55 protein-coding genes, 1 pseudogene and 2 riboswitches (2 of these 58 only partly in view) are annotated in these 57180 nt (G+C 60.4%); of the genes and pseudogenes, 28 read left to right on the top strand and 28 right to left on the bottom strand.

Annotated features, from left to right (window positions below):
* Positions 1–1630, bottom strand: partial view of an NAD-dependent malic enzyme gene (locus GQR96_RS12730; RefSeq protein ID WP_004202648.1) — the 5' portion only. Its footprint begins 68 nt before the window's first position; only the first 1630 of its 1698 coding nucleotides appear in the window; it begins with the start codon at positions 1628–1630; its stop codon lies off the left edge, out of view.
* A gap of 78 nt (positions 1631–1708) precedes the next feature.
* Here GQR96_RS12730 and GQR96_RS12725 point away from each other — a divergent pair, with 78 nt between their 5' ends.
* Positions 1709–1816 (top strand): hypothetical protein, encoded by a 108-nt coding sequence (locus GQR96_RS12725; protein WP_032425875.1) that lies wholly within the window; start codon positions 1709–1711, stop codon positions 1814–1816.
* Here the strand turns inward: GQR96_RS12725 and sra are convergent.
* Together sra and GQR96_RS12715 are read right to left on the bottom strand one after the other, a co-directional pair.
* On the bottom strand, positions 1813–1953 hold the full coding sequence (gene sra, locus GQR96_RS12720; RefSeq protein ID WP_004202647.1) for a stationary-phase-induced ribosome-associated protein: 141 nt from the start codon (positions 1951–1953) through the stop codon (positions 1813–1815). The genes GQR96_RS12725 and sra overlap by 4 nt on opposite strands.
* A 177-nt stretch (positions 1954–2130) precedes the next feature.
* Complete coding sequence (locus tag GQR96_RS12715; RefSeq protein WP_043519632.1) at positions 2131–2982, bottom strand: Vmh family MBL fold metallo-hydrolase; 852 nt, start codon at positions 2980–2982, stop codon at positions 2131–2133.
* A gap of 114 nt (positions 2983–3096) precedes the next feature.
* On the opposite strand from GQR96_RS12715, the gene GQR96_RS12710 reads away from it, so the two are divergent.
* Positions 3097–3990: a LysR family transcriptional regulator gene (locus GQR96_RS12710; protein ID WP_048326356.1), complete on the top strand. Its 894-nt coding sequence runs from the start codon at positions 3097–3099 to the stop codon at positions 3988–3990.
* A gap of 67 nt (positions 3991–4057) precedes the next feature.
* Here the strand turns inward: GQR96_RS12710 and GQR96_RS12705 are convergent, their stop codons facing one another.
* Positions 4058–4303: a YmjA family protein gene (locus GQR96_RS12705; RefSeq protein ID WP_004202643.1), complete on the bottom strand. Its 246-nt coding sequence runs from the start codon at positions 4301–4303 to the stop codon at positions 4058–4060.
* 190 nt (positions 4304–4493) lie between these two features.
* On the bottom strand, positions 4494–5408 hold the full coding sequence (locus GQR96_RS12700; protein ID WP_004202642.1) for an SDR family oxidoreductase: 915 nt from the start codon (positions 5406–5408) through the stop codon (positions 4494–4496).
* A 658-nt stretch (positions 5409–6066) separates the two neighbouring features.
* Here GQR96_RS12700 and GQR96_RS12695 point away from each other — a divergent pair.
* From GQR96_RS12695 to GQR96_RS12675, 5 genes are all read left to right on the top strand, one after another.
* Complete coding sequence (locus tag GQR96_RS12695) at positions 6067–6252, top strand: con-10 family general stress protein (protein WP_004143718.1); 186 nt, start codon at positions 6067–6069, stop codon at positions 6250–6252.
* A 366-nt stretch (positions 6253–6618) separates the two neighbouring features.
* A complete protein-coding gene (locus GQR96_RS12690; RefSeq protein WP_004202641.1) occupies positions 6619–6834 on the top strand; it encodes a hypothetical protein in 216 nt (71 codons plus the stop codon).
* Positions 6835–6857: 23 nt separating this feature from the next.
* Complete coding sequence (locus GQR96_RS12685; RefSeq protein ID WP_032456113.1) at positions 6858–7364, top strand: ferritin-like domain-containing protein; 507 nt, start codon at positions 6858–6860, stop codon at positions 7362–7364.
* 16 nt (positions 7365–7380) lie between these two features.
* Positions 7381–7554 carry a hypothetical protein gene (locus GQR96_RS12680; RefSeq protein ID WP_017900532.1) on the top strand — a complete coding sequence of 58 codons (174 nt, stop codon included), beginning with the start codon at positions 7381–7383 and terminating at the stop codon, positions 7552–7554.
* Positions 7555–7593: 39 nt separating this feature from the next.
* Positions 7594–9219 carry an alpha-amylase family protein gene (locus GQR96_RS12675; protein WP_004202637.1) on the top strand — a complete coding sequence of 542 codons (1626 nt, stop codon included), beginning with the start codon at positions 7594–7596 and terminating at the stop codon, positions 9217–9219.
* Here GQR96_RS12675 and GQR96_RS12670 read toward each other — a convergent pair.
* From GQR96_RS12670 to GQR96_RS12660, 3 genes are all read right to left on the bottom strand, one after another.
* Positions 9216–10211: an SDR family oxidoreductase gene (locus tag GQR96_RS12670; protein WP_065904322.1), complete on the bottom strand. Its 996-nt coding sequence runs from the start codon at positions 10209–10211 to the stop codon at positions 9216–9218. The genes GQR96_RS12675 and GQR96_RS12670 overlap by 4 nt on opposite strands.
* A gap of 320 nt (positions 10212–10531) precedes the next feature.
* Positions 10532–10978, bottom strand: a complete 447-nt coding sequence (locus GQR96_RS12665; RefSeq protein ID WP_004202634.1) for a DUF421 domain-containing protein — start codon at positions 10976–10978, stop codon at positions 10532–10534.
* An 8-nt stretch (positions 10979–10986) separates the two neighbouring features.
* Positions 10987–11490, bottom strand: coding sequence for a hypothetical protein (locus GQR96_RS12660; RefSeq protein ID WP_069734153.1), 504 nt, complete (start codon positions 11488–11490; stop codon positions 10987–10989).
* A gap of 144 nt (positions 11491–11634) precedes the next feature.
* On the opposite strand from GQR96_RS12660, the gene GQR96_RS12655 reads away from it, so the two are divergent.
* The 4 genes from GQR96_RS12655 (at position 11635) to GQR96_RS12640 (ending at position 13730) form a co-directional block, all read left to right on the top strand.
* Complete coding sequence (locus GQR96_RS12655) at positions 11635–12039, top strand: YdeI family stress tolerance OB fold protein (protein ID WP_236948508.1); 405 nt, start codon at positions 11635–11637, stop codon at positions 12037–12039.
* Between the two features lie 15 nt (positions 12040–12054).
* A complete protein-coding gene (locus GQR96_RS12650; protein ID WP_017900537.1) occupies positions 12055–12201 on the top strand; it encodes a hypothetical protein in 147 nt (48 codons plus the stop codon).
* Positions 12202–12315: 114 nt separating this feature from the next.
* Positions 12316–12747: an OsmC family protein gene (locus tag GQR96_RS12645; RefSeq protein WP_004202630.1), complete on the top strand. Its 432-nt coding sequence runs from the start codon at positions 12316–12318 to the stop codon at positions 12745–12747.
* 113 nt (positions 12748–12860) lie between these two features.
* Positions 12861–13730: an oxygenase MpaB family protein gene (locus GQR96_RS12640; RefSeq protein ID WP_032456112.1), complete on the top strand. Its 870-nt coding sequence runs from the start codon at positions 12861–12863 to the stop codon at positions 13728–13730.
* A 1-nt stretch (position 13731) separates the two neighbouring features.
* Here GQR96_RS12640 and GQR96_RS12635 read toward each other — a convergent pair whose 3' ends face one another.
* Entirely contained in the window at positions 13732–14418 is a 687-nt protein-coding gene (locus GQR96_RS12635) for an ABC transporter substrate-binding protein (protein WP_004202628.1), read from the bottom strand.
* 222 nt (positions 14419–14640) lie between these two features.
* On the opposite strand from GQR96_RS12635, the gene GQR96_RS12630 reads away from it, so the two are divergent.
* The 4 genes from GQR96_RS12630 to GQR96_RS12615 all read left to right on the top strand — a co-directional run bounded on the left by GQR96_RS12630 (position 14641) and on the right by GQR96_RS12615 (position 20392).
* Entirely contained in the window at positions 14641–15582 is a 942-nt protein-coding gene (locus GQR96_RS12630) for a cation diffusion facilitator family transporter (RefSeq protein ID WP_017900540.1), read from the top strand.
* A 242-nt stretch (positions 15583–15824) separates the two neighbouring features.
* Complete coding sequence (locus GQR96_RS12625; protein ID WP_023318342.1) at positions 15825–16742, top strand: bestrophin family protein; 918 nt, start codon at positions 15825–15827, stop codon at positions 16740–16742.
* A gap of 321 nt (positions 16743–17063) precedes the next feature.
* A complete protein-coding gene (locus GQR96_RS12620; RefSeq protein ID WP_064177782.1) occupies positions 17064–19364 on the top strand; it encodes an FdhF/YdeP family oxidoreductase in 2301 nt (766 codons plus the stop codon).
* Between the two features lie 146 nt (positions 19365–19510).
* Positions 19511–20392, top strand: coding sequence for a LysR family transcriptional regulator (locus GQR96_RS12615; RefSeq protein WP_004202617.1), 882 nt, complete (start codon positions 19511–19513; stop codon positions 20390–20392).
* Positions 20393–20400: 8 nt separating this feature from the next.
* Here the strand turns inward: GQR96_RS12615 and GQR96_RS12610 are convergent, their stop codons facing one another.
* Positions 20401–21807, bottom strand: a complete 1407-nt coding sequence (locus GQR96_RS12610) for an MFS transporter (RefSeq protein WP_004202615.1) — start codon at positions 21805–21807, stop codon at positions 20401–20403.
* A gap of 599 nt (positions 21808–22406) precedes the next feature.
* Between GQR96_RS12610 and GQR96_RS12605 the strand changes: the two genes are divergently transcribed.
* Together GQR96_RS12605 and zapE are read left to right on the top strand one after the other, a co-directional pair.
* The gene (locus tag GQR96_RS12605; protein WP_004202612.1) at positions 22407–23087 is read left to right on the top strand and encodes an MgtC family protein; all 681 of its coding nucleotides are present in this window, start codon (positions 22407–22409) and stop codon (positions 23085–23087) included.
* Between the two features lie 96 nt (positions 23088–23183).
* On the top strand, positions 23184–24245 hold the full coding sequence (zapE, locus tag GQR96_RS12600) for a cell division protein ZapE (RefSeq protein WP_236948507.1): 1062 nt from the start codon (positions 23184–23186) through the stop codon (positions 24243–24245).
* A gap of 33 nt (positions 24246–24278) precedes the next feature.
* On the opposite strand, the gene katG is transcribed toward zapE, so the two are convergent.
* The gene (katG, locus tag GQR96_RS12595) at positions 24279–26456 is read right to left on the bottom strand and encodes a catalase/peroxidase HPI (protein WP_065904314.1); all 2178 of its coding nucleotides are present in this window, start codon (positions 26454–26456) and stop codon (positions 24279–24281) included.
* 343 nt (positions 26457–26799) lie between these two features.
* Positions 26800–26879: riboswitch (ZMP/ZTP riboswitch) on the top strand.
* A gap of 17 nt (positions 26880–26896) precedes the next feature.
* Between katG and GQR96_RS12590 the strand changes: the two genes are divergently transcribed.
* The 3 genes from GQR96_RS12590 to GQR96_RS12580 all read left to right on the top strand — a co-directional run bounded on the left by GQR96_RS12590 (position 26897) and on the right by GQR96_RS12580 (position 30509).
* Positions 26897–27529 (top strand): LysE family translocator, encoded by a 633-nt coding sequence (locus GQR96_RS12590; RefSeq protein WP_004202603.1) that lies wholly within the window; start codon positions 26897–26899, stop codon positions 27527–27529.
* Between the two features lie 221 nt (positions 27530–27750).
* Positions 27751–29661, top strand: coding sequence for a penicillin-binding protein 2 (gene mrdA / locus GQR96_RS12585; RefSeq protein ID WP_032425867.1), 1911 nt, complete (start codon positions 27751–27753; stop codon positions 29659–29661).
* 110 nt (positions 29662–29771) lie between these two features.
* A complete protein-coding gene (locus GQR96_RS12580) occupies positions 29772–30509 on the top strand; it encodes a glutamine amidotransferase (protein WP_065904310.1) in 738 nt (245 codons plus the stop codon).
* Here the strand turns inward: GQR96_RS12580 and pqqF are convergent.
* From pqqF to GQR96_RS12545, 7 genes are all read right to left on the bottom strand, one after another.
* Entirely contained in the window at positions 30506–32791 is a 2286-nt protein-coding gene (gene pqqF / locus GQR96_RS12575) for a pyrroloquinoline quinone biosynthesis protein PqqF (protein WP_065904308.1), read from the bottom strand. The two genes, GQR96_RS12580 and pqqF, sit on opposite strands and share 4 nt — an antisense overlap.
* Positions 32791–33933: a pyrroloquinoline quinone biosynthesis protein PqqE gene (gene pqqE, locus GQR96_RS12570; RefSeq protein ID WP_023318333.1), complete on the bottom strand. Its 1143-nt coding sequence runs from the start codon at positions 33931–33933 to the stop codon at positions 32791–32793. The genes pqqF and pqqE overlap by 1 nt, the downstream gene beginning before the upstream one ends.
* Positions 33920–34198, bottom strand: coding sequence for a pyrroloquinoline quinone biosynthesis peptide chaperone PqqD (gene pqqD, locus GQR96_RS12565; RefSeq protein ID WP_004202592.1), 279 nt, complete (start codon positions 34196–34198; stop codon positions 33920–33922). Before pqqD ends, pqqE begins: the two co-directional genes overlap by 14 nt.
* Before the next feature lie 2 nt (positions 34199–34200).
* A complete protein-coding gene (pqqC, locus tag GQR96_RS12560) occupies positions 34201–34956 on the bottom strand; it encodes a pyrroloquinoline-quinone synthase PqqC (RefSeq protein ID WP_004143685.1) in 756 nt (251 codons plus the stop codon).
* Entirely contained in the window at positions 34950–35876 is a 927-nt protein-coding gene (pqqB, locus tag GQR96_RS12555; RefSeq protein ID WP_048324310.1) for a pyrroloquinoline quinone biosynthesis protein PqqB, read from the bottom strand. Before pqqB ends, pqqC begins: the two co-directional genes overlap by 7 nt.
* A gap of 54 nt (positions 35877–35930) precedes the next feature.
* Positions 35931–36002, bottom strand: a complete 72-nt coding sequence (gene pqqA / locus GQR96_RS12550; RefSeq protein ID WP_002905689.1) for a pyrroloquinoline quinone precursor peptide PqqA — start codon at positions 36000–36002, stop codon at positions 35931–35933.
* Positions 36003–36138: 136 nt separating this feature from the next.
* Positions 36139–37158 (bottom strand): dipeptidase, encoded by a 1020-nt coding sequence (locus GQR96_RS12545; protein WP_062914078.1) that lies wholly within the window; start codon positions 37156–37158, stop codon positions 36139–36141.
* Positions 37159–37400: 242 nt separating this feature from the next.
* Between GQR96_RS12545 and GQR96_RS12540 the strand changes: the two genes are divergently transcribed.
* From GQR96_RS12540 to GQR96_RS12525, 4 genes are all read left to right on the top strand, one after another.
* Positions 37401–38393 carry an alpha/beta fold hydrolase gene (locus GQR96_RS12540; protein WP_062914077.1) on the top strand — a complete coding sequence of 331 codons (993 nt, stop codon included), beginning with the start codon at positions 37401–37403 and terminating at the stop codon, positions 38391–38393.
* An 86-nt stretch (positions 38394–38479) separates the two neighbouring features.
* The gene (locus GQR96_RS12535; RefSeq protein WP_062914076.1) at positions 38480–39220 is read left to right on the top strand and encodes a response regulator; all 741 of its coding nucleotides are present in this window, start codon (positions 38480–38482) and stop codon (positions 39218–39220) included.
* On the top strand, positions 39217–40560 hold the full coding sequence (locus GQR96_RS12530; RefSeq protein ID WP_023318328.1) for a HAMP domain-containing sensor histidine kinase: 1344 nt from the start codon (positions 39217–39219) through the stop codon (positions 40558–40560). The genes GQR96_RS12535 and GQR96_RS12530 overlap by 4 nt, the downstream gene beginning before the upstream one ends.
* Before the next feature lie 102 nt (positions 40561–40662).
* On the top strand, positions 40663–41853 hold the full coding sequence (locus tag GQR96_RS12525; protein WP_069734157.1) for a cytochrome c biogenesis protein/redoxin: 1191 nt from the start codon (positions 40663–40665) through the stop codon (positions 41851–41853).
* 234 nt (positions 41854–42087) lie between these two features.
* Here the strand turns inward: GQR96_RS12525 and GQR96_RS12520 are convergent, their stop codons facing one another.
* The 7 genes from GQR96_RS12520 to tenA form a co-directional block, all read right to left on the bottom strand.
* Positions 42088–42981 carry a LysR substrate-binding domain-containing protein gene (locus GQR96_RS12520; protein ID WP_099441455.1) on the bottom strand — a complete coding sequence of 298 codons (894 nt, stop codon included), beginning with the start codon at positions 42979–42981 and terminating at the stop codon, positions 42088–42090.
* A 210-nt stretch (positions 42982–43191) separates the two neighbouring features.
* Entirely contained in the window at positions 43192–44673 is a 1482-nt protein-coding gene (locus GQR96_RS12515) for a pyridoxal phosphate-dependent decarboxylase family protein (protein WP_074422250.1), read from the bottom strand.
* Positions 44674–44682: 9 nt separating this feature from the next.
* Positions 44683–46068, bottom strand: coding sequence for a diaminobutyrate--2-oxoglutarate transaminase (locus tag GQR96_RS12510; protein WP_004202575.1), 1386 nt, complete (start codon positions 46066–46068; stop codon positions 44683–44685).
* A 306-nt stretch (positions 46069–46374) separates the two neighbouring features.
* Positions 46375–47310 (bottom strand): ABC transporter substrate-binding protein, encoded by a 936-nt coding sequence (locus GQR96_RS12505; protein ID WP_004202574.1) that lies wholly within the window; start codon positions 47308–47310, stop codon positions 46375–46377.
* Between the two features lie 24 nt (positions 47311–47334).
* On the bottom strand, positions 47335–48075 hold the full coding sequence (locus GQR96_RS12500; RefSeq protein WP_049116425.1) for an ABC transporter permease: 741 nt from the start codon (positions 48073–48075) through the stop codon (positions 47335–47337).
* Positions 48072–48800, bottom strand: a complete 729-nt coding sequence (locus GQR96_RS12495; protein ID WP_043519611.1) for an ABC transporter ATP-binding protein — start codon at positions 48798–48800, stop codon at positions 48072–48074. Before GQR96_RS12495 ends, GQR96_RS12500 begins: the two co-directional genes overlap by 4 nt.
* Complete coding sequence (gene tenA, locus GQR96_RS12490; protein WP_049116426.1) at positions 48797–49492, bottom strand: thiaminase II; 696 nt, start codon at positions 49490–49492, stop codon at positions 48797–48799. The genes GQR96_RS12495 and tenA overlap by 4 nt, the downstream gene beginning before the upstream one ends.
* A gap of 68 nt (positions 49493–49560) precedes the next feature.
* Positions 49561–49662: riboswitch (TPP riboswitch) on the bottom strand.
* Positions 49663–49882: 220 nt separating this feature from the next.
* Here tenA and GQR96_RS12485 point away from each other — a divergent pair.
* From GQR96_RS12485 to GQR96_RS12475, 3 genes and pseudogenes are all read left to right on the top strand, one after another.
* A complete protein-coding gene (locus GQR96_RS12485; protein WP_069734159.1) occupies positions 49883–51004 on the top strand; it encodes a BamA/TamA family outer membrane protein in 1122 nt (373 codons plus the stop codon).
* Between the two features lie 18 nt (positions 51005–51022).
* A pseudogene (locus tag GQR96_RS12480) lies at positions 51023–51967 on the top strand (hypothetical protein).
* Positions 51968–52032: 65 nt separating this feature from the next.
* Positions 52033–53139 carry a DUF4056 domain-containing protein gene (locus tag GQR96_RS12475; protein WP_069734161.1) on the top strand — a complete coding sequence of 369 codons (1107 nt, stop codon included), beginning with the start codon at positions 52033–52035 and terminating at the stop codon, positions 53137–53139.
* A gap of 36 nt (positions 53140–53175) precedes the next feature.
* On the opposite strand, the gene GQR96_RS12470 is transcribed toward GQR96_RS12475, so the two are convergent.
* The 3 genes from GQR96_RS12470 to GQR96_RS12460 all read right to left on the bottom strand — a co-directional run bounded on the left by GQR96_RS12470 (position 53176) and on the right by GQR96_RS12460 (position 56516).
* The gene (locus tag GQR96_RS12470; protein ID WP_017900244.1) at positions 53176–54348 is read right to left on the bottom strand and encodes a Gfo/Idh/MocA family protein; all 1173 of its coding nucleotides are present in this window, start codon (positions 54346–54348) and stop codon (positions 53176–53178) included.
* A gap of 13 nt (positions 54349–54361) precedes the next feature.
* The gene (locus GQR96_RS12465) at positions 54362–55285 is read right to left on the bottom strand and encodes a TIM barrel protein (RefSeq protein ID WP_049003889.1); all 924 of its coding nucleotides are present in this window, start codon (positions 55283–55285) and stop codon (positions 54362–54364) included.
* Between the two features lie 190 nt (positions 55286–55475).
* Complete coding sequence (locus tag GQR96_RS12460; RefSeq protein WP_043519606.1) at positions 55476–56516, bottom strand: LacI family DNA-binding transcriptional regulator; 1041 nt, start codon at positions 56514–56516, stop codon at positions 55476–55478.
* A gap of 397 nt (positions 56517–56913) precedes the next feature.
* Between GQR96_RS12460 and GQR96_RS12455 the strand changes: the two genes are divergently transcribed.
* On the top strand, positions 56914–57180 hold the start of the coding sequence (locus tag GQR96_RS12455; protein ID WP_004202549.1) for a sensor domain-containing diguanylate cyclase. 984 nt of this gene lie beyond the right edge of the window; 267 of the gene's 1251 nt are visible here — the first part of the coding sequence; its start codon is at positions 56914–56916; the stop codon falls past the right edge of the window.

The raw sequence follows: 57180 nt of genomic DNA, 5'->3' as shown, positions 1-57180 counted from the left end.
GCGCTTCTGCGGAGGTTTTCACCGCCACGCCCTGCTCCTGAGCCACCTTACCGACCGCGAAGGCGATCGCCCGCGAGACGGTCTGGATATCCTTCAGCTCCGGCAGCACCGGACCTTCACCGTTGTTCACCAGCGGCGAGTGTTTCGCCAGGGTTTCGCTGGCGGCCATCAGCATCTCGTCGGTGACCCGCGACGCGCCGGAGGCGATCACCCCCAGACCAATGCCCGGGAAGATATAGGAGTTGTTGCACTGGGCGATGGGGTACTGTTTGCCTTTGACGGTAACCGGGGCAAACGGACTGCCGGTGGCGACCAGCGCCTCGCCGTCGGTCCAGCTCAGGATATTCTGCGGCGTGGCTTCCACCCGTGACGTTGGGTTGGAGAGCGGCATCACGATTGGCCGCGGGCAATGCTTGTGCATTTCGCGGATAATCTCTTCCGTGAACAGCCCCGGCTGACCGGAAACGCCGATCAGGATGTTCGGTTTCACGTTGCGCACCACGTCGAGCAGGGAAAGTACATCGTTAGTGGTATCCCAGCCCTGCAGATGTTCGCGTTTCTGCACCAGCTTGTTCTGGAACGGCAGCAGATTAGGCATGCCGTCGGTTAACAGGCCAAAGCGGTCAACCATGAACACGCGCTGGCGGGCCTCTTCTTCACTGAGTCCTTCGCGGACGATCTGGGCGATAATTTGCTCGGCGATGCCGCAGCCGGCGGAGCCCGCCCCGAGGAAGACAATTTTCTGTTCGCTAAGCTGACTGCCGGCGCCGCGGCTGGCGGCGATCAGCGTCCCGACGGTCACCGCCGCGGTACCCTGGATATCGTCGTTAAAGGAGCAGATCTCATTGCGGTAGCGGTTGAGCAGCGGCATAGCGTTCTTCTGCGCAAAGTCTTCAAACTGCAGCAGCACGTCCGGCCAGCGGGCCTTAATCGCCTGGATCACGTCGTCAACGAACTGGTAGTACTCGTCATCGGTAATACGCGGGTGGCGCCAGCCCATATACAGCGGATCGTCCAGCAACTGCTGGTTGTTTGTTCCGACGTCCAGCACGATGGGCAGGGTGTAAGCCGGGCTGATGCCGCCGCAAGTGGTGTACAGCGACAGTTTGCCGATCGGGATCCCCATCCCGCCGATGCCCTGGTCGCCGAGGCCGAGGATACGCTCGCCATCGGTCACCACAATCACTTTGACGTTATGGTTCGGTACGTTCTGCAGAATGTCGTCAAGATTATGGCGATTCTGGTAGGAGATAAAGACGCCGCGGGCGCGACGGTAAATCTCGGAGAAACGTTCGCAGGCGGCGCCTACCGTCGGGGTATAGATAACCGGCATCATCTCTTCGAGATGGTTGCCAATCAGGCGATAGAAAAGGGTCTCGTTGGTGTCCTGGATGTTACGCAGGTAAATGTGTTTGTCGATTTCTGTTTTGAATCCCTGATACTGGATCCACGCGCGTTCCGCTTGCTCTTCAATGGTTTCAACCACTTCCGGCAGCAGGCCAAGAAGGTTGAAACTGCTGCGCTCTTCCATACTGAAGGCGCTGCCCTTGTTGAGCAGGGGGAATTCAAGCAGAACGGGACCCGCGTAGGGGATGTACAGGGAACGGTTTTTCTTATGGGTAAATTGCATCGCACTAACTCCTTGATCGTGTCCACAGTCCCGGCGCGGCGATAAGCGAAGGGCGGGTGGAAAAGCAGCGGGCAGAGTATAGAGCAGAAGGTCTTCAAGCGGGTAAACAAGCCGTCAATTGCCATAAAAAAACACCATCCTGGCAACAGGACGGTGTTGTTTATCATCACTCAGGCTGAAAATTAACCACCGCGGCGTTTGCGGCCGGTAGCATGGATATGGTTGAGGGTGGTTGCTTCATCGCCTTCCAGCACCACTTTTTTCTGCTGGGAAAGCTTGTAGTTCAGACCGAGAAGATGACGTGCCTGATGGTTCGATTTCATTCTGACTCCTTTATCCTGTTCTGGTTTCAAGGGCAAACCCGGTGGTGACCGGATGAAATGTAACCCAAAGTTGGCCGCACGTTTTTTATGCGGCCACAGGTAGGGTGGTCCATTTTCAGGGCAATAGCAACCTCAGTGCGCCAGATTAAGAACAGTCTCCCTCGCGCAGCGCCGGCGTTACCACTTCATCTCGCCGGTATTAACTTTGGCGCTGAGCTCCAGCGAGCTGGTTTCCGCCAGCCCTGGCCACTGTGTCTCCATTGCCTTGATCACCCCGGCGGAGTCCTTATGTGTCTTCAGCGCTTGCTCAAACTGCTGGAGGTAGGTTTTGGTAAAGCGCACCGCGCTGTCACCCTCCGGCGGCGTGCCGAGGTAATGTCCCGGGATCACCTGCTGCGGGTGCAGAGCAATCATCTGGTCCAGCGTAGTGCGCCACTGCTGTCGACTGGCCGGCGTCTGGGTGTCGGCGGTCCAGAGATGCATGCCCCAGGCCACGCCGGTGCCGCCGAGGATCGTTTTGTTCGCCCGGATCCAAACGAACGCCGCGTAGTCATGGGGCTGCATAATCGTCACTTTTTCGCCATCGATGGTAAAGCTGTTGGCTTTCAGCGCCTGCGGGACGTATACCTGCGTCGGCGCACCGTCTTTCATCTGTGGTCCCCAGTACGCCAGCTTTGCCGCTTTGGTGGCTGCAATATGTTTAACCACTTCCGGCGTGGCGACCACTTCCGCCTGCGGGAAGGCTTTCACCAGCGGCTCAAGGCCAAAATAGAAGTCAGGATCGCCGGAGGTGATCACAATCCGCGACAGCGGTTTGCCGTTTTTCTTGATCATGTCTACCAGCTTTTCGCCGTCTTTGACGCTGAACTGGGCGTCAAACAGCACCGCTTCATGCGGGCCGGAAACGAGGGTGGAGTTGACGGCAAAAAGACCTTTCTCCTGAGGGTTGTAAGTCTGCAGCGTCAGCGGCGCCGCGAAGACCGCGCCGCTGAACAGGGCGGTGGCAATAGCAAGAGCAGATAATTTCATGATTCATTCTCAATGACAGGGGAATGCGTAGCATTGTACGGATTTCGCCATTTGATAGAATTCCTGAAATAAGAGATGCTGAGTTTCATAAATCGTGCAGATAAAGGGGGCGTGATGGACAGGGTAATTGCGGCGCAGGTGTATCTGCGAATTTGCGAGCTGGGAAGCCTCAGCGCCGCGGCGCGCGCGCTGGGGATGTCGCGCCCGATGGTCAGCCGCTATCTGGAACAGATGGAGAGCTGGGCCGGCGCCCGGCTGATCCATCGCTCAACCCGGCGGCTGACGCTGACCCCGGCCGGGGAGAAGGTATTGCTCAAGACCCGCGGCCTGACGCGGATCGCCGATGAAATCGCCGGCGAACGCCAGCGTGCCGACCCCAGCGGCACGCTGCGGGTGGCGTGCGCGCATTTTACCGCGATGCAGCTGATCTCCCCGCTACTGCCGGATTTTCTTGCCCGTTATCCGCTGTTGCGTCTGGAGCTGGATATCAATAACCATCCGGTCAGCCTGATCGGCGAGCGCATCGACGTGGCTATTCGCATTACCGATAATCCGGAGGCGGGGGCTATCGCTCGCCGCCTCGGCGTGTGCCGGTCGCTACTCTGCGCTGCGCCGCGCTGGATCCGCCAGCATGGTCCGCTGACGACCCTTGACGATCTGCAACAGCATAACTGCCTGTTATACAGTCATTTTGCCGGCCAGCGCTGGCAATTCAGCGATGCACAGGGTCAGGAGGCGTCGGTGGCAGTGAACGGTAATCTGAGCGCGGGGATCTCTTCCTTACTGCTGGAGGCGGCGGTCGCGGGGTGCGGCATCGCGATGCTCCCCGAACTGGAGGCGCGGAGCGCGATTGCCAGCGGCGCGCTGGAGGTGGTGCTTCCTGACTGGACGCCGAAGGCGCTGAGCGTTTACGGCATCTATCTTTCCCGCGACTATCAGCCCGATGGGCTGCCGCTGTTTCTGGATGAGCTGCAGCGACGGCTGGGGGAGACGCTCGCCGATGCCTGAGCAACGGCGCCGCCTTCAGCGGCAGCGCCGGCGGGTGGTTGCCCTGCCGGAAAGCCGAGGATCAACCTTACTCATTACCCCACTGATTAAGGAAGTTGGCGATATCGTCAATACGGCGTTCGTCAATGGCCGCCTCGCGGGCCATCTCCTGCTGCGCTTCTTCATCGATCTCTTCGTTGTTGGTTAATCGCGCAATCAGCAGCTGAAAATAGCGCGCCAGCGCATCGCGTTCCTCATCCTTAACCGGGGCAGCCGCTTCGGTCTCGTATTCGTCCACGATGTCATAAAATTTCAGGGGAATGTCGTTACTCATCTGTCGTCCTCAGGATTGGCGTCAGGGCCGGGGTTAGCGCACAGCGGCGGGCGAGTATCATAGCACGCAGCCGGTAGGCTGCAGGAGAGGAAAAATCGCTGCGGCGGCGAGGCGAGAGGGCAGATATCGCTCCCCGGGGGACGGAGGGTAAAACCGGCGCGCGATGCCGCACGCCGGTCTGCCAGGAGGCTTAGACTACCCCGTCTCCACCGTCAGAGCACCACACCTGGCCGGAGGTATATGAGCAGGCATCGGATGCCAGGGTGACGTACAGCGGGGCGATCTCGACCGGCTGCCCCGGGCGCCCCATCGGCGTGTCTTTCCCGAACTGTTTCACTTTCTCGTCCGGCTGACCGCCGCTGGACTGCAGCACCGTCCAGTAAGGGCCGGGGGCTACGGCGTTAACGCGAATGCCGCGTTTTGCCACCTGTTTGGCCAGCGATTTGGTGAAGATCGCCAGGCAGGCTTTGGTCTGGGCGTAATCGAGGAGGATCGGACTGGGTTTATAGGCCTGCACCGAGGTGGTGTTGATGATCGCGCTCCCGGCCTGGAGATGGGGCAGCGCGGCGCGGGTGATCCAGAACGGCGCGTAGACATTGGTCTTAAAGGTGGCGTCAAAGTCTTCAGTGGTCAGCTCCTCAAGGGTCTCACAATATTGCTGACGTCCGGCGTTATTGACCAGGATGCTCAGGCCACCCAGCTGTTGCACCGCGTCGGCCACCAGCGACTGACAGAAGGACTCGGAGCGAATATCCCCCGGCAGGGCCACCGCGGTGCGGCCTTCGGCTTTGATCAGAGCGATGACTTCATCGGCGTCCTCTTGCTCCTCCGGCAGATAGCTTATGGCGACATCGGCCCCTTCGCGGGCAAAGGCGATCGCCACCGCGCGGCCAATGCCGGAGTCGCCGCCGGTAATTAGCGCTTTCTTACCGGCCAGCCGCCCGGTGCCGGTGTAGCTGGTTTCCCCATGGTCCGGTGACGGCTCCATTTCCGCATCCAGACCCGGCGGGTTCTGTTCTTGCTCCGGGAACTCCGGACGTGGAGCCGTCTCTTCTGGCAACATGGAGGTGGGTAGTTTCTTCATGGGCGGTTTTTCATCTTGCATAGTCATCTCCTTCAGACAGAACGGGCCAGCTGTAAGGATAGGTCAGGTTCCCCCATCGCCAGACCCCGGATGACTCACCCAGGGCCAGTGAATGGCCGCTAAAAGACGCATTGTTATTCCTTAACCGACTGATCCCCGGCGTATTTAAGCAAATAGCGCTGCGTTATCATTGCCGGGGTTAAATTAGGATTATTCCATCATGACTTAATGCGGGCTGGCTATTTTATTTGCTGCGCGGCGGAGATTTTTTAAAGGCAGAGAGGGAGACAAAGTGAAAAGGGGAATAATAGGGTAATCCGCTACGCATGGATAATAATGGTATACCTCTTTGGTGTTAATTTTTGGAAGGGTGGCAGCCCGGGATTAGTAGAAACATTTATTCATCAGATTATTTTCATTAGTTTACAAACGTGAACCAATGTCCACAGTACAGTTCACAAGGTACATATAACCCAAAGCGAATAAGGGAGTTGCGTAAAAATTAATTTTTATTGCCGCTTCGCTGTGGTTAATTTATTTTGTCGATGCGCTGGGTGATGGCCAAAATTAATTTGACTCCTGCGGGTATTCCTCTAGTGTTAGATATCGAGGGCGATGATTTGTAACAGGGTCATTTTCCATTTACCAACCGATATTGATCAAACCAAAGGTGAAAATTATGGCAGAGCATAGAGGCGGTTCAGGTAATTTTGCAGAAGATCGTGAAAAAGCATCCGAAGCCGGGCGTAAAGGTGGGCAGCACAGCGGCGGGAACTTCAAAAATGATCCTGAGCGTGCATCCGAAGCCGGTAAAAAGGGTGGTAAGAACAGCCATGGCGGCGGCCGTAAATCCGGCGACAGCTGATGACTGATGACCCGTGACGCCGTTATGACGGTGTCGGGAAAGAAACCTGTGGGCCTGTGGGTCCGCAGGTTTCTGTTTATTTGCAAACGCTTCCCTCAGCTATTGTCTATTCTCCGCGACGGGAAAAGAGGTGCAGAATAATTTAATTACAGCCATCTTAACAATTAAATACTGATTACCGCAACGGCATTGTGCCGGCGAAGCGCTAAGAGTGAGTAAATAACGGTTCGGAGCAATACGTAACAGTACTGCTTTTTATCGCTGTGCATAAGTAAGCTATTTTAAGCCTGGTGTCAATCGTCGGACGCCAGGGGCGGGTAGCAACACATCCGCTTGCTAAATATTGTTCAGATCTAAGGTAATAAAATGAAACTGACGCCGGTATTTATTAAGCGCTGTCATCTTGTGGCCGCCGTTATGTGGGTGGGCCTGGCGATACCCTCGTTAATCTGGTGGAAAGACAGCGTCCTGTGGGTCATTCTCATCAGTATTTATGCCAATATTGTTGGACATTTATCCGGATATAGCGCAGCGCGAGCTGACCAGGCGGCGGAAGAGAATGAAGATTCCCCGTCAAAATAAATAATTAACGATCAGAGGTGTATATGACGGATAGTGAAAATTACCACAACTGGCTTCGCGATGCCCATGCCATGGAAAAACAGGCCGAGTCACTGCTTATGGCCACCATCAGACGCCTCGATAATGAACCGCAACTGCGAACCCGCCTTGAACAACATCTTTATGAAACTCGTCGGCAACTGTCTGCTCTGCAGGACCTTATCGCCCGCAACCATATTTCCCGCTCGGCGCTGAAGGATGCGATGAGCCGGGTCGCAGCCCTGGGCCAGACTATCGGCATCATGCTACCCGGCGATGAGCTCATTAAACTCATTATCACCGCCTACGTTTTTGCCCATTTTGAGGTCGCCTGCTATACCGCTTTATTAACGGCGGCGAAGCGCGTGGGGGACCATAGCGCGATGCCGACTCTGGAAGGGATCCTTGCCGAAGAGAGAGGGATGGCTGACTGGCTGCTGCATCATCTGCCGGCGCTGACCGGACAATATCTGATGCATAACTCTCTGCCCGGCGTTGAGGCCGGACAATAAGCCGCCGGAGTCAATCATGGTTAAGCGCCACACCATCGCGATCCTCGCCACAGAGAAAGCGGTTCCGCTGAAATTAACCGCCAGGCAGCAGGCGCTGGTGGACGCGGTGGCGAACAGGGTGCCACCTGCAGAGCACGGCCCCGTATCGCCAGTCGACAAAACGCGCACGAAAACCAGCAGGGCGCGCTGAGGACGCTGACAGTGGCGGGCAGAACGCAAGGTGATAGTGATGCAACAGGAAGAGTGGTTTCACAGAGCGGTCATCTATCAGGTTGACAGTGCTCTGTTTTACGACGCCAACGGCGATGGGTTTGGCGATCTTGCCGGTATACGCCAAAAGCTGCACTACATTCGTAGCCTGGGGGCGACGGTGCTCTGGCTGACCCCTTTCTATCTTACCCCACTGCAGGATGATGGCTATGATATCAGCGACCATTTGCAGCCCGATCCCCGTTTCGGGACCATCGCCGACGTGATTGAGCTGATTGCCCGCGCCCGGGAGCTGGGGCTGCGGGTGATTGTTGAGCTGGTTATCCAGCATACTTCTGCCCAGCACCCGTGGTTTCAGGCGGCGCGACGCGATCCCCGGTCGCCGTGGCGGCCATACTATCTTTGGGCCGATCGGCCCCCGGAGAACGACGATCCTCCCATGTTTCCCGGCGTCGAGGAGAGCGTCTGGAGCTGGGACGACCAGGCCGGACAATACTATCGCCATATGTTTTATCGCCATGAGCCCGACCTGAATCTCGCTCATCCGCCGGTGATCGCTGAAATTGAAAACATCATCACCTTCTGGCTGCAGGCCGGGGTGTCAGGATTTCGCCTCGATGCGGCGTCACATCTGGTGAAGCAGGCCGGGAAGGGCGACGAGGCGCGGGGCTACCCGCTGTTGACGCATCTCCGGCAGGTCGTGCAGCGCCTCAATCCCGACGCGATACTGTTGGGTGAAGTGGACGTGGAAGTGGAAGATTATCGCCATTATTTCGGCCGCGGCGATCGGCTGCAGATGGTGCTCAATTTTTGGCTTAATAAATATCTCTATGTCAGCCTGGCGCAGCAGCGCGCCACCCCGGTAGTGAAGGCGTTGCAGGCAATGGTGGCCCCGCCGGACGGATGCTGCTTCGTCAACTGGCTGCGTAACCATGATGAACTGGATCTTGAGGGGATTGGCGAACGCAACAAACGCCAGGTTATCCGCACCTTCGCCCCTGATAAATCGATGTCCGTTTACCAGCGCGGCGTGCGCCGGCGGCTGGCGCCGATGCTGGATGGCGATACCCGACGCATCGCGCTGGCCCATGCCATCCTGCTCGCGCTGCCTGGCGTGCCGGTGATGCGCTATGGCGACGAGATTGGTATGGGCGACGATCTGCGCTTACCGGAGCGCTACGCGGTCCGAACGCCGATGCAGTGGTCGGGCGCGCCCAACGGCGGCTTTTCCCGGGCGGCGCCGGATGATTTGCCGGTGAAACCGGTGGCCAGTGGACGGTTTCGCTACCAGCGGATCAATGTCGAAGCGGCGTTGCGCCACCCCCGGTCGCTACTGCATCGGGTACGCAATATGGTGCTGGCGCGCACGGAATATACTGAACCGGGATCCATCCCTTTTACCCTTATTACAGTGAAGCCAGCCGCGGTGCTGGGCTTGTGCTATCGCAGCGAATCGCGGGAGGTGCTGATGCTGGCGAACTGCAGCCAGCAGGCAGTGGAGGTCCAGCTCCCGCCGCTGGCCGAGGGTTACTGGAGCCCGATCCTGGAAGATAAGTTCTACCAGGACGGGCTATACGGCGGAGAAAAGGCGCGGCTGGCGCTCTCCGGCTATGGTTACCGCTGGTTCAGCCGCAGCCTGCTTTAGCGCCGTCTTCCTGGTCGGCGGAACAACGCCCGCAGGGCCATCGTCGCCACCGCCACACCGACGCCGGCAGCCACTTTACCCGGAAGATCGGCGCTGATGGTCACCGCTTTACGCCGCGCGCCATCGTTAAAGGGGCCGTGTCCGGGATGATTGCCGCGCACTGGCGTGAACAGGTCGTCCTGATGCTCTGCCGGCTTCGGCTGGCCGGTAAACTGTCCCTCCCACGCTTTTTTCACCATCAGCCGATCGAGCAGACGAGGGAAGAAGACCTGGCCGAGGATCGACTGGATGGTGCTTTTCCCCACCCACAGCTCGTTCACCGGCCGCTGGATCACGCTGTAGATGGCCTCAGCGGCGACCTCCGGCTGATAGACCGGCGGTACCGGCTGCATGGCCTGCTCCATTTTGTTGCGCGCCCAGCCAAACTGAGCAGTATTCATCCCCGGCAGCTGGACCATGGTCAACTGGATGTGGCTTTTCTCATGCATTAGCTCGGTGCGCACGGCATCGGTGAAGCCGCGGATCGCCGCTTTCGCGCCGCAATAGGCCGACTGCAGGGGGATCGAGCGCCAGGCCAGCGCCGATCCAGCCTGAATAATCACCCCCCGATCCCGGGGCGTCATGACCTCGAGCGCCGCGCGGGTGCCGTTGACATAGCCGAGATAGGTCACCTCCGTCACCCGGCGAAATTCGTCGTCGCTCATCTGCCGAAAGGGCGCCAGCACGGTGGTCATGGCGTTATTGATCCAGACGTCTATGGCGCCGAGGGTGGCTTCCACCTCGGCGGCGGCGCGCTGCACGGCCCCGGCATCGGCGACATCGGCGCTAATCGCCAGCGTTTTGACGCCGAAACGTTCACAAGCCTGCTGCGTCTCCTGCAGACCCGTTTCATCGCGGGCGATCAGCGCCACGTGATACCCTGCGCGGGCGAAACGCAGCGCGGTGGCTTTTCCTGCCCCGGCGGTTCCGCCGGTAATAACCATCACGGACATAGTGACCTCATTAATTGTTTCGCTATCGTAAATTTAAGCTGCACGGATCGAATCATTATTAAGCATAAATAACGACGGTGAGGTGGGAAATATCCTGGAATAAGCGCAGTGTGAATCAGGCGACATATCCTGATGACTCTGGCCTGTTTCTGCATAAGCAGGCGTTAAGGTTCTATAATCTGTAAGATACTTGACAACCCGCGAGGAGGAAAAATGTTGACAGTAAACACGCGTAGCGTTGAAAAAGAAGAGGACGACGCCACCCGCGCCCCGGAATCGGGGGATAAACAACCGGAGCGCGATAAATAGCTAAGCCGGTGTTATTCCTGTTCCGGAATAATGGATATCTGGCCGTTACGTTCGAGAATAGCGAATTTTATCGCTTTCAGTTCATAAATCCCATGGTGCTGCCTGGCCGCCAGCAGGATATCATCGACAGAAATATTGACGAGCTTCATTTTCTCATCGATGACAGCACCATTTTCCACTACGATAACCGGCGTGCCATCCAGAAAATTTTCCGCCTGGGCAAATTTTTTCTTAATATAGCCGAATAAAATATCAATACTGACCAGGGTGACGATAGTCAGCATCGAACCGGTAACGGAATAGTCTGTGCTGAGCATTGCCTGCTGGGTCGCTTCACTGATAATCAGCAGCAGTATCAGGTCAAAATTGGTTAACTGCATCAGGGTTCGTCTACCGGCAATCTTGAAAATAATCAGCAGGATCAGATAGATTGCTGCGGCTCTGAGGACCATTTCCATCGCGACTCCTACGGATAGACAAACTGTTGCCAGCTGACGGCAGGGCGATCGTTGACTGCCGCCTGCAGGGAAATATTGCCTATCGTTTTGGGGGTAATAGATAACCATACCGATTGCGGCGAGCTGCTGGTTGTCCGCTGATACACCAGATGTAATTTCCCGTCGGCACTGTACATCTTATCCGGCTGCGGGCGGATATCGCCAACCTGGTAACGGGTTAATAACGTGGCGGCGAAACTGATCGTCGTGTCATTTTCCTGCGTGGGTTTGATCTGAATATTCAGTTCGGTTTCACTCATCAGTCTGGCATAACGCTGGTAATCGACGCGTAATTCACCATTAGGGCTTTCCCGGTGCGCCTCACTGAAATATCCGGAGGACCACAGGCCGCTCAATGCGGTAAGGATGATGAGGCTGAGAACAATTATCCCATAGCGCCTGAAGCGATATTCAAAGCGGAGGGCCTGTTCATTCTCGCCGACGATGTGACAAGGTTGTTGATTCTCAGTCATTATTATTTCCCCGCGTTTCGTTTCGCCATCAGCGTAACGATAAGGACATTCTTATATTAGACGATATCAGAACAATTGACTTTGTAAAAATGGCCAGCCTCAGCCAGGCTTTAATCTGTTCATCAGCAAAAACAAGGAGGCATGATGAAAAAATTAGCCTTGGCCATGGTCTGTTTGTTTGCCGCCGCGGTCGCGCAGGCGGACGATAAAGGCGGTTTTAGCCAGGATGCCGCGCCGCCGCCGCCGCACAAACTCGATGACGGCTATCGCGGCGTCGAGGAGGGGCGGATCATGACCGTTGAGCAGGCGAAAACCATGCACGACGGCGCCACGGTTTCCCTGCGCGGCAATCTGCTCACCCGACAGGGGAATGACCGTTATCAGTTTCGCGATAAAAGCGGCACCATCACCGCCATTATTCCGGTTGCCGCGTTTAATGAACAGCACGTAGAGCCTGACGATCTGGTCAGTATTAACGGCAGCCTTGATCGCAAAATGACGCCGCCGGTAGTACGTATCGATCGCCTGCTCAAACAGTCGCCTAAGTAAGGGGAGCTTACCGGTATGAGCACAACATCCCACCCGCATGACGAGGAGCGCGGGAAGCACCCTGCGCGCGAGGCGCCTGACGAACATGGCGAAGTGCCGCGTAAACGGGACGACAGCGAGGATGACAAAACCGATCCTTACCATCCTCACGATGGCCGTTAGCGTCATCCGCAACGGGAACTTTTTGGGAACGCTGATGCGGCGGGCCGCAGAATAGAAGCAGGTTCAGCATCAGGCACTATACTTTTTGTTCGACATCATCACAGGAGGAGTCATATGGCGATTCATAAGAAAGGGCTGGCGCACTGGGAAGGCGATCTCAAGCATGGCAAAGGCACCGTGTCGACGGAGAGCGGGGCGCTGAGCCAGCAGCCCTACGGCTTTAATACCCGTTTTGAAGGGGTGAAAGGCACCAACCCCGAAGAGCTGATCGGCGCCGCACATGCCGCCTGCTTCTCGATGGCCCTATCGTTGATGCTCAGCGAAGAGGGCTATACCGCGACGTCCATCGACACCACCGCAGTGGTCACCCTTAATAAAACCGACGGTGGGTTTGCAATAACCGACATCGCGTTGCAAAGCCAGATTGTCCTGCCCGGCGTTGCGCCGGCGGCGTTCGATGAGATCATCCAGAAAGCGAAGGCCGGCTGCCCGGTATCACAGGTGCTGAAAGCCAATATCACCCTTGACTACCAGCTAAATCCATAAGCTGTTGTGCCCGCACTCTGCGGGCACCGTTCCCGCGATCTCTCTCCCTGTCACTGCCTCCGCTGCGCAATAGTGGTATCTTTGGTCCTTTGGTAAACGTAAGGGACTCCAGCATGATCGGCATTCGCGGAATGATCGAGGCGCAGGTGCTCGGCCTGACCGGCATGGCGCTAAAAGAGATTGATTTTGAACAGCCCAAAGGGGAGCCGGGGCTTTTTGGTCCGCAATCAGCCATCTGGCAGGTGCATGGCGATTTTACCTCAATGCTGTGCGGCGGCATTAGCGCGCTGTTGCTGCAGATGCTGCACCCCCTGGCGCTGGCCGGCGTCTGGGACCACTCCCGTTTCCGCGAGGATATCTTTGGCCGCCTGCGTCGCACCAGTCAGTTTATCTCCGCTACCACCTTCGCCGCCACCCCCGACGCCGAGCGGCTGATCGCCAAAGTGCAGGGGATCCATCAGCGGATCGCCGGGGTGGACAAGGACGGCACGCCGTATCAGGCAAGCGACCCGGCGCTGTTGACCTGGGTGCATGTCGCTGAGTGCAGCCGCTTTATGGCCTCCCACCTGCGCTACAAGCGGACGGTGGTCAGCGTCCAGCGCCAGGAGGACTATTTTCGCGAGTCGGCGGAGATCGCTCGTCGGTTGGGAGCCAAAGATATTCCCCAGACGCCGAATGAGGTCGCGGACTATCTTGAGGCGATGCGTCCGCAGCTGCGCTGTGACGAACGTACCCGGGAGGTAGCCGAGGTACTGCTCACCACCCGTCTGCCGGGTCGCCTGAGTCAGCCGGTTGGCCAGGTGATGATGCGGGCCGGGATCGATCTTCTGCCGCCATGGGCGCAGGAGATGCTGGGACTGTCGCTGTCGCCGCTGCAGCGGCGCACGACGCGTCTGATGGTACTGGCGATCGCCCGCGTGCTGCGCGCCTCGGTACGTAACGGCGCCTGGCATTGCGCCATGCGCCGGATGGCGGAGGCGTGATTCAGCCCGCCTTGCCCAGGTGCCGGGCAATCAGCGCCTCCAGGCTACCGTCCGCCCGCCATTCGTCCAACGCGTCATTCACCGCGTTAAAGCGGACCACATCATCCCGGGCGACGCAGATGGCCTGCTGGATCTCGGTAAAATTATCCGCTAAGACCCGCACCCCCGGATGGCGGCGCGCTGTCGCCTCCAGCGGCTGACGGATGCCAGCGACCATATCCCCTTCACCGGCGAGGAAGGCGTCGATGGCCTCCTGCGAGGAGGGGAGACGATTCAGGCTGGCGTGCTGCAGATGGCGGGTGAGCCACAGATCGTAGGCGGCGTTTTGCCCGACGTTAATCGTGGTTGCCGGGCGATCCATATCGGCCACGCTCTGGCAGGGCGAACCGGCTCTCACCAGCGCGGTCCCCTGAATGGTGATATAGGGAGAAGTAAAGCGCAGGGTCGCCTCCCTCGCCGGGTCGATAGCCAGAAAGGCGATATCCCAGCGTTCGCCGCCGGCGTCGGCCACCACTTTACCGGCGGCAGGATAGGTGACGAACTCGGCGACGACGCCCCAGCGCTGCGCCAGTCGATGGCTGAGCTCGGGGGTAATGCCTGTCGGCTCGCCGTTTTCTCCAGGATGGGCCAGTACCGCATTGCCCAGATTAATGGCAAAACGCAGCCGGGATGGTGTGATTGCTGACATCGCTGACTCCTGTGGTGGCTAAGAGAAGGTGGCCCGACCTGTCGGTCGCCAGTGATAAGATAGTCCATCCGCGCGCGGTTGTACCTCCGGGGCCACACTTTCAGAATACAGTAATTAACGACCGCAGCGATTTCGTTAAACAGCAAGGCAATGGCTTTTATATTGTTAAGCATAAACTCAGCTTGTCAGTTTATTCTTCCCGCTCACTGAGGGAGAGAAATAATGGCACAACATAATTTTGAAAATGATAATAAATATCATCAGCGTTCTGAGCAGGCGCGAAGAAGTACCCTGGTTAGCGTGGTGGTCAATATTTTTCTCTCCGCGTTGCAGATTGCGGTGGGAATATATTCTGGTTCCCAGGGGTTAATTGCCGATGGCATGCACTCTTTTTCCGATCTGCTCGCCGATGGCGTCGTGCTGGTGGCGAATAAAAAGAGTCGCCGACCGTCTGACCACGATCACCATTATGGCCACTGGCGTTATGAGAACGGCGCCTCTCTGGTCCTCGGCGCGATCCTGGTGCTGGTCGGGGTCGGTATGCTGTGGTCTGCCGCGGGTCATCTCGCGCAACCGCAGACGATTCCGCCGGTGCACAGCGTGGCGCTGTGGATGGCGCTGACGGCGCTGGTGGTCAAAGAGGGGCTGTTTCGCTATATGCTGGCGGCCGCCAGGCGGCTGAACTCCTCGCTGCTCATCGCCAACGCCTGGCATGCCCGCTCAGACGCCGCGTCATCCCTGGTGGTGGCGCTGGGGATTATCGGTAATCTGGCCGGGTTCGCCTGGTTCGACCCGCTCGCCGCGCTGGCGGTAGGGCTGGTGATTACGCGGATGGGCTATCGTTTCGCCGCCACCGCGCTGCACGATTTAATGGACCGCGCTGTCGATGAAGAGACGCAGCGGGCAATCGCCGGCACGCTGCGGGCCACGCCGGGCGTGGCGGGTCTGCACGATTTGAAAACCCGTAAGGCGGGGGATCTGGTGCTGGTGGATGTCCATCTCGAGGTAGCCGGAGAGCTGTCGGTCGCTGAAGGGCATCAGATTGCCCGGCAGGCGCGGGAGCGGGTCATGGCGCAGCATCCGGTGCTTAATGTGATGGTGCATCTGGATCCCTGCGCGGCGGTTGCCAGTTCGCCGGAGGAGGCAAACTGCCTGACGTCATAAGCGGAAATAGACTGGCTCAGCGGTTATTTTATCCCTGAGCCATTATTCCTCGCCCCTTCCGCCCGCGCATTGATTGCCTGAACGATAAATAAGGCTCATACTGAGCCGGCCATTACCATCGCTAAATAATGGCGCAGATCTGCCCGTTGCAGTTAACGATAAAATAAACCAATCGGTTCATAGATAATCTCTATTCTTTATTTCGAGATAATGACCAGAGCGGTAATTCAGGAAGTCAGACAATGATCATTCGGCCAGAACAACACTGGTTTCTTCGCCTATTTGACTGGCACGGCTCCGTGCTGTCAAAAATCATCTTTCGTCTGCTGCTTAATGTGCTGATGTCCATCATCGCCATTATCAGCTATCAATGGTACGCGCAGCTGGGGATCCACTTAACGGTGGCGCCGTTCAGTCTGCTGGGCATCGCGATAGCGATTTTCCTCGGCTTTCGCAACAGCGCCAGCTACAGCCGCTTCGTCGAGGCGCGCAATCTGTGGGGGACGGTGCTTATCGCCGAACGCACCCTGGTGCGCCAGCTGCGCAATATCCTGCCGGCGGAACACGATGCCCATCAGCGCATCGTCAGCTATCTGGTGGCCTTCAGCTGGAGCCTGAAGCACCAGCTGCGCAAAACCGATCCGACGGCTGACCTGCGGCGGCTGCTGCCCGAGGAGAGGGTGACGGAGATCCTCGCCAGTTCGATGCCCACCAACCGGATCCTGCTGCTGGCCGGTAACGAAATTGGCCAGCTGCGCGAGGCGGGCAAGCTGAGCGACATCACCTACGGGCTGATGGACAATAAGCTCGATGAGCTGGCGCACGTGCTGGGCGGCTGCGAAAGGCTGGCCACCACCCCGGTGCCGTTCGCCTATACCCTGATCCTGCAGCGCACCGTGTACCTGTTCTGCACGCTGCTGCCGTTCGCCCTGGTCGGGGATCTGCACTACATGACGCCGTTTGTCTCGGTCTTTATCTCCTACACCTTTTTATCCTGGGATTCGCTGGCGGAAGAGCTGGAGGATCCTTTCGGCACCGCCGCCAACGACCTGCCGCTGAACGCGATGTGCAACACCATTGAGCGCAATCTGCTCGACATGACCGGTCAACATCCGCTGCCGGAGACGCTGCGTCCGGACCGTTACTTCAACCTGACCTGAACCCCTGCGCGCCGGGCAGTTTCCGCTGCCCGGTCATCACTTTCCCGTCCCCGCGTGACCCGCCGCGCAGAGGGCGGCGATAAAAGCAAAATTTGCAAATAAGTTAAATTTAACACCCGATAGATAACATCAATTATACAGATTTGTGGCGTATGTTATTATTCGGTTAACAAACGCAGTACCTACGCTTTCCCATCGTACTATCCTTGAGAAACAGCATTCTTATCAGGTGACGCCGCGCACACCACGCCTCGTCGCCGGGGTCGTCGCACGCTTTTTTTCGGCCGGCGGCGACCAGAACAGAGCAGCAGGAGTAAAAAGATGACCAATAAAAGACGCGCGGTTCCCGGTGTTCACCCCTATGACGGTCCGGCAGGCGGATGGGGCGCGCTGAAGGCCACGGCCATTGCCGTGCGTACCCAGATGGATGCCTTCGAGGCGCCCGCCACGCTGCTGCGAACTAACCAGCCGGATGGGTTTGACTGCCCGGGCTGCGCCTGGCCGGATAAAGAGCATAAATCCACTTTTCAGTTTTGCGAAAATGGCGCCAAAGCCGTTACCTGGGAGGCGACCACCAAACGGGTGACGCCAGCGTTCCTCGCGGCTAACACCGTGACCTCCCTGCTGGCGAAAAGCGATTTTGAACTGGAGGGCTATGGCCGCTTAACCCATCCTTTGGTCTACGACCGCGCCAGCGATACCCTGCGACCGGTGGCGTGGGAGGCGGCCTTCGCCCGTATCGGCGAGATCCTTCGCGGCCTGCAGCCAGATGAAGTTGAATTCTACACCTCCGGACGGGCCTCCAATGAAGCGGCGTGGCTGTTTCAGCTGTTTGCCCGCGAGTACGGCACCAATAACTTTCCCGACTGCTCTAACATGTGCCATGAATCCACCAGCGTGGGCCTGCCGCAGTCGATCGGCATTGGCAAAGGCACCGTCTCCCTCGATGATTTTGACCAGACCGAACTGGTGATCTCCATCGGCCATAATCCGGGCACCAACCATCCGCGGATGATGGGCACTCTGCATGAGCTTTCCCGCCGGGGTGTGCCGATTATCGTTTTTAACCCATTGCGTGAGCGGGCGCTGGAGCGTTTTGCCGACCCGCAGAACGTGATGGAGATGGCGACATATCGCTCGACGCCGATCGCGTCGACCTACTACCAGGTACGGGCCGGCGGCGACGCGGCGGCGCTGAAAGGGATCGCCAAAGCGCTGCTGCAGCTGGAGGAGGAGCAGGGCCAGGTGCTCGACCACGCGTTTATTGCGCAACATACCCAGGGGTTCGCCGCCTTCGCCGAGGATCTGCACGCCACCCGCTGGCAGGATATTGAGCAGGAGTCCGGTCTGACGCGCGAGTCGCTAACCCAGGTCGCGGTGGCTTACGCCAAATCCACGGCCACCATCGTCACCTACGGCATGGGGATCACCCAGCATAATAAAGGCACCTCCAACGTCCGGCTGATTGCCGACCTGCTGCTGATGCGCGGCAATATCGGCAAGCCGGGAGCCGGGATCTGCCCATTACGCGGCCATTCAAACGTGCAGGGAAACCGCACCGTCGGGATCAGCGAAAAACCCACCGCGGCCTTCCTCGACAGCCTGCAGCGGGTGATGGGGATCGTGCCGCCGCGGCATCATGGTCACGATGCGGTGAAGGCGCTGGAGGCCATGATCGCTGGCGACGCCAAAGCCCTGATCTGCCTCGGGGGCAACTTCGCCGTGGCGATGCCGGATCACGAACGCGCTTTCCCGGCGATGCGCAACCTTGAGCTCAGCGTTCACGTCGGCACCAAGCTCAACCGCTCGCACCTGCTGACGGCGAAAGAGACCTTTATTCTGCCGTGTCTGGGCCGCACCGAGCTTGACCTGCAGGCCAGCGGCAGACAGTCGATCACCGTCGAGGATTCGATGTCGATGGTACATGCCTCCTCAGGCAAGCTTAAGCCCGCCTCGCCGACGCTGCGCTCGGAGCCGGCGATTGTCGCCGGTCTGGCGAAGGCCACTCTGCCGGCCAGCAAAGTCGACTGGCTGTATCTGGTGGAAGATTACGACCGCATTCGCGATCTGATCGAACAGACCATTCCGGGGTTCGAGGATTACAACCAGCGCATTCGCCACCCCGGGGGCTTTCGCATGCCGCTGCCGCCGACCGAGCGCATCTGGCCTACCGCCACCGGCAAAGCCATGTTCTCGGTTTTCAAAGGCGTGCATGAGAACGTGGTGGTGGAGGGCGAGGATGTGATGCGCTTAGTGACCCTGCGCAGCCACGACCAGTACAACACCACCATCTACGCTATGGATGACCGTTACCGCGGCGTTTTTGGCCGTCGCGACGTGCTGTTTATGAACGAGCAGGATATGGCCGACCAGGGCCTGGAGCATGGCGATCGGGTGGATATCCACACAGCGCTGCCGGGCAGCGCGTTGACGCTCAGAGATATCACCGTGGTGGCCTACGGCATCGCGCCCGGCACCGTCGGCGCCTATTATCCGGAAGCCAACGTGCTGGTGCCCTTGAACTATCTGGATGAAGAGAGCGGTACGCCCTCCTATAAGTCAGTTCCTGTCCGCCTGACGCTGCGCTCGAAAGAGATTCGCCCGCTGGCCAGCGCGCGTTAAAGAAGCAGGGCGTTGGGCGGCGTCGCGCCGTCCTGCGCCCCGTCGCCCCTCCTGTCCTCGCTTGAATTTATCGGTGATGAAACTAACATTCTGGTAACCTGTGCGCGGCCCCGGGGGTGAACGGCGGGGTTCAAACGGGAAAGAGAATGGATATTAAGCAACTCAAGTATTTGATCGCGCTCGATCAGACGCGCCATTTTGGCCAGGCGGCGGCAGCCTGCCATATTACCCAGCCAACCCTCTCCATGCGCATTCGTAATCTGGAAGAGGAGCTGAACCTGACCCTTATCCAGCGCGGGCAGCGCTTTGAGGGTTTTACCCCTGAGGGGGAGCGGATCCTCGCGTGGGCGCGGGCGGTGCTTGCCGCCCATGACGGCCTGGCGGCGGAGGCGGCCATCTGTCGCGGGCAGATGGTCGGCCAGCTGCGGGTTGGTATGGTGCCACTGGCGAGCCTCAACCCGATGCAGCTGATTAAACCCCTCGCGGAGAAATACCCGGCGCTGCAGTTCAGCCTGCTGTCAATGACCTCGGAGCAGATTATCGATGGCGTCAGCCGCAACCAGCTGGACCTGGGGATCTGTTACCTGCAGCATCTGGATGAACGCCTGTTTAAGATCGCCCGGCTGCCGCAAACCCGGATGGGACTGCTGCACGATAAACGCCATTTCGACTTCAGCGCCGGGACGCCGGGCTGGGATACGCTGGCGGCGCTGCCCCTTGGCTTTCTGACCAAGGGAATGTACTACCGGGAATCCATTGAAATCAGCTTTAAGGCCAAAGGGCTAACCCCGACGTCTGTCTTTGAAAGCGATTCAACGTTTCAGATTATCCAGGCGGTGCAGGCGGGGATCTGCTGCGCCATTATGCCGCTTAACAACGGCCTCGAAGCGCTGAGCGATAATCTTGAAATTCTGCCGATCGCCGAAACCCAGGTCGATTCGCAGCTGGCGCTGATTATGCGCCAGCAGGAGCCGGTCTCGTCCCTGGCGGAAAAATGCTTCGCCGAGGCGCAGGGGATTTTTGGCTGAGGCCAGCCTCAGATATTCTCCAGTCGAATGCCCCGGGTTCTCGGGCCGAAGATCCCCACCGACAGCATCACCATCAGCATACTGACGACGATAAAGCTAATCACCCCCGGCGTGCCGGCATATTGCAGAATAATGCCGATCAGGATGCTGGTCACCGCGGTCGAGAGACGACTGAACGAGTAGCAGAAGCCGACGGCGCGGGCGCGAATATGGGTCGGGAAGACCTCGGCCTGGTAGGCGTGGTAGCTGATGGTCAGCCAGGCGTTGGACCAGGTGATCATAAACCCGCAGATCACCAGCAGGATAGGATTGTTTTGCAGCGCAAACAGGGTGCCGAAGATGACGGTCATCAGCGCGGAGAGTACGATCTGCCACTTGTTCTCAAAGCGATGCACGAAGCGGGTGCAGAACAGGCAGCCCAGCGGATAGGCGAGGGTGATAAAGAAGGCGTACAGCAGACTGTGGGTGATACTGGCCCCCTGACCGGAAAGCAGCGCTGGCAGCCAGTTGCCAAAGCCGAAGAAACCGATCGCCTGGAAGAAATTCATCACCATCAGCATCAGGGTTCGCTGCCGGTACTGCGGCGCCCAGATTTCGCCGAAGGTGCCGCGTTTGACGACGCTCTGTGCCGCCTGCACATGCTTCGGCGACGGCGTCAGGCCGCAGCGGGCTTCCATGGCGCACATCACCGCATGCGCTTCATCATGCCGCCCTTTGCTTTCCAGCCAGCGGGCTGACTCCGGCAGCTTTTTGCGGATAAACCAGATCGCCAGCGAGAACAGCGCACCGAAGATGATCACCCAGCGCCAGCCGCTGAGGCCGAAGAGGGTGGTTGGCACCAATATCCAGGACATCAGCGCTACCGCCGGAACCGACAAGAACTGAATAAAGAAGGCAAAGGCGAAGGCTTTATTGCGCAGGTGGGTAGGTACCCATTCGCTGAGGTAGGTGTCAATGGTCACCAGCTCAATGCCGAGGCCGATTCCCACCAGAAAGCGGAAGAAGATCACTCCTTCCGCACTGCTCTGGGTCGCCATCAGCAGCGAGAAAAAGCCGTACCAGGCGAGCGCCACCATAAAGGTCAGGCGGCGCCCCAGCTTGTCCGCCAGCGGCGCCAGCAGGCTCGCGCCGATAAACAGCCCCATAAAGGTGGCGGAAGCAAAGGCCGCCTGATCGGCGATGCCAAAGATCCCCGCCGCGCCGGTATGGAAAATACCCTCCGCCAGCAGGCCCGCGCTGATGTACCCAGTCTGGAACAAATCGTAGAGCTCAAAGAAGCCGCCGAGGGAGAGTAAGGTGATAAACGACCATAACCCGAAGGAGGCGGGCAGCGCGTCAATGCGTCCGGTTAAGCTGGCGTGCGGTTGTCCTGGCGAAGCATAGGGCGATTCGCCGAGAACCTGGGTGGTAGACATGGTGTTGTGTTCCTCAGGAAGAATGGTTTGCCTGCTAATGTTAAGTGATTGTTAATAGTTTTAAATTTTTAATCTTTAGCGTTAACGGCAATCTTTAGCGCAAGATCGCGCCATGCAGGGTAAAAGATGATATTCATGCTGGTTTTCGCCGCACGCTAAGGGAAGAATTGAAGTAAATCACCGTGGGGGGCAATGTTCTCCGCCAGGCGATGTCGCGCTGCGCAGGGCCAGGCCCAGGGCCAGTCAGAGTAAACGAATCCTCACTGGCGGCGTTTTCCCGCTTTACCCGCTATTGCGCCAGGCTATAATGTGCCCACTTTCATACAGGAGTCATGCGTTGGACAGTCATCCTTATTGTTATTCTCCGGCAAGTTAACGCGACACTTTTCGCTGCTTGCCGAACCGGCGGGCAGCAATCTTTGATTACCGGATTGCCTCCCTGAATGTAGTGATTCGCGACCGAACGCGAGAGGCATCGTTATGTTTCTGTTTCCCACCACCTTATTTCCTCCACCATCATCCGCCCGCTAATTGCCCGGCGCGGCTGAGCGCGACATCAATACATTTTTATTGCTTTCTGTTATCTGGAGGAAGGCGCGATGGTATTTCCTTATATGACACATTTACTCGCGGCAATGCTGCTGGGAGCGCTGATCGGCGCGGAAAGACAATGGCGGCAACGTATGGCCGGTTTGCGGACCAATGCGCTGGTGGCCACCGGCGCGGCGGTGTTTATTCTTAGCGCGATGTCGGCCTCGCCGGACAGCCCGGGGCGCATTGCGGCGCAGATCGTCTCCGGTATCGGCTTCCTTGGGGCGGGAGTGATTATGCGCGATGGCATGAACGTTCGCGGCCTCAATACCGCCGCCACCCTGTGGTGCTCGGCCGGTATCGGTGTCCTTTGCGGCCTGGGGCAGTTCTGGAACGCGACGGCGGCGACGCTGATTATTCTGTGCGCCAACATCCTGCTCCGCGAAGCGGCGCAGCGTATTCATGCCTTGCCGGGCGCCGGTGACGAAGAAAAACGCTATATCTTACGCGTCACCTGTTTGCGCGAGCATGAAAAGGCCGTGCGTCAGCTGCTGCTGAATATTGCTCAGCAGCAGAGGTTCACCCTGCAGGGATTACAGTCGGCGGCAGCAGACACGGCGGATCAGCTGGAGATTTGCGCGGAGCTGATTAGCCATAAGCAGCATCAGAAAACGCTGGCGCAGATTATGGCGCAAGTGGGCGTTCAGCAGAACGTCACCTCGGTACACTGGCGCGTCGGAGAAGCGTAGAGACAGGCGGTGGGGCAGCGGAAACGGCCGCTGGCCGCGCGATTCGCCAACCCGTGGGAAAGCGGCTAGAATGGCCTCCTGCCGGAGGTTATAAGAATGTTAAATAATGGATGTGTGCCGTCGGAATCTGGCCAGACTATGACGACGGCTGATTTTCGCTTTACCCGCGTGATGGCCGAGCAGGCGGCGCGTGCCCGTCTGACGCTGGACGACGATCAGCTGTCGCTCATCGCTCGCCTGGACGCCCTGGGCCAGCAGCTGTTGTCCGCGCCCGGCACGCCGAAGGGACTGTACGTCTGGGGACGCACCGGGCGAGGGAAAAGCTATATTCTCGACCACTTTTTTGCCAGCCTGCCGCTTGCCACCCGGCGTCGGGTCCATTTTCATCACTTCTTCCGCGAACTGCACCAGCGGCTGAATGCCCCCGGCGCGCCTGGCCTGCAGACGGTGATGATGCAGATGACCTCCGGCTGCCGCCTGCTGTGTTTCGACGAATTTCATCTTCACGACCCCGGCGACGCCATGCTGATGAAGGCGCTGCTGGAACACCTTTTTCAACGGGGCATCGTGCTGCTGGCTACCTCTAACTACCCGCCGGAGATGCTGCTGCCTAATCCGCTGTATCACGATCGCTTTTTACCGTCGATCGCGCTGATCCGCGCCCACCTGGCGGTCGTCGCGCTTAACGGCGAGGAGGATTATCGCGAACGGCATCTGAGCCAGGATAAAGCCTTCTGCAGCGGGCGGCTATGGGTTAACCCGGGCGAATCACAGCGTCAGCTGTACGAGCTGCCCTCGCTGCCTGCCGAACCGGTCCCGCTGGAGGTAGGCTACCGCACGCTGCAGGCGGCCGCGGCGTCACCCGCCTTGCTCCATTTCTCTTTTGCCCAGCTCTGCCAGGCCGCCACGGCGGTGATGGACTATCTGGCGCTCAGCGAACGTTATGCCGTCTGGTTACTGGACGAGGTGCCGCCGCTAGCCACGGTAGGGCCGGCGGCCCAGCAGCGCTTTATCAACGTGATTGATGTGTTGTATGAAAAGCAGATCCGCCTGCTGCTGGTGACCCGCTGCGACCTGGAGACGCTGCTGGCCGGGGTGGAACTGGAGGATATTCAGCGAACGCGGAGCCGCCTGCAACAGCTGCCGCGGGCGGTATAAAAAAAAGCCCCGGCGGGTGCCGGGGCGAGGGGATCACAGGTCGAAACGGTCGAGGTTCATCACCTTGGTCCAGGCGGCGACAAAGTCATGCACCAGCTTCTGCTGCCCGTCGGCGCAGGCGTACACTTCCGCCAGGGCGCGAAGGACCGAGTTGGAGCCAAACACCAGATCCACGCGGGTGGCGCTGTACTTCGCTTCGCCGGTTTTACGGTCGCTGCCGGTAAACAGCTCCGCCCGATCATCGGCCGGTTTCCAGACGGTGGCCATATCCAGCAGGTTGACGAAGAAGTCATTGCTGAGCACGCCGACGCGGTCGGTAAACACCCCGTGTTTGCTGCCGTCGTAGTTGGCGCCCAGCACGCGCAGTCCACCCACCAGAACCGTCATTTCCGGAGCGGTTAAGGTCAGCTGCTGCGCTTTATCGATCAGCAGCGTTTCCGTCGACACACCGCCCTCGATGCGACGGTAGTTGCGGAAGCCATCCGCCAGCGGCTGCAGCAGGTCAAACGACTCGACGTCGGTCTGCTCAGGCAGGGCGTCGACGCGGCCAGGGGTAAACGGCACGTTGACGCTGACGCCAGCCGCCGCCGCAGCCTGCTCAACGCCGACCACGCCAGCCAGCACGATGATATCGGCCAGCGACGCTTTGCCGGAAGCTCGCTGGATCGCCTGCAGGGTCGGCAGCACCCGGCTGGCGATAGCATTGACCGGCCAGTCCTTCTGCGGGGCCAGCGCCAGACGCGCGCCGTTGGCGCCGCCGCGCTTATCGCCGCCGCGGAAAGTGGAGGCGGAGGCCCAGGCTACCGATACCAGCTCACTCACCGACAGGCCGGCGCCGGCGATGGCGGTTTTCAGGCTGGCGATGTCTTCCGCGCTCGGCTGATGGGTGGCCTCCGGCAGCGGATCCTGCCAAATCAGATCTTCTTTTGGCACTTCCGGCCCGAGGTAACGGGATTTCGGCCCCATATCGCGGTGGGTCAGCTTGAACCACGCCCGGGCGAAGGCCTCGTTAAAAGCCTGCGGGTCGTTGAGGAAGCGACGGGAGATCTTCTCAAACTCCGGGTCGAAGCGCAGGGTCAGGTCGGTGACCAGCATGGTCGGTTTGCGCTTTTTCCCCGGGTTAAACGGATCCGGGATAATTTCCGGGGCGTCTTTGGCTTCGAACTGGATAGCGCCCGCCGGGCTGCGGGTCTGCACCCATTCGTATTTGAACAGGTTCTCGAAAAAGTAGTTGCTCCACTGGGTGGGCGTCTGCGTCCAGACCACTTCCAGACCGGAGGTAATGGCATCCGCGCCTGCGCCGCTGCCGTAGCTGGAGTGCCAGCCCAGGCCCTGTGCTTCCAGCGGCGCGGCTTCCGGCTCGGCGCCGACGTGGCTGGTTTCTGCGGCGCCATGGGTTTTACCCAGCGTGTGGCCGCCGGCGATCAGCGCGACTATTTCTTCATCGTCCATCGCCATATTGCCGAAGGTGGCGCGAATGGCCGCGGCGGCGGACAGCGGCTCGCCGCTGGCGTTCGGTCCTTCCGGGTTAACGTAAATCAGCCCCATTTCGGTGGCGCCGATGGCCTGTTTCGCCAGGCTTTCCGGGTGACGGTGGGCCAGCCACTCTTTCTCATCGCCCCAGTCAACGTCCAGATCCGGTTCCCAGACATCTTCACGACCGGCGCCAAAACCGAAGGTGCGGAAGCCGGCGTTTTCCAGCGCCACGTTACCCGCCAGCATGTAAAGGTCGGCCCAGGAGATTTTCTGGCCATATTTCTGTTTCACCGGCCACAGCAGACGGCGGGCCTTATCTAGGCTGACGTTGTCAGGCCAGGAGTTCAGCGGCGCAAAGCGCTGCTGCCCACGACCCGCGCCGCCGCGACCGTCAACGGTGCGGTAGGTGCCGGCGCCGTGCCAGGCCATACGAATAAACAGACCGATATAGCTGCCCCAGTCTGCTGGCCACCACTCTTGCGAATCGGTCAGCAGCGCTCTGAGGTCAGCCTTCAGCGCGGAGTAATCGAGCTTTTTAAACTCTTCCCTGTAGTTAAAATCCTCACCCAACGGGTTGGAACGACTGGAGTGCTGGTTCAGCAGATCGACACGCAGCTGGTTAGGCCACCAGTCGCGGTTGCCGGTGCCGCTGCCGGCGCTCTGCTTGGGCGTCTCGGCGTGGAAAGGGCACTTTCCGGCGGATGCGTTGTTGGATGGGTCGTTAGACGTGCTCATATCAGGCTCCGTTTGCTTTTGTGAATGCCGTTACGATATACACTGCTACCAATAAGCGATATTTGAATGAGTCTACGGATTTAATAGCTAATTCCGTTCAACGAAGGGCGAAACACCCTCTTATATGACCTGGCGGATCCAGGGGTAAAAAATACACCTCACCATTAACCATAGACGTAACGAGACGGCAAAGGAAACGATCTGCGTCAATCGGGCCGAAGGAATGCTAATTGTTTGAGATATGACAATTTTACTATGAGAAAAGGATGAGGGTTTTCCGCTGAGCGAGCGTAACGAATGCCCGGCGCAGGGGTTGTTGGCGGACACAGAATAAGCTAATACTTAGACACCATGTGACTGGCGCTAAAGACAGAATACTGTTGGGGAGCATGGTCGACGTCGCCGCGCGCCTGGGCATTACCGCTATCTGGAGATAAGTTATGCCTGAATTCGCTTCATTAATGGCCTTTGCCGCGGTGGCGCTGGGATTAGTGTTAACCCCCGGCCCCAATATGATGTATCTCACTTCGCGTTCGATTTGCCAGGGAAAACGCGCTGGCTTTATCTCCCTTGCCGGGGTTGCCGTGGGCTTTTTCTTCTATATGCTGTGTGCCGCTTTCGGCATTACCGCGTTGGTTTTCGCGGTCCCTTATGCCTACGATGCCTTGCGTTTATGCGGGGTCGCTTATTTGCTCTATCTGGCGTGGCAGGCGATAAAACCAGGAGGGAGGCCGATATTCGCGGTGCGTGAATTACCTGCGGACAGTGGGCGTAAGCTGTTTCTGATGGGATTTATCACCAGCCTGGCGAACCCCAAAGTTGCTATCCTCTATTTGTCCCTGCTGCCGCAGTTTATCACCCCCGGACTCGGTAGCGTGCTCAGCCAGTCGTTAATGTTAGGCTGTACTCAGGTATTAATCAGTGTGGCGGTGAACGGCCTGATTATCTTGCTGGCCGGGCAGGTGGCGTTATTTCTTAGCCGGCGGCCGGGCTGGCAACAATTTCAACGCTGGCTGATGGCGACGGTACTGGCCGGAATGGCGGTTAAGATCGCTTTTGAGGCCAGAAAATAACCGGGTTTGTCGGGAAAAGGGAGGCCAGCGATATCCGTCGCTGGCTAACCTCGCACCCTGATGCCTTTCTGCCACAGAGAAAGGCTCTCCAGGCTCTAACATGCTGAAACATTTCTGCCAGATCATTAGCAACCTTTCAGTAGGGCTAACGCCGCGATAAGGCTATGCTTCCCGGCCGTTACGCCGTTGGCTTTTCCCGTGATCCAGGTGATGTACCGCTAATGCCCCTTTTGAGAGATGAAATTCGCGACCACTCCGCGGAAGAGATGCTGTTTATCCGCCGGGCCGCAATCGCCTTTCTGCTGGTGGTGGTCTGCTTTGGCGTGCTGATTTTCAACCTCTACCATCTGCAGGTGGAGCAGCACGATTTCTACCAGACCCGTTCCAACCAAAACGATATTAAAATGCTGCCCATCGCCCCCAGCCGCGGGCTGATATTCGATCGCAACGGCATACCGCTGGTGCAGAATATTACCCTGTATCGCCTGCAGGTGATCCCGAGCAAAATTCCCGATATGGCCGCGCTGCTGCAAACCCTGACGCCGATTGTCGACCTGACGCCGGACGACATCGCCAGCTTCCGCGACGATATGCACCACAGCAGCCGCTATAAAGCGGTTACCCTCAAATCCGACCTCAGCGACGTGGAGGTGGCCCGCTTCGCGGTCAACGAATTCCGTTTCCCCGGGGTGACGGTGGAGAGCTATCAGCAGCGTGAATACCCCTACGGCGCAGAGCTGGCGCACGTGGTGGGCTATGTGTCGAAAATCAACGACAGCGACCTGCAGCGGCTGGCGAAAGATGGCGAAGAGGAGAACTATGCTGCCGACCACAATATCGGCAAGCAGGGGATCGAGGGCTATTACGAAAAAGCGCTCCACGGCACCACCGGCTACCAGGAGGTGGAGGTGGACAACCACGGCCGGGTGGTGCGTCTGTTGAAAGAAGTACCGCCGGTGGCCGGGAAAAACCTCTACCTGACCCTTGACCTGCACCTGCAGCAGTATATTGAGTCGGTGCTGAAGGGGCAGCGCGCGGCGGTGGTGGTGGTCGATCCCCGGGATGGCGGGGTGCTGGCGATGGTCTCCAGCCCCAGCTACGATCCTAACCCGTTCGTCAAAGGTATCGGCTATCAGGCCTATAAATCGCTGCTGGATAACCCGGACCGGCCGCTGATCAACCGCGTCACCCAGGGGCTGTATCCCCCGGCCTCGACGGTGAAGCCCTATATGGCGCTGTCGGCGCTCTCCGCCGGCGTGATCACGCCGAACACCACCTTCTTCGGGGCGCCGACGTGGACCCTGCCGGGCACGCAGCGTCGCTACCGCGACTGGCTGAAAACCGGCCACGGCATGCTCAACGTGACCAAAGCCATTGAAGAGTCGGCGGACACCTTTTTCTACCAGGTTGCCTTCGAGATGGGCATCGACCGGATCCATGAGTGGCTGAGCAAATTCGGCTACGGCCAGCCCACAGGCATCGATCTCAATGAGGAGTATAGCGGGGTGCTGCCCAGCCGGGAGTGGAAACAGCGAGTGCATAAAAAGCCATGGTACCAGGGGGATACCATCTCCGTCGGTATCGGCCAGGGATACTGGATCGCCACCCCCATCCAGATGGTGAAAGCGCTCACCACGCTGCTGAACAACGGTAAGGTGCAGGACCCGCATCTGCTCTATTCGATGAAGCAGGGCAATCATGTGGAACGTTATCAGCAGCCGGCGAACCTGCCGCAGGTGGGCGATCCAAAATCCCCGTACTGGGGCATTGTGCGCAACGGTATGTACGGGATGGCGAATCTGCCCAACGGCACCGGCTACAAGCTGTTCCATACCGCGCCGTACCAGATTGCGGCGAAGTCCGGGACTTCGCAGGTGTTCAGTCTGAAGCAAAACCAGACCTATAACGCCAAAATGATCCCGGTGCGTCTGCGGGATCACATCTTCTATACCCTGTTTGCCCCTTATCAGCATCCGAAGGTGGCGATGGCGCTAATCCTGGAGAACGGCGGCGGGGATGGGGTGGTGGCCGGACCGACGGCGCGCGCCATTCTGGACCATATTTTTGTCCCGCAGCAGGCGCCGGCGGCCGCAGCCGACGTGCCGCAGCGGGAGAGCGCGGACGCCCAGTAAGCGGCTGGACTTATTCCGCAGGCGCATCGTTCATAGAAATTGGTTATTTGTCCCGTCATCTTCCAGGCGGCATAGTATTTTCCAGGGAACATGACGAGCGAGGAGGAAGGGTGACACGTAACCGATTATTGCTGGTTCAGACCGGGACGCCGCCGGCAGCCATCCGTGAGGAGCATGGCGATCTGCCGCGCTGGTTCCGCACGCTGCTGGCGCCGTGGCAGGCGCAGCTCACCGCGGTACGGGTGTTTGAGGACGAGCCGCTGCCGGCGCCGGATCGCCAGACGGTGGCGGTGCTGACCGGCTCCTGGGAGATGGTGACCGACCGTCTGGTATGGAGCGAACGGACCGCCGACTGGGTCCGTCAGGCGGTGGCTATCGGCATGCCGCTGTTCGGCGTTTGCTATGGCCATCAGCTGATGGCTCATGCCCTGGGCGGCGAGGTGGCGTATCATTCCGCCGGACGGGAAAGCGGCAGCCAGACCGTTTCGCTATCGCCGTGGGGTGTCGACGACCCGCTGCTGCGGGGCCTGCCGGCCGCATTTCCCGCGCATCTGAGCCATTTGCAAACCGTGACCCGTCTGCCGGAGGGGGCCACGGTGCTGGCCGCATCCTCCCACGATCCCCACCAGATCGTGCGCTACGGGCCGCACGCGGTCTCCACGCAGTTTCACCCGGAATTCACCGCGCCGATTGCCCGCTCGCTGATCCGCTACCGGGAGGCGGTGCTGCAGGCGGAGGGCATCGACGCGAAGCGATTACACGATGAAGTGCAGGAGAGCCCGCAGGCCGCGGCGATCCTCTCGCGCTTCGTCAGTGCCTATCTGACCCCTGATGCCCCCGGCCATTAATCCCCGGCAGTGAACAGTACCTGCCAGCGGCGACGACGGCGGGACATCTCGTAGGCCAGGTCGTCGACCTCTTCAACGCGCAGCGCGTCAGCCGTCTGCGGCGTCAGCTCCGCTAAACCATACTTCTGACGCAGGACGGCCAGCGCTTGCGCCTCGGGCGGCGTCCGGGTGCGAACCTGTGCGGCCAGGCGCTGCTGTAGCGGCCTGAAGGTCGCTTCATCCAGCGGCGGCAGCTGGCGCAGAAAGGTGTTGCAACAGCGCAGCAGCGCCACGGCGCGGCGATCCGGGGACTGGAGCGCCATCAGCAGCCCGTCGCGATCGGCGACGCGCTGATAGCGGCAGCTCACCACATAGCCGATCTGCTGCTCCACCCGCAGGCGCTGGAAAAAGAGTGGCTCACAGCGCTGCGCCAGCACCCGCAGGGCCGCCAGCGAGGCGCCTTCCGGCAGCGGAATAAAGACCAGCAGCGCTGTATCGCCCCCGGGGAAAGTCAGCCGTTCGACGCCGCGGCGGCAGGGGCCAGAGAGGTTGCCCGGCGGGTTAACCCGGGCGCTAAGCAGGCTCAGCTGTCGCGCGATCCACTGCGCATCCTCTGCGCTGCCGCCGGTCAGAGCCGCCAGCCAACCTTCCTGATGCTCTGATGCTCCCAACCGATCGGGGAGCAAAGCCATGAGATGACGGATAGCAATACTCTCCGGCGGCGGGGCCAGCGGGGCGACCGGGAGTGCGAGCTGCCGCACAATGGCCTGCAGAATCGCCGCCGGCCGTTGGCCGGACGCTGGCCACTGCAGGAGCAACTGCCAGCTGCCGTCGACGCGATGCCACTCGCCGCGGCCCCCGGCGTGGCGCAGCGCGGCGAGCAGCGGGCGCAGCTGTTCCCCGCGCGCCAGCCCTTCGGCCATATCGGGCGAGCAGTAGAAGGGCGGTCGGAGCAGGAGCCTCGGCGGCTCGCCCGGTGACGGGAGGTGGAGCAGCGGCGCGGCTTTCTCCGGGTTTTCCGCGGCGAGGCCGCCAGCGGCTTGCGGATAAAAAGCGAATTCCAGCGCCGGGTCAGAGACCGGGCGGCGCCACCACCGGCTAAGCGGCAGGCTAAAGCCCTGGGTGGCAACAGGCTCCCCTGGGGAAATGGTCTGGCAGGCCAGGCTGACCGTGGGGGCGGCCTGCAGGGCGGCGCAAAAATCGGCGAACCCGACGGGCGGCCCGCCGGGGGCAAAGCCGAATGCCCGCTGGCGCAGCTGATCGAGGGGCGACAGCGTTTGAAAACGGCGCCAGGACAGCTGATAGTAGTGTTGCTGCTGGTCTGGCGTCGTCTGCCGTAGCGCCTGCAGCCAGTGGGTTATCTGCTGGTCGACCTGTTCCGGCCGGTCGCTGGCGAAGACCAGCGCCAGCCAGCCGAGGCGCTGATCCTGATACAGCCAGCTCAGCGCCACCTCTTGCGCCTGGCCACGCTGGCGTAGCCCGGCCATCAGGCTGCCAGGGGCTTCATCAAGCAAAAACTCGCGCAATAACGTGACGTTGTCACTTAAGGCGATCAGCGGGCAGCGCCACAGCGCGGGCTGGCTGGAGACCGCCAGCTGCAGTGCAGTGGACTCGCCCAGGCGCAGCGGCGGCGCCGGCGGCGGAGCCTCGCCTGCGGCAAGCCCGACGGCGAAACGGGCCGCCAGCTCGCCGAGCGCCTCCAGCGACTGCGGCCCTTGCAGCCAGAGCTGCATCCGCCGGGCGACGTAATGGGTGCGGTGAAAATCACGTAACGCCGCCTGCAGTGCAGGGAGATCGCCCGCCAGCACGTCGGCATTGCCTACCTGAAAGCGGCGAAAGGCCGCGGGCGCGCTGGCGGCGTGGCGCACGGCGGCATCCCGGCGCGACGGCTCATGCTGCTGGATCAGGCGGTACTCGGCGTCAATCACCGCCACTTCACGCTGAATATCTTCCCTGAGCAGCCGCGGCGCCTGCAGCATCTCCTGTAGACGCGCGACACCGTCAGCCAGACCATCGGCGGCGACCTCGAAAAAGAACGCGCTGTGGCGGGCCAGGGTGGTGGCATTCACGCTTCCGCCCTGGCGCTGCACCCAGCCCATCAGCCGGTCATCATCCCGGTAGCGCTCACCGCCGTAAAACAGCAGATGCTCCAGCAGGTGCGCCAGACCGGGAAAGCGCGATGGTTCGTGGTGGCTGCCGGCGGCGACCCGCGCCAGGGCCGCGGCGCGATCGGCATGCGGCTGATGGACCAGGGTGGCCTGCAGGCCGCCCGGCAACGTGACGGTGCGTGTCACCAGCGTCATTACAGGTCCCGGGTTTTGTAGATCAGCTGCGAGCGGGTACGGTTGCGGAACTGCAGCTGGCTGACTTTTATGTCGCTGCAGGCCGCTTCGCGCCGGGCGTCGAGGATTTTGTGATGATGCGGCGATTTGCTGCACACCGGGTCGGCGTTATCGGCGCTGCCGGTCAGCATAAAGGCCTGGCAGCGGCAGCCGCCGAAGTCTTTCTCTTTTTCATCACAGGAGCGGCACGGCTCCGGCATCCAGTCATACCCGCGGTAGCGATTGAAGCCGAACGAGTCATACCAGATCGACTCCAGGCTCTGCTCCAGCACCGACGGAAACGCCACCGGCAGCTGACGCGCGCTGTGGCACGGCAGGGCGGTGCCTTCCGGGGTAACGCTGAGGAAAATCGATCCCCAGCCGCCCATGCAGCCTTTCGGCCGCTCTTCGTAATAGTCCGGGGTGACAAACAGCAGGTTGGTGAGATTGCCGCTGGCGGCCATTTTCTGCCGGTAGTCGGCGACCACCTGCTCGGCGCGGGCGATCTGTTCCCGGGTCGGCAGCAGCCCCTCGCGATTGAGGAACGCCCAACCGTAGAACTGGCAGGTGGCCAGCTCAACGTCATCCGCTTCCAGCTCAATGCACAGCGCGATAATTTTATCCAGCTGATCGATGTTGTGCCGGTGAAGAACGAAGTTGAGCACCATCGGGTAGTCGCGCGCTTTTACCGCCCTGGCCATCGCCAGCTTCTGCTGGAAGGCTTTTTTGTTACCGGCCAGCGCAGCGTTGAGCACCTCATCGCTGGCCTGGAAGCTAATCTGGATATGGTCCAGCCCGGCCTCGCTGAAGGCGTCAAGTTTGCTCTCCGTCAGCCCTATGCCGGAGGTGATCAGGTTGGTATAGAATCCGAGGTCGCGCGCGGCGCGGATCAGCTCTGGCAGATCTTTACGGGTCAGCGGCTCGCCGCCGGAAAAGCCCAGCTGTACGCTGCCCATCGCCCGCGCCTGGCGAAAGACCTCGATCCATTGTTCGGTGGTCAGCTCCTTGTCCTGTTGGGCGAAGTCCAGCGGATTCGAACAGTAGGGGCACTGCAGCGGGCAGCGGTAGGTTAGCTCCGCCAGCAGCCACAGCGGCGGATTGACGGCGGGTTTACTCTGGCTCACGGCAGGTGATCCACTTCTGTTGACAGGCTATCTGCAGGAACTCGATGACGTCGTCATCGACGCCACCGGCTTCCGGGAAGCGTTCGTTGAGCACGGCGATAATTGCCGCGACGTCGCGCCGGCCATCGACCAGCTCGAGGATCGCCGCGGCGGTCTCATTGAGTTTAGCCATTCCCTCCGGATAGAGGATCACATGGCTCTCCTGGGCAGCTTCCCACTGCAGACGGTAGCCGCGACGAAAGGCGACGATGGAGGTTTTTTGCATGGTTACACCAGTCGGGTCGTGTGCCAGGCCGCCTTGTCGGTGACCGTATGATAGGGCGGGCGCTGCAGGGCATAGGCCATGGTCATGGCGTCAAGCATCGACCATAAAATGTCGAGCTTAAACTGCAGGATCTCCAGCATCCGGTTCTGTTTTTCAGCGCTGTCGCAGTAGGCCTTCGCCAGCGCCAGGCCATGCTCCACGTCGCGGTTGGCCTGGCTCAGACGGCTGCGGAAGTAAAAATAGCCTTCCTCTTTGATCCACGGGTAGTGCTGCGGCCAGCTGTCGAGGCGCGACTGATGGATCTGCGGGGCGAACAGCTCGGTCAGAGAGCTGCAGGCCGCCTCCTGCCAGCAGGCGCGACGGGCGAAATTAAGATAGGCATCCACCGCGAAGCGCACGCCGGGCAAGACGTGGCGCTCGCTGAGCAGATCGTCGCGGCTCAGACCGACCGCTTCTCCCAGCCGCAGCCAGGCTTCAATCCCGCCGTCCTCGCCATGGCTGCCATCGTGGTCGAGGATCCGCTGCACCCATTTGCGCCGGGTCTGCGCGTCCGGGCAGTTGGCCATGATCGCCGCGTCTTTCAGCGGAATGGTGGTCTGGTAGTAAAACCGGTTCGCCACCCAGCCCTGAATTTGCTCGCGGGTCGCGTCGCCGTTATGCATGGCGATGTGGTAAGGGTGGTGAATATGGTAGAAGGCGCCTTTGGCCCGCAGGGCCTCTTCAAAGGCCTGCGGCGACAGCGTGTCGGTGATCAGCATGCGGTTTCCTGAAGGGTGATAGCCATCCCGTCCCAGCTCACTTCAATCCCCTGTTGCGTCAGCGCCTGGCGCTGGGGAGACCGCTCGTTAAGGATCGGGTTGGTGTTATTGATATGAATAAGAATTTTACGTTTTGCCGACAGGGAGGCCAGCAGGGCCATCATCCCGTGCTCATCACCGAGCGCCAGGTGGCCCATATCGCGGCCGGTATTGCGCCCAACGCCGGCGGCCTGCAGTTCGTCATCCTGCCAGACAGTGCCATCGATCAGCAGACAATCCGCTTTTTGCAGCCATGGCAGAATGGTCTTATCCGGTTCACCGAGCCCCGGTGCGTAGAACAGCGTCTGCCCGTTGCGGCGGTTTTCGATAAACAGCGCCACGTTATGGCCCGGCAGCGGCCGGTCGCGATACGGTGAATAGGGCGGCGCGTTGCTGGCGATAGGCACCGCGGTAAACTGCAAATCAGGACAGGCGTCAACGGTAAAAGGCTGCTGCGGCGCGATGGGGTGATGCACCAGGCCGCCGTTCCAGTGTCGAAGCATGGTAAACACCGGGAAACCGGTGGAGAGATCCTCATGGACCTCCGGGGTGCACCACACCTGGTGCGGGCAGCCTTCGCGCAGGCTCAGTAACCCGGTGGTGTGGTCGATCTGGCTGTCGGTGAGAATAATGCCGCCGATATGCGTTCCGCGCAGCACGCCGGCTTTATTTAACTCGGGCGTGTGGGCGATCTGCTGACTGATATCCGGCGAGGCGTTGCACAGCACCCACTCCTGACCGTTATCGCTGACGATGATCGACGACTGGGTGCGGGCGCTGGCCTGGATCGTGCCGTCGCGCAGACCCTGGCAGTTGGCGCAGTTGCAGTTCCATTGCGGGAAACCGCCGCCGGCGGCGGAACCGAGGACTTTAATGAACATGAAGACGGACCGGGTAATGTAAAAAGATGCCCGCGCGAACGGCGGGCGGGGCGATTAGCGGTTAGAAATGTACAGCGTCACTTCCAGACCGAGACGTAAATCGATAAAAGCAGGTTTCTTCCACATGTTTTGTTCCTCTTAAAAATGACCACAGGCCTCACGGATAATGCAGGATCTGTGACGGCCGCCGCATATTGCGCTTCACCGGGTGAGAGATCAACCCGGAATCTGTAAGGATTTAACTTTATGTTTACAATATAACCTATTGTTGCCAAACATGTTTTAATACCCGCAGCCAGTTACGCCACAGCAGCTTATCCAGCACCAATTGATCATTGCCGCTGTCACGCAAGGCATTGATTAGCAGCGGTAAGCCGGCCACATCCCCCAGCGCGTCCGGCAGGGTGACGCCGTCAAAATCCGAACCGAGGGCCACATGATCCTCACCCATTATGTTAATAAGATAGTCGATATGCCGGACGATGGTGGCGATGGGCGTGTCGCTATCGCGCCGTCCGTCGGCGCGCAGGAAGGCGTTGCCGAAATTGACGCCCACTACGCCGCCGCTGTCGCGGATCGCCCGCAGTTGCCTATCGGTCAGGTTGCGCGGCTGCGGGCACAGGGCGTGGGCATTGGAGTGGGTGGCCACCAGCGGGGCGGTGGAATGGTGGGCGGTATCCCAAAAAGCCTGTTCATTCATGTGCGAAACATCGATCTGCATCTTCAGGGCGTTGGCCTGGGCGATGAGCGCGATGCCCTCGCCGGTAAGACCCGGCCCGCTGTCCGGGCTGCCGGGAAAGGCGCCGGTGACCCCGCAGCCGAAGCGATTAGCGATATTCCAGAACGGACCGATGCTACGCACCCCGGCGCGATAAAAGGCCTGCAGATCGTCGCCTTGGGCGTCGAACCCGCCGGCGCCTTCGATGTGCGCCACCATCGCCAGCGCTTTATCCTGACGACAGCGTTCGATATCCGCCGCGCTCAGGCACAGCCGCGCGCGGCTGGCGTCATGGGCGCAAATCGCCTTGAGAATAGCCAGCTGCTGCCAGAGGATGGTTAATGGATCCCACGCCTGGCTGGCGTACTGCGGCGCCATACGGGCGATGTACTCCTGCGGCGGCACAAAGAGGGCGAACAGGCCGCCGGCCAGACCGCCCTGGAGAATACGCGGATAATCGAGGTGGCCGTTCTCTATCCCGGCAAAGAAGGCGGTCACCGGATCCTCGCGATGGTGAAGCCAGAGATTCAGCAGCAGGTCATTGTGACCATCAAAAATCGCCATAGCGGGCTCCTGGGTTATCAGGTGGTAAAAATGGCTGACACGGTAGCGGATTTATGCCCGGGGGCAAGCAGAAATTCACAAGCCCGCAACAATTGCCAACGTGAACTGTGTATCACACTGTATCCCGCGGCGGGTTCCTGACATTAAGAGATAAAAATGGCCCCGGTCGGGCACATGGCGGATACAAATTTCCGCTTAACTGGTCACGTACTCTCTTGACGAAGATAAAAGGTGAGAAAGCGATGAACAGATTATCCCTGATCCGGTATACCAGCGCCGCGGCGCTGGGGTTATCCACCCTGTGGTCCGCCGCCGTTTGCGCCGCTGAAGACGCGGGGGCGTTCGACAACATCCACCAGATCCACGCTGGCGATCTGAATATTGGCTACGTGGATATCGGTCCGCGGGACGGCCAGCCGGTGATTCTGCTGCACGGCTGGCCCTACGATATTCAGAGCTATGCCCAGGTGGCGCCGGCTTTAGCGCAGAAGGGTTACCGGGTGATTGTGCCGTATCTGCGCGGCTACGGCGCCACCCGTTTCCTGTCGGCGAAAACGCCGCGTAATGGTCAGCCGTCGGCGATGGCGGCCGATATTGTCCATTTGATGGACGCCCTGAACATCAGGCAGGCAGATCTGGCCGGCTTTGACTGGGGGGCGCGCACGGCGGATATCGTCGCCGCGCTGTGGCCGCAGCGGGTGAAATCCCTGGTCTCGGTGAGCGGGTATCTGATCAGCAGTCAGCAGATTGGCGAAAAACCGCTGCCGCCGCAGGCGGAGCTGTCGTGGTGGTATCAGTTCTATTTTGCCACCCCGCGCGGCGAAGCCGGTTACCGGCAGAACACCCACGACTTTGCGAAATTTATCTGGCATCAGGCGTCGCCGCAGTGGCCATTCAGCGACGCGACCTTTGCCAAAACCGCCCGGGCGCTGGATAACCCGGACCACGTGGCGATCACCATCAGCAACTACCGCTGGCGCCTGGGGCTGGAGAAGGGGGAAGCGAAGTATGCCGGCTATGAACAACGGCTGGCGGCGCTGCCGCCGATAACCGTGCCCACCATCACTCTGGAAGGGGCGAATAACGGCGCGCCGCATCCGGCTCCGGCCAGCTACCGGGCCAAATTTACCGGTAAATATGAGCACCGGGATCTGCCGGGGGCGGTAGGCCATAACCCGCCGCAGGAGGATCCGACGGCGTTTGTGCAGGCGGTGGTGGACGCCGATCGGTTGTAACCCGCGACTTGCCGGCGGCGCGACGTTGCGCTTCCGGCAACACGGCTTATGCTTGTGAAGAGTTTATTTTGCCGCAGGAGCATCCTTTGGAGCGTGTTGACCACATCCTGGTCGTCGATGACGACCGCGACATCCGGGAACTGATTGTCGACTATCTGGAAAAATCGGGATATCGCGCCAGCGGCGCGGCGAACGGCAAAGCCATGTGGTCGGTGCTCAAAAATCATCAAATTGACCTGATTGTGCTGGATATCATGATGCCGGGCGAGGATGGCTTAACGCTCTGCCGCCAGCTGCGCGCTAACCCGCAGCAGGATATTCCGGTGCTGATGCTCACCGCCCGCACCGACGACAGCGACCGGATCCTCGGCCTCGAGATGGGGGCGGACGACTATCTGGTGAAGCCCTTTGTGGCCCGCGAACTGCTGGCGCGCATCAAGGCCATTTTACGCCGCACCCGGGCGCTGCCGCCCAACCTGCAGATCACCGAGGCGGGCAGGCTGATCGCGTTTGGCGACTGGCTGCTCGATACCGCCGCCCGCCATCTGCTGGACGACAGCGGGGCGATTGTCGCCCTCAGCGGGGCGGAATATCGACTGCTGCGGGTGTTTCTCGACCATCCCCAGCGGGTGCTGAACCGCGATCAGCTGCTTAATCTGACCCAGGGACGCGACGCCGAACTGTTCGAACGGTCAATCGACCTGCTGGTGAGCCGACTGCGTCAGCGCCTGCGGGAGGATGCCCGGGAGCCGGCCTATATTAAGACGGTGCGCAGCGAAGGCTATGTGCTGTCGGTCCCGGTTTCCATCCGCGAGAGGCATGAATGAGGTTCTGGCCCGTCTCGCTGCAGTCGAGGCTGATGGCGCTGCTGTTTCTGGCGCTGCTGCTGGCGAACACCTTAACCCTGTCGCTGCTGTTTTATGAGCGAATGAGCAGCGCCCGCAGTGTGATGCTGGGCAATCTGGCGTCTGATGTCGCCACCAGCGTGGCGATCCTCGACCGTCTGCCGCCCGCTGAACGCCCGCAATGGCTGCCGAAGCTGGCGCGCGGCAACTACCGCTATCAGCTGGACGCCGGCGAACGCGGCGACTACCCGGACAGCTGGCGCGCCCGGGACGCGGCGCGCTCCCTGCAGGAGGCGCTGAGCGCACAATATCCGGTGAGTATTGTGGCGATCCCTGGTCCGCGTCAGCATATCCAGGCCCATATCACCCTCCACGATGGCGCCCCCTTGACCCTCGACCTGTGGCCGAAGCTACCGCCCATCGCCCGCTGGCTACCGGTGGTGCTGATCGCTCAGTTTGTCCTCCTGCTGGCCTGCGCCTGGTACGCGGTTCGCCAGGTACTGCTGCCCATCACCCGTTTTACCCATGCGGTGAATGCGCTTGAGCCGGCTAGCGACACGGCGGGAACCATGGCCGAGCAGGGGCCGGAGGAGGTGCGCCGTGCCGCCCGCGCGTTTAATGCGATGCAGACCCGCATCCACGATCATCTGCAGGAGCGGGCGCGGATCCTCGCCGCCATCTCCCACGATCTGCAAACGCCGATCACCCGGATGAAGCTGCGGGTGGAGATGGCCGATCAGCCGGAACTGCGCGACAAACTGCTGCAGGATCTCGACAATATGACCCGCCTGGTGCGCGAAGGTATCGCCTTCGCCCGCACCTCGCAGCCGCTGGCGGAGGCGCGCCAGCGGCTGAACCTTGACGCCTTTCTCGACAGTATCGCCTGCGATTATGCCGACGTTGGCCGGCCGGTGCGGTTTTGCCCCGAGGAGAGCGCCGGGGTGGTGTGGATCCCACCGCAGGCCCTGCGCCGGGTGATGACTAACCTTATCGATAACGGGCTGAAATTCGGCGCCACGGTAACGGTAACCCTGACCCGCGACGCCGCCGGGGATATCACTATCCATGTGCTGGATGAGGGGCCGGGGATCCCTGAGGCGTCGCTGCAGGCGGTGCTGCAGCCCTTTTTTCGCCTGGAGGACTCGCGCAATCGCGATACCGGCGGCACCGGTCTGGGACTGGCGATCGCCGCGCAGCTGGTCAGCCAGATGAACGGCACGCTGCGCCTGTCCAACCGCCCGCAGGGCGGCCTGGACGCCAGCGTGCGTCTCGCCGCGCAGGGATTGTATCCTGCTGTATCTCCGGCGCAGTTGGAAAACTAAGCCGACAATTCTCCCGCTTTCCTGACACATCCGCCCTACATCTCCTTGCTGTAATGTCGTGGCTGCCACTCCCGGCAGCGACGACACAATGAGGAGAAGGCGATGTCGATATTAATTGCGTTTTTCGGCGGGATGTTAACCCTGCTGAGCCCCTGTACGCTGCCGGTGATCCCGCTGCTTTTCGCCAGCGTCCGGGGCCACCGGGGGCAGCTGGCGATCATGCTGGCGGGAATGGCGCTGATGTTCGGCGCTGTCTCGTGGCTGGTGACGGTCGCCAGCGGCTGGGTGGTCAATCTGACTCTGGTTGGGCGCAGCCTGGCGCTGGCGTTCTTCGCCCTTGTCGGGCTGAGTCTGCTTTCGCAGCGCATCGCACAGCGGCTGACCTCACCGCTGGTGGTGCTGGGGAATCAGCTTAACGACGCCAGCTCACGCCAGCGCGGCTGGATCGGTTCGTTGCTGGCCGGGCTGGCGGTGGGGCTGCTGTGGGCGCCGTGCGCCGGGCCGGTACTGGGGGCGATACTGAGCCTGGGCTTTGTGCATCCGGGCCAGGCGACCACCGGCGGGTTGCTGCTGGCCTACGGCAGCGGCGGGGCGGTGATGTTATTCCTGCTCGGGTGGTGCGGCGCGGCGTTGATTGCCCGTCTGCGTCGCGGGCTGGCGTTCGGCGAACGGCTGCGCCGGCTGGCGGGGGTGGCGATGCTGGCCTCGGTGGCGCTGATCGCCAGCGGCGGCGACCGCTATTTGCAAAGCGCGGGAGGGTGGAGTCAGGCGCTGGAGCAGCGGCTGGCCGCCCGTCTGCCGCAGCCGACGCAGAAAACGGTTCTGCAACCGATCGCTATGCCCAAGCCCAGCAGCGCCATGCCTTCGCTGGTGGGGGGCAGCGCATGGCTCAATAGCCCGGCGTTAACCCCGGAGCGTCTGAAGGGCAAAGTGGTGCTGGTGGATTTCTGGACCCGGGGGTGCATCAACTGCCAGCATACCCTGCCTTACGTGCGCGACTGGGCGAACAAATACCGCGCGGCCGGGCTGGTGGTGATTGGCGTCCATACCCCTGAATATCCCTGGGAGCGTTCGCTGCCGCTGCTGCGCCAGGCGGTGAAGGAGTGGCGAATAACCTACCCGGTGGTGGCGGATAATGAGTACAGCATCTGGAACGCCTTCGGCAATCAATACTGGCCGGCGCATTACATTTTTGACGCTCGCGGGCAGCTTCGCTATACCGCCTTCGGCGAAGGGGATTATGCCCGCCAGGAGCAGGTGATCCAGCAGCTGTTGCAGGAGAGCAAAGCCTGACCCGCGGCGCAGGCCTCTGGCGGATGGATCCCTCCAGGCCTTATACCTGATGCCGGGCGGCGCTGCGCTTGCCCGGCCTACGGGAGCGCGTAGGAAGAATGTAGGCCCGGTAAGGCGCAGCCGCCACCGGGCACTGAAACGGGAACGGCGCAGAATACCCCTTGCCGGTGACTGCCGGACGGTTCCCTCTCCCTCCCGGAGAGGGCTAGGGTGAGGGAAATATACGTGACACTGTCACCTTTCAACCCACCCCTGCAGGGCCTCGGTCATCAGTTCGCCGAGCAGCGCGACCGCGGCGGAATGGGGTTCCTGACGCGGGGTTTGTTGCAGACTGACGGCCAGACTGCCAGGGGATGGCAGCAGTCCGCCGGCGGGGCGCAGATTGCCGGGCATGCCGATGCGGGTGCGAACCGTCAGCCCCAGGCCGGCCTGCACCGCCGCCCAGATGCCGCTCAGGCTGTGGCTGACGAACACCACCTGCCAGGGGATCCCAGCGGCATCGAGACAGGCAATGGCGCGGGAACGCATCAGGCACGGGCTGTCGAACATCACCAGCGGCAGCGGCTCGCCGGACGCCAGCAGCGCGCGAACGTCAAAGTCAGGATGCGCAATCCACGCCAGCGGACAGCGGCCCAGCCGCGGACCCTGATCTTCGGTTTGCCACAGCAGCGCCAGATCCAGCGTCTCCTCCGCCAGCGCCTGGCGCAGCGGACCATTGCGATCCACCCTCGCGACTATCCGTACCTGCGGATGGTGGCGGGTAAACTGCCCAAGGATCCCCGGCATCAGCGATTCGCCAAAATCTTCCTGCATGCCAAGGTGAATTTCGCCGGTGAGCCGCTCGCCCTGCAGCGCGCGCAGGGTTTCATCATTGAGCGCCAGCAGCCGTCTGGCGTAGCTCATTAACTTTTCGCCTTCCGCGGTCAGCGCCAGGTGCCGCCCCTGCTTAACCACCAGCGCGGCGCCGCACTGGCCCTCCAGCTTTTTAAGCTGGGCGCTGACGGCGGAGGTGGAGCGCGCCAGACGCTGCGCTGCCAGGGCGAAGCTGCCGCACTCCATGCCGGTCACAAAGCTGCGCAGGGCGTCGAGATCGAGGCCGGGTAAGCGTTTCTCCATTATCATCCTTATTACCGGGACGTTAGATTCTGGCGATTGCCATTATCGGGACCATACTGTGGCATCGCGGCGGGCAGGCGTCAACGGACCTACGGCGAGAAGCGTAGAAGCGCGTCGGTAGCGCAGGCAGGAATAAAAAAAGCCGATAAGAGAACTTATCGGCTTAGTACTGGCTGGGCTGGCCGCTGAGCGGGGCGACAGGCGCCGCCTCGCTCAGGCAGATTATTGCGCCAGCAGCTCCTGTGCGGTGCGTTCCACCAGGTTAAGCAGAACCTTCACATCATCCAGCGTCACCACCGGGTTCAGCAGGGTCAGCTTCAGGCAGGTAACGCCGTTGTGCTCGGTCACGCCGACGTTAGCGCGGCCGGAAGCCAGCAGGGCGTCGCCGACGCGCTGGTTGAGCAGGGCGATTGCCGCCGCGTCGCTCTGCGCCATCTGCGCCGGACGGGAACGGAACAGCACGCTCGCCAGCTGCGGCTGCATCACCAGCTCCAGCGTCGGCTGCGACTTCACGTACTCCGCGACGTTTTTCGCCATCGTGACGCCGTGATCGATGATCGCCGCATACTGTTTCTGGCCCAGCGCTTCCAGACCCATCCACAGCTTCAGCGCATCGAAGCGACGGGTGGTCTGCAGCGACTTAGACACCAGGTTCGGTACGCCGTGTTCTTCATCGAACTCGGAGTTCAGATAGGCCGCCTGATAACGCATCAGCTCGTAATGGCGGGCATCCTTCAGCAGGAAGGCGCCGCAGCTGATGGTCTGGAAGAACTGCTTGTGGAAGTCCAGGGTAACGGAATCCACCAGCTCCAGACCGTCAAGGTAGTCACGATACTGCTCAGACAGCAGCAGCGCGCCGCCCCAGGCTGCGTCAACGTGCAGCCAGATCTGATGCTCCGCGGCGATACCGGCGATGTCGCGCAGCGGGTCGATAGCCCCCGCGTCGGTGGTGCCGGCGGTGGCGACGATCGCCATGATCTGCTCGCCGTTAGCCTGCGCTTGCGCAATCTTCGCCTGCAGATCGGACACGTCCATCCGCGCGAATTCGTCGGTTTTCACCAGCGTGACCGAGCGGTAGCCGAGCCCCATCAGCGCCATGTTCTTCTGCACCGAGAAGTGGGCGTTTTCGGAGCACAGTACTTTGTACTTGCGGATATCCCCCGGCAGCCCATCCTGCTGGATGGAGTGTCCCTGACGGGCGAAGAAGGCGTCGCGCGCCAACATCAGCCCCATCAAGTTGCTCTGGGTGCCGCCGCTGGTGAAGACGCCGGCGTCGCCTGCCGGATAGCCGACCCGGGCGCGCAGCCACTCGATCAGCTTCATCTCAATGATGGTCGCCGACGGGCTCTGGTCCCAGGAGTCCATGCTCTGGTTGGTGGCGTTGATCAACACTTCCGCCGCCTGGCTAATCACCAGGCTCGGGCAGTGCAGGTGCGCCACGCACTGCGGGTGATGCACCGACAGACTGTCTTTCAGGAAGTACTCGATTGCACGGTCAATCGCCGCCTGGTTACCCAAACCCTGTTCGTTAAACTCAAGGGAGATACGCTCACGCAGTTCGTCAACGCTTTTCCCCTGATACATCTCAGGTTGCTTCAGCCACTGCACAACGGCCTGACTGGTCTGCTCGATAACCTGCTGATAGGCCTCAACGCTCTGCGCCGAACCAGCAAGAATCGGATTCAATGTGGACATGGTGGTCACTTACTCCACTCAGACCGGTTTTACGCCGGCGGCCAGCAGGGCCTGTTCAAATTTGTCGAGGAACACATCCAGTTCCGCGTTGCTGATCAGCAGGGACGGCAGCAGGCGCAGCACGCAGCCGTGACGGCCACCGCGCTCCAGAATCAGGCCCGCTTCAAAGCATTTCTTCTGCAGCAGGGCAGAGAGTTCGCCGTCAGCCGGGTAGCAACCCATGTGATCCTGCGCTTCGTTCGGCTTGACGATTTCGATACCGATCATCAGACCGAGACCGCGAACGTGGCCGATTACCGGGTAGCGTTTCTGCAGCTCCGCCAGTTTGCCTTTCAGCCACTCGCCCTGGGCGGCGACTTTGTCGGCAATCTTGTTGTCGCGCAGATGACGCAGGGTGGTCAGGCCGGTAGCCATCGCCAGCTGGTTGCCGCGGAAGGTGCCGGTGTGGTGACCTGGTTCCCAGGCGTCGAACTGCTTTTTAATGCCCAGCACCGCCAGCGGCAGACCGCCACCGACCGCTTTCGACATCACGATGATGTCCGGCTGAATACCGGCGTGTTCGAAGGCGAAGAATTTACCGGTACGGGCAAAGCCAGCCTGCACTTCATCGACGATCAGCAGAATGCCGTGCTCTTCGGTCACTTTGCGGATGCGCTGCAGCCACTCGACCGGCGCCGGGTTCACGCCGCCTTCGCCCTGAACGGCTTCGAGGATAACCGCCGCCGGTTTACGGACGCCGCTCTCCACGTCGTTGATCAGGTTTTCGAAGTAGTAGGTTAGCGCTTTGACGCCGGCTTCGCCGCCGATGCCCAGCGGGCAGCGGTACAGGTGCGGGTAAGGCATAAACTGGACTTCCGGCATCATGCCGTTGACCGCCGCTTTCGGCGACAGGTTGCCGGTGACCGACAGTGCGCCGTGGGTCATCCCGTGATAGCCGCCGGAGAAGCTGATCACCGCGGAACGGCCGGTGTATTTTTTCGCCAGCTTCAGCGCCGCTTCCACGGCGTCAGCGCCGGAAGGACCGGTGAACTGCAGGCAATACTCTTTCCCTTCGCCCGGCAGGCAAGAGAGCAGGTATTCGGAGAAACGATCTTTTAACGGGGTAGTCAGATCGAGAGTATGTAACGGCAAGCCGCTGGTAATGACACTTTGGATGCTCTGCAATACATCAGGGTGGTTGTGGCCCAGAGCGAGAGTACCGGCGCCGGCGAGGCAGTCCAGGTACTGTTTGTTATCCGCATCCGTCAGCCACACGCCTTCAGCTTTAGTGATAGCCAGCGGTAACTTACGCGGGTAACTCCTGACATTCGATTCAAATTCGGCCTGACGGGCCAAAAAGGTTTCGTTGTTTGCGTCTAATAAATCAGCACGTAAAGTATCAATACGGACTTTATCCGTCATCATATCACTCCCACAACCAGCATTGCGGTTGAACGCTGGTTGAATAATTGGTGTAAGGAATTGAATTGGCATTCATAAAGCGCGCACAATATATGGCTTTTTAAATCCGCATTCAACGTTTTATTGATTGCGTTATTTTGACGCTATTCTTACCGGGGTAAAAATTAACATAACCTGCTGAATTATAATAAAACAACCCAAGGTAACGATAACCCTTTAAAGTGTAATTATTAGTGAGAAAGTCTCTATATTTTTATTGCCGCTGCGTTAAAGCGCTGACGGAAAGCCTTCCGTCAGCGATAGCAAGAGTCAATGCAGCTCAACCGCATAATTTGTTAAAGGTGTAACTTTTTTCACCAACTTATTGTTATATAAAAACTGTTCGTAAGTGTCATAGCGCGCTTTATCCAGCGCCGCCGGATCGGTGGCGAACAGCGGCACGGTTTGCAGCCACGCCTGATGGTTAAGCTCGGTCTTCAGCTCCGGGTGCGCGGCGGCGAACGCCTCCCAGCTCTCCTGCGGATGGGCGCGCAGGTAGCTGACCCCGGCCTGCAGGGCGGTGAGGAATTTACGGATTTTCGCCTCATGAATCGCGTCGCGGTGGGCGACAATCACCAGCTCGTCATAGGCCGGCACGCCGTAATCCTCGACGTTCATCACCACCGGAGCTTTGCCCTGCAGCTTCAGCTCCTGCGCTTCTATATTACGATAGCCGCCGATGACCGCGTCCACCTGGCCCGCCAGCAGAGCGCTGGTCAGCTGAAAATTGACGTTGACCAGCTTGATACTGGCCGGATCGATCCCCGAATGCTGCGCCATGGTCGCCAGGGTGGCCTGCTCAATGCCGCTGACCGAGTAACCCACCTTCCTGCCTTGCAGATCCGCCGGGGTTTTGATCTGCTTATCGAGGGCGATCACCGTATTCAGCGGCGAGTTGATCAGGGTGCCCACGCGCACCAGCGGTAATCCTTCGTCAGCGAAGAAGTGCACCTGCGGCTGGTAGGTGATGGCCAGGTCTGCCTGACGGGCGGCCACCATACGGGGCGGCAGCGCCGGATCCGACGGAGGGACAATCTTGACGTCCAGACCCTGGGCCTTAAAGGCGCCGATCTGCTCGGCCACCATAATCGGCGCATGGTCGGGGTTAATATACCAGTCCAGCACCAGGGTGAGCGGTTCATTGGCCAGCGCGTGACCGCTGAGCAGCGCCGTCAGGGTTGCCCCGGCGAAAAGCGACGTTTTCATCTGTTTTCCTTTATTACTTCATGATTATTCCGGCGACCAGTCGATCAGCCGGTGCAGCAGGGTGTCTACCGCCAGCCACAGGAAGAGGGTCAGCAGCACTAAAATAAACAGCGCGGCGAAGCAGATATCGGTTTGCAGCCGCGCGTTGGCATTGAGCATGACGTAGCCCAGTCCCTCGGCGGAGCCGACCCATTCGCCGATAATGGCGCCGATGGGTGCCACCGCCGCCGCCATGCGCAGGCCCGAGCCCAGCGCCGGCAGGGCGGCCATCAGGCGGACATGCCGTAGCTGAGCGCCAAAGGAGGCGTTCATGCTGCGCGCCAGATCGAGATAGTCGTGGTTGACCCGTCGCAAGCCGTCAAAGAAGGCGGAAGTGACGGGAAAGAAAATCACCAGCACCGCCATCGCCACTTTGGCGCTCATGCCAAACCCCAGCCACAGCACCAGCAGCGGGGCGAGGGCAAAGACCGGGATCGCCTGGCTGGTGAGCACCAGCGGCATCAGCCAGCGCTGCAGGCGCGGGGAGAGGATCATGCCCAGCGCCAGCGTGACGCCGAGCGCCACCCCCAGCGCCAGGCCGCTGAGGATCTCGCTGAGGGTAATCAGCGTGTGCCAGCCGAGATAGGCGCGATTGACCCACAGCGCCTCGGCGACCGCCGCCGGGGAGGGTAAAAGAAAGCGCGGAATGCCGCTGCGGCTGGCCAGCTCCCAGAGAAGCACCAGTCCGCAGAACACCATGCCGCCGCGCCAGAGACGTCCGCTCATGAGTGGGCCCTCATCAACTGCTGCAGCAGCGCCGCCTGGGCGTTCAACAGCTCGGGCGCGTCCGGCGCGCGCGGCGGCGCGCCGGTGAGGTGATGGCTGTCGTCGATCTCCCCGTCGGCGGCCGAGAGGACCAGCAGACGGTGGCTCAGCCGGCAGGCTTCCAGCGGATCGTGGGTGATCAGCACCACCGTCCGCCCCGCCAGCAGAGTGGCCGCGAGGGTCTGAATGCGCGTGCGGGTGAGGGTGTCCAGCGCCGAGAAAGGCTCATCCATTAGCACGATGGGCCGGTCCTCATACAGGGTGCGGGCCAGCGCGGCGCGCTGACGCATCCCGCCGGAGAGCGTCGCCGGCCGGGCGTCGGCGCAGGAGGCGAGCTCCACCTGTTCCAGCAGGGTGGCGACCCGGGCGTGATCCACTTTCTCACCGCGCAGCCGCGCGCCGAGGGCGACGTTCTCCCGAACGCTCAGCCAGGGGTAAAGCAGATCTTTCTGCCCCATCCACGCCAGGCGGCCGGGTATCGGCTTGCCGTCGCTGGCGACCACTTCCCCGCAGGTGGCGGGGGCCAGGCCGGCCATGACCCGCAGCAGGCTGGTTTTTCCGGCCCCGCTGGCGCCGAGCAGCGACACCCACTGGCCGCCGGGGACCGTCAGCGACAGATTGTCGAACAGGCGGCGGTCGCCGAAATGGAGGCTCAGATTGCGGACCTCGATACCTGGCGCCGTCACGCTCGGGGCTCCGCCGCGGCGTTGAGCCCCATCTGCCAGAACTGCGCCTCAAGGCGGGTGGCGGTGGTGAAGATGTCGCTCAGTTCAGTGATTCGGGACTCGCTTCCACGCTGTTGCCACACGGTCTCCAGCAGCGCCAGCGCGGCGCTGACGCCCTGCAGATAGCCTTCATCGCCGTAGTTGCGGATCCATGAGGCGTAAGGATTGTCGTCCAGTCGGGTGGTGGGGTGATGCAGCAGGCCCAGACCGATTTCGGCGTAACCCGCTACGCAGGGCATTAGAGCGACCAGCAGATCCAGCGCGTCGCCTGAATGGCCGATATCCAGCACGTAGCGGGTATAGTTGATGGTTTCCGGCGCTTCGGGCTGGGCGGCCATCTCCGGTTCGCTAATGCCCCACTGGGCACAGTAGCCGACGTGCAGCGGCACTTCGTTAAGAATGGCGTTCATGGAGGCGGCCGCGGCGCGCATCTCTGGCAGCGTGCGCAGTTTACTCACCAGCAGCGCGTAGCTGCGGGCGAAATGGATCAGAAACAGATAATCCTGGGTGAGATAGCGACGAAATGCGCTTTCAGCAAGGGTACCTTCGGCGAGCTGCCGGACGAAAGGGTGCGCCACATAGTGCTGCCAGTCAGCGGCGGCCAGCTGGCGTAAACGGCCATAAAGACCTTGGCTAAACGCGGGAACAATCACAGGACCTCCAGTTGTGCAGGGGAGATCCGGGCGTGCAGGGGTGTGAACAGGCAATGGCGGTAATGCTGGCAAAATTGCCGACCCGTCCCTTCGCTGGCATGACCCAGATCAGGTTCAAAGGGTTCGGCTTGCGCCATCTCAGCCCTCACGGGACACCCCTCGGTAGCGCTATGTTATACGACATTCACCTTATGAATACAATCATCGCGCCGTCCGGCGGAGCGAAGGCGGCTTTCTGTGACGGCCAGCTCTTTTTTGTCCAAAAATACCCAAAAAACAGGCCACTGCGCGTTGGTGAGGATTATCCGGTTACGTTATATTTTCCTAATTCCGTTGTAATAATCCTGTTCGCCACGCGTGTCGTGCGCGCCCCAACGCCCTGGAGTGAGCATGAAATTCCCGCTGTCCACGCTGGCGCTTCTGTTCCTGTTGTGCCCGCCTGGCGATGCCGCCGATCTCTTCGATGCGGAAGATGGCATGCTCGACATGAGTCAGTATCTGGCGGAAAACCGTTACGGTTTTCTGCCGGTGCCGCTGGCGATAACCGAGCCGGCCATCGGCTATGGTGGCGGACTGTTTGGCCTGTTTTTACACGGCAAAGGTAGCCGGGAGGGCGGGCAGTTTATTCCTCCGCCGTTCACCGCTTTTGGCGGGGCCGCCACGCAGAATGGCACCTGGTTTATTGGCGGCGGCCATCGCCACACCTGGCAGCATGATCGCATTCGTTACCTGGCGGGCGCCGGCTACGCTAACGTCAATCTGGATATCTATTCCGGCGACACCGGCGGCTTCAGCCATGCTAAACCGGTGCAGACGCAGACCAAAGGCGTCGCCGCGCTGCAAAAGCTGCTGTTTCGCCTGGGCGACACGCCGGTGTTCCTCGGGGCCTCCCAGGTGTATGCCCGGGCGGATGTCTCTACCGATAATCCACGGCTCAACCGGGTGTGGCAGCAGGTGCTCGGGCAAAACAGCACCTCTTCGGCGCTGGGGGTGGTGGCGGAATATGACACTACCGATAATATTTTCTATCCTCAGAGTGGGTTAGCGCTGAAGGGGGAATATCGGTTTTTCCGTTCGCTGCTCGGGGGCGATTATCACTACAACACTTTTTCGCTGGACGGAAAGGTGTTTATTCCGCTCAGCCAGACGCTGACCCTGGCGGTCGCGGGCAATTATCAGTCCTTAACCCACCATGATAAGCATCTGATGCCGATGGCGCGTCCTTATATCGCGTTGCGCGGGATTTCGCGCTACCGCTATCAGGGCGACTACGTGGCCACGGCGCAAACCCAGCTGGCCTGGGCGGTTACTCCGCGCTGGATCCTGCAGGGATTCGTTGGCGCCGGGAGCGCCGCTGACGCGGCGGATACGCTATGGGAAGAGTCAGAGGTGGCATGGGGGGCCGGTTTTCGATACCTGATCGCGCGACAGTACGGTTTACGTACCGGGATTGACATGGCGTTCAGCGAGCATGAACAGGCGGTCTATTTCAATGTCGGTTCGGGTTTATAACTACACATGAGAACAAAAATGAGATCATCCGGCGCGGTGTTAACGCTGCTGTTAGCGGCCTGGGGCACGTCGGCTGCGGAGCCGGACCAGAGCGACAGCTATTTTCCGATCTGGGGCGAGGAGGCTCGCGCCAGGGGATATTCCATTCCGTTACCTTACGGGGTCAACCTGAGCTATATGAATATCCGACAGGATATCATGGTCGACAGTATTACCTTTTCCGGGCTTAAGCTCGGCAACCATCCCATTCCCAGCGATATGTTCGCCATCGATGCCGGGCACACCCGCGAGAAGAGCAAAACCGAAAACCTGCGCCTTGATATGTGGGTCTTTCCGTTCCTCAACGTATACGGACTGGTGGGGCATACCCGCGGGTCGTCCGTCTCCCAGGTCTCAGTGGATTCAGATCCGTCGCAGTTTCGCGGTCTGGACCGGGTCATCGCCGGCGCGGTTCATCAGCTTTATCAAAGCGGAAAGCTGCAGAATATTGATTTTACGCTTGATTTTAAAGGCACCACCTAGGGGACCGGCTTTACGCTCGCCGGCGGCTACGGCAACTGGTTTGGGTTGGTGGATACTAACTACACCCGCACCGACTTCGATATCCTCGACGGCAGCATTTCGGCGGTCACCGTCTCGCCGCGCGTCGGCTACCGCTTCAGTTTTCAGGGGATCGAGGGGCCGTCCCATCTCAGCCTGTGGGTCGGCAGCATGTATCAGGACGTTCAGCAGGAGTTTAAGGGCGATCTCGCCGACCTGCACATGCCGCCAGAGCTGCAGCCCCTAATTGCCGCGGTCAATAAAGACGGCGAGGGCAAATTCGACGTTAAGCAAAAGCTGACCTCGCCGTGGAATATGCTGATTGGCGCCCAGTATGAAGTCACCAAAAACTTTAACGTGCTGACTGAATTCGGTTTTAACGACCGCAATAGCTTCTTTGTCTCCGGTGAATACCGCTTTTAACTAAACCTGCAGGCGCCGTCTGCCGGTAAGATGCGCGTTCTTTTGTTGCTGTGGAGAGGCTGTTGATGCGTAAAGCCTTATGGCTGTTATTCGCGCTGGCGCTGCCGGCGCTGGCGCAGGACCCGGTATTGCCCGCGGTGACGGCGATCCATCCGGTTCCCACCCTGGGCGAGCTGTCGCCGCCGGAATCGCTGCGGCCATGCTGCGCCTTTGGTTACGACCTGCACGTGCGGGCGGTGGGCATCCCCATCCCGGTGTACCAGATTGGTAACGTGCTGACTCTGGATTCTCTGGGCAAGCACCATTACAACGACAGCGCGCTCGGGGCGGTGAAAAATCTGCTGGGACTGAGCGAGGAGCAAAACGGGCTTATTTATACCCGTCGCGGCGGGTTTATCGATATTGCCCATGTGCGCGACACGGCGGATTACACCTTTTATCTGTTCAATCGCATTTCGCCGACGCTGGGCCAGGCGGGGCGCATATTCTACAGCGAAGAGCTGGGGGTGCGCCGCGTTCAGCTGAATGCCTTTACGCCGCCGCCGGGCGTCAGGCAGCGCTATCAGCTGGCGGCCTGGCTCGCCGGGCATCTGGCCTTCGAAATCGCCCAGTGGCATGAGATCGCCCAGTGGTATGGCTTCCAGTCGGTGCCGGGGTTTTCTGAGGAGATCTCCGCGTTTTCGCCGGAAGATCTCTATTCCAATTTACTGGGCGCCAGGCTGGCGATTAACGTCATCCTTAGCGGCCATGGCGGGTCAGTGGAAGCGTATAATCAGGCCATGGAGGCGGCGCTGAAAAAGGCGCTGACCCGGCTGATGGCGGCCACGCGAGGGGAGACGGAAGCGATGTTCCAGCGGATCGATGGCGACTGGTGGAACAGTCGCCGACGGGTGCCGGATAAGTTTCTGGTGCTGAAGCGTAATTACGACCTGCAGGAAAACCGGCTGCCGACGCCGGTCCCTTTCGAAACCATGCCGCCGTATCGCCTGACCATGCCGTCGCAGGTGGCGGGGTTCCGCTTGCGCGACCTCGGCGAGCTGCAGATCTACCCGGGGCACGATATGCAGGCTCTGCCGGCGCCCGAGCAATACTATGGCGCCGCAGCGTTTCAGGGGCTGGCCGATCGCGCCTGCGAGGCCGATAAAACCCAGCTGGCGCGCATTGAAAAGTAACGTGGAAGGCTCAGGGCGAGGCCCTGAGCCGGCGAGTTAGCGGAAGTCGACCCAGCAGGCGCCGTTGTCGGCCGAGCGCACGCAGTTTTCCACCCAGCGGACGCCGAACGCCCCGGCGCGGGCGTCCGGATACCAGAAGTCGGCCAGCAGCGCTTCGTCGCGCCGGTCCGCAGCGTCCATAGCAATGGCGAAGCGGCGATAGAGATTCGACCAGGCCTCGAACAGCCCCTCCGGGTGACCACCGCCGATGCGATCATCCTGACGCGCCAGCGGATCAAGATAGTCCATGCCGCGCTCCAGAATGCGCGCTGGCTCGCCCTGCACCTCGTAACGCAGTTGGTTGGGCTGTTCATCCCACCATTCGAGACTGGCCTTTTCCCCCACGATGCGCACCTTTTGCCCGTGCATGGAGCCGCAGTTAACGGCGGAGCTCCACAGCGAGCCGATGGCGCCGTTGTCATACTCCATCAGCACCTGCGCGTTATCCTCCAGCGGAGCGCGGCTTTTAACGAAGCTTTGTCTGGCGCACATCAGCCGGGCGATCTTCAGCTGCGGGGCCATGGTTTCGACCAGAAACAGCGGGTGGGTGGCTAAATCCCCCAGCACATAGCTGGGGCCGACGAAGCGGGGATCGACCCGCCAGCGAGTACTTGCGTTTTCCTGCTCCACCGGCTGGGCGTGGAAGCCATGAGCAAACTGCATATTGACGATACGGATGTTGCCCAGCAGTCCGTCGGCGATCATCTGCCGGGCCTGGAGGATAAGCTGATGACCGGCATAGCCGTAGGTCACGCCGATGATTTTGTGCTGCCGCTGGCTGAGGGCCACCAGGTCGTCCGCCTCTTCGCTGCTGAAGCACAGCGGCTTTTCGCACACCACGTGCAGCCCGGCCTCCAGCGCCGCCCGGCAGATGGCATAATGGGTGTTATTCGGCGTGGCAATCGACACGGCCTGAATACCGTCCGGGCGGGCAGCCTCGCCGCGAAACAGACTCTGGTAGTCGGCGTAACAGCGATCGGGATCCACCCCCAGCTGTTGGCCGAACTGGCGCCCGCGTTCGGCATCAATATCAAAGGCGCCTGCCAGCAGCGCAAAGGTGTTATCGCGCAGGGCGGCAGAGCGGTGAATATAGCCGATCTGGCTGCCGCCGCCGCCGCCGACCATGCCCCAGCGCAGGGTGCGATCGAGAGGTCTTAAACCGTTAATCATGGGGTGTCTCCTGTCAGAATCCAACGTCGCGCAGATAGCGCAGGCTCTCCGTGACCGCCTGCAGGCTGCCTGCGGCATGGCGCGGATCACGCTCTTGTTCAATGGTTATCCAGCCCTGATAGCCGCGACGGGCAAGGAAATCGTTAATGGCCGGGTAGTCAATGGCGCCGCTGCCGAGCGGGCACATCACCCCTTCGGCGCAGGCGGTGAAAAAGTCGATGCCTTCGGCGATGGCGCGCTGGTAAACCTGCGGATCCACATCCTTGAAGTGCAGATAGTCGAGTCGCGCGTAATAGCGATCCAGCCAGGTGAGCGGATCCATTCCGGCGTAGTAGAGATGCCCGGTGTCCAGACACAACCCCGCCACGTCGTGCGGGATATCGTTGGCCAGCCGCTCGATTTCATCGGCAAATTCGATGCAGCCCCCGGCGTGGGGATGAATAACCGCCCGCACACCGTACTCCCGCCAGGCGAGGGTGCTGAGGGCGGTAATGTGCGCCATCATCCGCTGCCAGTCCTGGTCATTGAGGCGCGGAGCCAGCGCGCTGCGTCCGGCAAATCGCGCCCGCTCGGGGTTGCCGAAGTCGATAATCACCAGATAGGGCGGCTGGAAAGGGTGCCCCGGGATAGGTTCGGCGGCCGGAACCTGAGACAGATTGCGGCATATTTGATGGGTCAGCGCCTCCAGAGTGGGGTAATGGGCCTCGCTCACCAGATCGTCAAAGATCGTCCCGGCGACCAGCGACAGCTGATGCTGGTCCAGCGCCGCGCGCAGGCTGGACGGGTCGGTGGGCAGGTAGCCCCACGGGCCGAGCTCGATGCTGCGATACCCGGCCTGCGCCGCCTCCTTCAGCACGGTAGCCCAGGCGGGAAGGTCAGGGTTTTTCGGGTCATCCACACCCCAGCTGCAGGGGGCGTTGGCGATAGGATGTGTCATGTCGGCTTCCTTTTTTCACAGGGGATGCCGCAGAGTATTGAATGAAAATTTCATAGCCAACAATATTGGAATGATGATTTTATGATGGCCATCATGATTTATATTGAGGTTGTTTTTGATAGTTATTTATCAAAATGAGGCGAGGCGTGGTTCAGGCGTGAGGCAGCCCCGTTGGCGACGGGGCGAGCGTTTACATATTTTCTTTGGTGATGATATCGAAAGGCTGAGGGTGCGAAATCACGTCGCTGGGCGGCCGCGAAACGGCTTCCGTCATGGCGCGCAGGGTGGCGGCGGCCAGGTCATCCAGCCGGTGGTTGAGAATGACATCGATGGTGCCGTCGATCAGCGCCAGTTCACTGCCGCTTAGCGGGCCATGGCAGACCAGGGTGACGGCCTGCTGGCGGCCGCTGTCGCGCAGCGCCCCGACAATTCCTTCGACGCCGCCGCAGGGAGCATAGATCGCCTGCAGGGCCGGGTACTGGCTGAGCAGCTTTTCCGTTACGCTTCTGGCGACATCCGCCCGTTCGTGGCTGCGAACCGGCTCGAGGATCTGCTGCCCTTTACCCTGCTCACGCAGGCAGGAGCGGAAGCTGATCTCACAGCTTTCCTGACAGGTAAAACGATTATCGCCAATGATAATGGCTATTTCGCCTTCGCCACGGCATAAGCGGTCGATAAACCAGGCGGCGGTGCGCCCGGCTTTTTGGTTATCGAGGCCGATATAGCCGCTGCGCTGGGGAACCGACAGATCTGAAAGTAGAGTGAATACGCGAACGCCGCGGGCGGCGGCCCGGCCCACCGCATGGCGAATCAGCGGGTGATCCAGCGCCACCAGGCCGAGCACCTCCACCTCATCGCTGAGCCGGTGAATGGCCTGGGCCATTGCTTCCACCGCATCAATGGCAAAATGCAGGATCGCCGGTGTCTCGCCTGCCGGTAGCCACGGCGCGGCCTCTCTTGCCAGCGCCCTTGCCAGCGGCAGGTAGAAGGAGTGGGTCTCCTGCAGCAGAATAAAGCCCATTCTGACGGTAACCGGCGCTTTGCCGGCGGCCAGGCGATAGTGCGGCTGTTCGAGCGTAAACCCCAGCCGCCGGGCGGCCTCCAGCACGCGGTACGCGGTCGATTCCTTCACCGCCGCGCGCTTGTTGAGTACCCGGTCGACGGTGGCCACGCCGACGTTAGCTTCACGCGCAATGTCGGAAAGCGTGATTTTGCTCGTGGATTTTTTCACTGTGATGACCATTAAAAATGAGCGTTATGATAGAAACTATCACGGTAACCCTGCGCAGAACAGCGACAATCTGCGTGCCACAGGACAAGCCTGCGCTCCTGCCGCGTAAAGTGTGACGGGTATACACAGTCTGTGATCAAAAGCGACTACCTATTCTGGCATTGCTGCTATGCTATTGAAATAAAATTAATAATAAAGGCAGTGTCGTCTTTGTCGGTTAAACCGTGCGCAAAGTCGCTCCGGATGGGCGTCGCTGGGCCTGTAACCGACTATACTTGCCGCGCACGCGCGTAATGACGTTTACTCGATGACTTTTTGCTATCACTTTGTGCCAGCGTCAGGGCTGCACTGAATAATGTGCCGTTCCGCGCCGGGAGTGGGTCGGTTTGGGGCCTGTATGTTATTAAAAGAGCTGGCTGTTTTTGATGTATTAAGCACGCCGATCTGGGTAGTCCATCCTTTTACAGAGTGTGTGGTCTATGCCAATCAGGCTTCCCGGACGCTGAGCGGCGATATGTCGCTGAATGAGATGCGCAACGGTATCTATTCCACCTGCCCGGAAACGCAGCTGCAGCATTATCTGCGCTATCTCGACGCGATGACTGAGATATTTGAAGTCTGGACGCTGCAGACCGCCAAAGGGTTGCAGTCGGTATATTGTAAA

The sequence above is a fragment of the Klebsiella sp. PCX genome (genome assembly GCF_021869705.1).
GTDB classification, from domain to species: Bacteria; Pseudomonadota; Gammaproteobacteria; order Enterobacterales; family Enterobacteriaceae; genus Klebsiella; species Klebsiella quasipneumoniae.
The sequence above is the reverse complement of the archived record's forward strand: the minus strand, read 5'-3'. Positions and strand labels throughout refer to the sequence as shown.

Bases quoted from the DNA above. Each gene is read 5' to 3' on its own strand.
- sra (WP_004202647.1), bottom strand. From the start codon at position 1,953: ATGAAATCGAACCATCAGGCACGTCATCTTCTCGGTCTGAACTACAAG.
- GQR96_RS12715 (WP_043519632.1), bottom strand. From the start codon at position 2,982: ATGAAATTATCTGCTCTTGCTATTGCCACCGCCCTGTTCAGCGGCGCG.
- GQR96_RS12710 (WP_048326356.1), top strand. From the start codon at position 3,097: ATGGACAGGGTAATTGCGGCGCAGGTGTATCTGCGAATTTGCGAGCTG.
- GQR96_RS12705 (WP_004202643.1), bottom strand. From the start codon at position 4,303: ATGAGTAACGACATTCCCCTGAAATTTTATGACATCGTGGACGAATAC.
- GQR96_RS12700 (WP_004202642.1), bottom strand. From the start codon at position 5,408: ATGCAAGATGAAAAACCGCCCATGAAGAAACTACCCACCTCCATGTTG.
- GQR96_RS12695 (WP_004143718.1), top strand. From the start codon at position 6,067: ATGGCAGAGCATAGAGGCGGTTCAGGTAATTTTGCAGAAGATCGTGAA.
- GQR96_RS12690 (WP_004202641.1), top strand. From the start codon at position 6,619: ATGAAACTGACGCCGGTATTTATTAAGCGCTGTCATCTTGTGGCCGCC.
- GQR96_RS12685 (WP_032456113.1), top strand. From the start codon at position 6,858: ATGACGGATAGTGAAAATTACCACAACTGGCTTCGCGATGCCCATGCC.
- GQR96_RS12680 (WP_017900532.1), top strand. From the start codon at position 7,381: ATGGTTAAGCGCCACACCATCGCGATCCTCGCCACAGAGAAAGCGGTT.
- GQR96_RS12675 (WP_004202637.1), top strand. From the start codon at position 7,594: ATGCAACAGGAAGAGTGGTTTCACAGAGCGGTCATCTATCAGGTTGAC.
- GQR96_RS12670 (WP_065904322.1), bottom strand. From the start codon at position 10,211: ATGTCCGTGATGGTTATTACCGGCGGAACCGCCGGGGCAGGAAAAGCC.
- GQR96_RS12665 (WP_004202634.1), bottom strand. From the start codon at position 10,978: ATGGAAATGGTCCTCAGAGCCGCAGCAATCTATCTGATCCTGCTGATT.
- GQR96_RS12660 (WP_069734153.1), bottom strand. From the start codon at position 11,490: ATGACTGAGAATCAACAACCTTGTCACATCGTCGGCGAGAATGAACAG.
- GQR96_RS12655 (WP_236948508.1), top strand. From the start codon at position 11,635: ATGAAAAAATTAGCCTTGGCCATGGTCTGTTTGTTTGCCGCCGCGGTC.
- GQR96_RS12650 (WP_017900537.1), top strand. From the start codon at position 12,055: ATGAGCACAACATCCCACCCGCATGACGAGGAGCGCGGGAAGCACCCT.
- GQR96_RS12645 (WP_004202630.1), top strand. From the start codon at position 12,316: ATGGCGATTCATAAGAAAGGGCTGGCGCACTGGGAAGGCGATCTCAAG.
- GQR96_RS12640 (WP_032456112.1), top strand. From the start codon at position 12,861: ATGATCGGCATTCGCGGAATGATCGAGGCGCAGGTGCTCGGCCTGACC.
- GQR96_RS12635 (WP_004202628.1), bottom strand. From the start codon at position 14,418: ATGTCAGCAATCACACCATCCCGGCTGCGTTTTGCCATTAATCTGGGC.
- GQR96_RS12630 (WP_017900540.1), top strand. From the start codon at position 14,641: ATGGCACAACATAATTTTGAAAATGATAATAAATATCATCAGCGTTCT.
- GQR96_RS12625 (WP_023318342.1), top strand. From the start codon at position 15,825: ATGATCATTCGGCCAGAACAACACTGGTTTCTTCGCCTATTTGACTGG.
- GQR96_RS12620 (WP_064177782.1), top strand. From the start codon at position 17,064: ATGACCAATAAAAGACGCGCGGTTCCCGGTGTTCACCCCTATGACGGT.
- GQR96_RS12615 (WP_004202617.1), top strand. From the start codon at position 19,511: ATGGATATTAAGCAACTCAAGTATTTGATCGCGCTCGATCAGACGCGC.
- GQR96_RS12610 (WP_004202615.1), bottom strand. From the start codon at position 21,807: ATGTCTACCACCCAGGTTCTCGGCGAATCGCCCTATGCTTCGCCAGGA.
- GQR96_RS12605 (WP_004202612.1), top strand. From the start codon at position 22,407: ATGGTATTTCCTTATATGACACATTTACTCGCGGCAATGCTGCTGGGA.
- zapE (WP_236948507.1), top strand. From the start codon at position 23,184: ATGTTAAATAATGGATGTGTGCCGTCGGAATCTGGCCAGACTATGACG.
- katG (WP_065904314.1), bottom strand. From the start codon at position 26,456: ATGAGCACGTCTAACGACCCATCCAACAACGCATCCGCCGGAAAGTGC.
- GQR96_RS12590 (WP_004202603.1), top strand. From the start codon at position 26,897: ATGCCTGAATTCGCTTCATTAATGGCCTTTGCCGCGGTGGCGCTGGGA.
- mrdA (WP_032425867.1), top strand. From the start codon at position 27,751: ATGCCCCTTTTGAGAGATGAAATTCGCGACCACTCCGCGGAAGAGATG.
- pqqF (WP_065904308.1), bottom strand. From the start codon at position 32,791: ATGACGCTGGTGACACGCACCGTCACGTTGCCGGGCGGCCTGCAGGCC.
- pqqD (WP_004202592.1), bottom strand. From the start codon at position 34,198: ATGCAAAAAACCTCCATCGTCGCCTTTCGTCGCGGCTACCGTCTGCAG.
- pqqC (WP_004143685.1), bottom strand. From the start codon at position 34,956: ATGCTGATCACCGACACGCTGTCGCCGCAGGCCTTTGAAGAGGCCCTG.
- pqqB (WP_048324310.1), bottom strand. From the start codon at position 35,876: ATGTTCATTAAAGTCCTCGGTTCCGCCGCCGGCGGCGGTTTCCCGCAA.
- GQR96_RS12545 (WP_062914078.1), bottom strand. From the start codon at position 37,158: ATGGCGATTTTTGATGGTCACAATGACCTGCTGCTGAATCTCTGGCTT.
- GQR96_RS12540 (WP_062914077.1), top strand. From the start codon at position 37,401: ATGAACAGATTATCCCTGATCCGGTATACCAGCGCCGCGGCGCTGGGG.
- GQR96_RS12530 (WP_023318328.1), top strand. From the start codon at position 39,217: ATGAGGTTCTGGCCCGTCTCGCTGCAGTCGAGGCTGATGGCGCTGCTG.
- GQR96_RS12525 (WP_069734157.1), top strand. From the start codon at position 40,663: ATGTCGATATTAATTGCGTTTTTCGGCGGGATGTTAACCCTGCTGAGC.
- GQR96_RS12510 (WP_004202575.1), bottom strand. From the start codon at position 46,068: ATGATGACGGATAAAGTCCGTATTGATACTTTACGTGCTGATTTATTA.
- GQR96_RS12505 (WP_004202574.1), bottom strand. From the start codon at position 47,310: ATGAAAACGTCGCTTTTCGCCGGGGCAACCCTGACGGCGCTGCTCAGC.
- GQR96_RS12500 (WP_049116425.1), bottom strand. From the start codon at position 48,075: ATGAGCGGACGTCTCTGGCGCGGCGGCATGGTGTTCTGCGGACTGGTG.
- GQR96_RS12485 (WP_069734159.1), top strand. From the start codon at position 49,883: ATGAAATTCCCGCTGTCCACGCTGGCGCTTCTGTTCCTGTTGTGCCCG.
- GQR96_RS12475 (WP_069734161.1), top strand. From the start codon at position 52,033: ATGCGTAAAGCCTTATGGCTGTTATTCGCGCTGGCGCTGCCGGCGCTG.
- GQR96_RS12470 (WP_017900244.1), bottom strand. From the start codon at position 54,348: ATGATTAACGGTTTAAGACCTCTCGATCGCACCCTGCGCTGGGGCATG.
- GQR96_RS12465 (WP_049003889.1), bottom strand. From the start codon at position 55,285: ATGACACATCCTATCGCCAACGCCCCCTGCAGCTGGGGTGTGGATGAC.